At 69.6% G+C, this 57173-nt stretch carries 54 protein-coding genes and 1 pseudogene (1 of these 55 running past the window's edge); 31 read left to right on the top strand and 24 right to left on the bottom strand.

Annotation, left to right across the window (positions count from 1 at the left end; translation table 11 throughout):
• The 5 genes in view from ABZS69_RS40440 to ABZS69_RS40420 are tightly spaced (each overlapping or abutting the next) and all read right to left on the bottom strand, a layout consistent with a single transcriptional unit that may run on beyond the window.
• Window positions 1–827 carry the 5' portion of a GntG family PLP-dependent aldolase gene (locus ABZS69_RS40440; RefSeq protein WP_355381622.1) on the bottom strand. 247 nt of this gene lie to the left of the window's left edge, so 827 of the gene's 1074 nt are visible here — the first part of the coding sequence; the start codon lies at window positions 825–827; its stop codon lies off the left edge, out of view.
• Entirely contained in the window at window positions 824–2089 is a 1266-nt protein-coding gene (locus ABZS69_RS40435; protein WP_355381621.1) for an ATP-grasp domain-containing protein, read from the bottom strand. The genes ABZS69_RS40440 and ABZS69_RS40435 overlap by 4 nt, the downstream gene beginning before the upstream one ends.
• Window positions 2086–3117, bottom strand: coding sequence for a cysteine synthase family protein (locus ABZS69_RS40430; RefSeq protein ID WP_355381619.1), 1032 nt, complete (start codon window positions 3115–3117; stop codon window positions 2086–2088). Before ABZS69_RS40430 ends, ABZS69_RS40435 begins: the two co-directional genes overlap by 4 nt.
• Window positions 3114–4022 (bottom strand): hypothetical protein, encoded by a 909-nt coding sequence (locus tag ABZS69_RS40425; protein WP_355381617.1) that lies wholly within the window; start codon window positions 4020–4022, stop codon window positions 3114–3116. The genes ABZS69_RS40430 and ABZS69_RS40425 overlap by 4 nt, the downstream gene beginning before the upstream one ends.
• The gene (locus ABZS69_RS40420; protein ID WP_355381615.1) at window positions 4019–5479 is read right to left on the bottom strand and encodes a lyase family protein; all 1461 of its coding nucleotides are present in this window, start codon (window positions 5477–5479) and stop codon (window positions 4019–4021) included. Before ABZS69_RS40420 ends, ABZS69_RS40425 begins: the two co-directional genes overlap by 4 nt.
• A 216-nt stretch (window positions 5480–5695) precedes the next feature.
• On the opposite strand from ABZS69_RS40420, the gene ABZS69_RS40415 reads away from it, so the two are divergent.
• From ABZS69_RS40415 to ABZS69_RS40395, 5 genes are all read left to right on the top strand, one after another.
• Window positions 5696–6379 carry a helix-turn-helix transcriptional regulator gene (locus ABZS69_RS40415; protein ID WP_355381613.1) on the top strand — a complete coding sequence of 228 codons (684 nt, stop codon included), beginning with the start codon at window positions 5696–5698 and terminating at the stop codon, window positions 6377–6379.
• An 11-nt stretch (window positions 6380–6390) separates the two neighbouring features.
• The gene (locus ABZS69_RS40410) at window positions 6391–7032 is read left to right on the top strand and encodes a response regulator transcription factor (protein ID WP_355381611.1); all 642 of its coding nucleotides are present in this window, start codon (window positions 6391–6393) and stop codon (window positions 7030–7032) included.
• 14 nt (window positions 7033–7046) lie between these two features.
• Window positions 7047–8555, top strand: coding sequence for an amino acid adenylation domain-containing protein (locus ABZS69_RS40405; protein WP_355381609.1), 1509 nt, complete (start codon window positions 7047–7049; stop codon window positions 8553–8555).
• 184 nt (window positions 8556–8739) lie between these two features.
• Window positions 8740–11052: a trypsin-like serine protease gene (locus ABZS69_RS40400; protein ID WP_355381607.1), complete on the top strand. Its 2313-nt coding sequence runs from the start codon at window positions 8740–8742 to the stop codon at window positions 11050–11052.
• Between the two features lie 72 nt (window positions 11053–11124).
• Window positions 11125–15210: a DddA-like double-stranded DNA deaminase toxin gene (locus ABZS69_RS40395; protein WP_355381605.1), complete on the top strand. Its 4086-nt coding sequence runs from the start codon at window positions 11125–11127 to the stop codon at window positions 15208–15210.
• Window positions 15211–15368: 158 nt separating this feature from the next.
• On the opposite strand, the gene ABZS69_RS40390 is transcribed toward ABZS69_RS40395, so the two are convergent.
• Window positions 15369–15776 (bottom strand): MerR family transcriptional regulator, encoded by a 408-nt coding sequence (locus ABZS69_RS40390; RefSeq protein WP_355381812.1) that lies wholly within the window; start codon window positions 15774–15776, stop codon window positions 15369–15371.
• Between the two features lie 59 nt (window positions 15777–15835).
• Between ABZS69_RS40390 and ABZS69_RS40385 the strand changes: the two genes are divergently transcribed.
• A complete protein-coding gene (locus ABZS69_RS40385; RefSeq protein WP_355381603.1) occupies window positions 15836–16543 on the top strand; it encodes an SDR family oxidoreductase in 708 nt (235 codons plus the stop codon).
• Window positions 16544–16546: 3 nt separating this feature from the next.
• On the opposite strand, the gene ABZS69_RS40380 is transcribed toward ABZS69_RS40385, so the two are convergent.
• A complete protein-coding gene (locus ABZS69_RS40380) occupies window positions 16547–16885 on the bottom strand; it encodes a hypothetical protein (RefSeq protein WP_355381601.1) in 339 nt (112 codons plus the stop codon).
• A 204-nt stretch (window positions 16886–17089) separates the two neighbouring features.
• On the opposite strand from ABZS69_RS40380, the gene ABZS69_RS40375 reads away from it, so the two are divergent.
• The 3 genes from ABZS69_RS40375 to ABZS69_RS40365 all read left to right on the top strand — a co-directional run bounded on the left by ABZS69_RS40375 (window position 17090) and on the right by ABZS69_RS40365 (window position 18787).
• Window positions 17090–17893 (top strand): SAM-dependent methyltransferase, encoded by an 804-nt coding sequence (locus ABZS69_RS40375; protein ID WP_355381599.1) that lies wholly within the window; start codon window positions 17090–17092, stop codon window positions 17891–17893.
• Window positions 17894–17895: 2 nt separating this feature from the next.
• Window positions 17896–18318: a hypothetical protein gene (locus ABZS69_RS40370; protein WP_355381597.1), complete on the top strand. Its 423-nt coding sequence runs from the start codon at window positions 17896–17898 to the stop codon at window positions 18316–18318.
• 61 nt (window positions 18319–18379) lie between these two features.
• Complete coding sequence (locus tag ABZS69_RS40365; protein WP_355381595.1) at window positions 18380–18787, top strand: hypothetical protein; 408 nt, start codon at window positions 18380–18382, stop codon at window positions 18785–18787.
• Here the strand turns inward: ABZS69_RS40365 and ABZS69_RS40360 are convergent.
• A complete protein-coding gene (locus ABZS69_RS40360) occupies window positions 18752–20245 on the bottom strand; it encodes a PucR family transcriptional regulator ligand-binding domain-containing protein (protein WP_355381593.1) in 1494 nt (497 codons plus the stop codon). The two genes, ABZS69_RS40365 and ABZS69_RS40360, sit on opposite strands and share 36 nt — an antisense overlap.
• Before the next feature lie 138 nt (window positions 20246–20383).
• Between ABZS69_RS40360 and ABZS69_RS40355 the strand changes: the two genes are divergently transcribed.
• Both ABZS69_RS40355 and ABZS69_RS40350 read left to right on the top strand, forming a co-directional pair.
• Window positions 20384–21475, top strand: a complete 1092-nt coding sequence (locus tag ABZS69_RS40355) for a Zn-dependent alcohol dehydrogenase (protein WP_355381591.1) — start codon at window positions 20384–20386, stop codon at window positions 21473–21475.
• A 13-nt stretch (window positions 21476–21488) separates the two neighbouring features.
• Window positions 21489–22916 carry an APC family permease gene (locus tag ABZS69_RS40350; RefSeq protein WP_355381589.1) on the top strand — a complete coding sequence of 476 codons (1428 nt, stop codon included), beginning with the start codon at window positions 21489–21491 and terminating at the stop codon, window positions 22914–22916.
• Between the two features lie 171 nt (window positions 22917–23087).
• Here the strand turns inward: ABZS69_RS40350 and ABZS69_RS40345 are convergent, their stop codons facing one another.
• A complete protein-coding gene (locus ABZS69_RS40345) occupies window positions 23088–24251 on the bottom strand; it encodes an MFS transporter (RefSeq protein ID WP_355381587.1) in 1164 nt (387 codons plus the stop codon).
• A gap of 196 nt (window positions 24252–24447) precedes the next feature.
• Here ABZS69_RS40345 and ABZS69_RS40340 point away from each other — a divergent pair, with 196 nt between their 5' ends.
• The 3 genes from ABZS69_RS40340 to ABZS69_RS40330 all read left to right on the top strand — a co-directional run bounded on the left by ABZS69_RS40340 (window position 24448) and on the right by ABZS69_RS40330 (window position 27175).
• Window positions 24448–25341: a LysR family transcriptional regulator gene (locus ABZS69_RS40340; RefSeq protein WP_355381585.1), complete on the top strand. Its 894-nt coding sequence runs from the start codon at window positions 24448–24450 to the stop codon at window positions 25339–25341.
• A 125-nt stretch (window positions 25342–25466) separates the two neighbouring features.
• Window positions 25467–26354, top strand: coding sequence for an alpha/beta hydrolase (locus tag ABZS69_RS40335; protein ID WP_355381583.1), 888 nt, complete (start codon window positions 25467–25469; stop codon window positions 26352–26354).
• Entirely contained in the window at window positions 26351–27175 is an 825-nt protein-coding gene (locus ABZS69_RS40330) for an LLM class flavin-dependent oxidoreductase (protein WP_355381581.1), read from the top strand. Before ABZS69_RS40335 ends, ABZS69_RS40330 begins: the two co-directional genes overlap by 4 nt.
• 716 nt (window positions 27176–27891) lie before the next feature.
• On the opposite strand, the gene ABZS69_RS40325 is transcribed toward ABZS69_RS40330, so the two are convergent.
• Entirely contained in the window at window positions 27892–28434 is a 543-nt protein-coding gene (locus ABZS69_RS40325; RefSeq protein WP_355381579.1) for a methyltransferase domain-containing protein, read from the bottom strand.
• Between the two features lie 423 nt (window positions 28435–28857).
• On the opposite strand from ABZS69_RS40325, the gene ABZS69_RS40320 reads away from it, so the two are divergent.
• The 11 genes from ABZS69_RS40320 (at window position 28858) to ABZS69_RS40270 (ending at window position 41952) form a co-directional block, all read left to right on the top strand.
• A complete protein-coding gene (locus ABZS69_RS40320) occupies window positions 28858–29523 on the top strand; it encodes a glycosyltransferase family 2 protein (RefSeq protein ID WP_355381577.1) in 666 nt (221 codons plus the stop codon).
• The gene (locus tag ABZS69_RS40315) at window positions 29520–30170 is read left to right on the top strand and encodes a TIGR04282 family arsenosugar biosynthesis glycosyltransferase (RefSeq protein ID WP_355381575.1); all 651 of its coding nucleotides are present in this window, start codon (window positions 29520–29522) and stop codon (window positions 30168–30170) included. The genes ABZS69_RS40320 and ABZS69_RS40315 overlap by 4 nt, the downstream gene beginning before the upstream one ends.
• Entirely contained in the window at window positions 30170–31183 is a 1014-nt protein-coding gene (locus ABZS69_RS40310) for an NAD-dependent epimerase/dehydratase family protein (protein ID WP_355381573.1), read from the top strand. The genes ABZS69_RS40315 and ABZS69_RS40310 overlap by 1 nt, the downstream gene beginning before the upstream one ends.
• A 158-nt stretch (window positions 31184–31341) precedes the next feature.
• Complete coding sequence (locus tag ABZS69_RS40305) at window positions 31342–31776, top strand: hypothetical protein (RefSeq protein ID WP_355381571.1); 435 nt, start codon at window positions 31342–31344, stop codon at window positions 31774–31776.
• Window positions 31777–31814: 38 nt separating this feature from the next.
• Window positions 31815–33161, top strand: a complete 1347-nt coding sequence (locus tag ABZS69_RS40300; RefSeq protein ID WP_355381569.1) for a molybdopterin-dependent oxidoreductase — start codon at window positions 31815–31817, stop codon at window positions 33159–33161.
• Complete coding sequence (locus tag ABZS69_RS40295) at window positions 33158–33670, top strand: hypothetical protein (protein ID WP_355381567.1); 513 nt, start codon at window positions 33158–33160, stop codon at window positions 33668–33670. Before ABZS69_RS40300 ends, ABZS69_RS40295 begins: the two co-directional genes overlap by 4 nt.
• Window positions 33667–35505, top strand: a complete 1839-nt coding sequence (locus ABZS69_RS40290) for a glycoside hydrolase family 15 protein (protein ID WP_355381565.1) — start codon at window positions 33667–33669, stop codon at window positions 35503–35505. Before ABZS69_RS40295 ends, ABZS69_RS40290 begins: the two co-directional genes overlap by 4 nt.
• Window positions 35506–35634: 129 nt before the next feature.
• A complete protein-coding gene (locus ABZS69_RS40285) occupies window positions 35635–36369 on the top strand; it encodes a maleylpyruvate isomerase family mycothiol-dependent enzyme (RefSeq protein WP_355381563.1) in 735 nt (244 codons plus the stop codon).
• A 544-nt stretch (window positions 36370–36913) separates the two neighbouring features.
• Window positions 36914–37828, top strand: a complete 915-nt coding sequence (locus tag ABZS69_RS40280; RefSeq protein WP_355381561.1) for an ABC transporter ATP-binding protein — start codon at window positions 36914–36916, stop codon at window positions 37826–37828.
• A complete protein-coding gene (locus tag ABZS69_RS40275) occupies window positions 37825–39174 on the top strand; it encodes an ABC transporter permease (RefSeq protein ID WP_355381559.1) in 1350 nt (449 codons plus the stop codon). Before ABZS69_RS40280 ends, ABZS69_RS40275 begins: the two co-directional genes overlap by 4 nt.
• 51 nt (window positions 39175–39225) lie before the next feature.
• Window positions 39226–41952, top strand: coding sequence for a bifunctional YncE family protein/alkaline phosphatase family protein (locus tag ABZS69_RS40270; RefSeq protein ID WP_355381557.1), 2727 nt, complete (start codon window positions 39226–39228; stop codon window positions 41950–41952).
• A 1-nt stretch (window position 41953) separates the two neighbouring features.
• On the opposite strand, the gene ABZS69_RS40265 is transcribed toward ABZS69_RS40270, so the two are convergent.
• The 5 genes from ABZS69_RS40265 to ABZS69_RS40245 all read right to left on the bottom strand — a co-directional run bounded on the left by ABZS69_RS40265 (window position 41954) and on the right by ABZS69_RS40245 (window position 46264).
• Complete coding sequence (locus tag ABZS69_RS40265; protein WP_355381810.1) at window positions 41954–43342, bottom strand: FAD-dependent oxidoreductase; 1389 nt, start codon at window positions 43340–43342, stop codon at window positions 41954–41956.
• An 81-nt stretch (window positions 43343–43423) separates the two neighbouring features.
• A complete protein-coding gene (locus ABZS69_RS40260) occupies window positions 43424–44101 on the bottom strand; it encodes a hypothetical protein (RefSeq protein ID WP_355381555.1) in 678 nt (225 codons plus the stop codon).
• 8 nt (window positions 44102–44109) lie between these two features.
• Window positions 44110–44595, bottom strand: coding sequence for a DUF3224 domain-containing protein (locus ABZS69_RS40255; protein WP_355381553.1), 486 nt, complete (start codon window positions 44593–44595; stop codon window positions 44110–44112).
• A 103-nt stretch (window positions 44596–44698) separates the two neighbouring features.
• On the bottom strand, window positions 44699–45334 hold the full coding sequence (locus ABZS69_RS40250) for a TetR/AcrR family transcriptional regulator (RefSeq protein WP_355381551.1): 636 nt from the start codon (window positions 45332–45334) through the stop codon (window positions 44699–44701).
• A gap of 210 nt (window positions 45335–45544) precedes the next feature.
• A complete protein-coding gene (locus ABZS69_RS40245) occupies window positions 45545–46264 on the bottom strand; it encodes a GntR family transcriptional regulator (protein WP_355381549.1) in 720 nt (239 codons plus the stop codon).
• A gap of 39 nt (window positions 46265–46303) precedes the next feature.
• Between ABZS69_RS40245 and deoC the strand changes: the two genes are divergently transcribed.
• Window positions 46304–47143, top strand: coding sequence for a deoxyribose-phosphate aldolase (gene deoC, locus ABZS69_RS40240; protein WP_355381548.1), 840 nt, complete (start codon window positions 46304–46306; stop codon window positions 47141–47143).
• Window positions 47144–47398: 255 nt separating this feature from the next.
• Here the strand turns inward: deoC and ABZS69_RS40235 are convergent, their stop codons facing one another.
• The gene (locus tag ABZS69_RS40235; protein ID WP_355381546.1) at window positions 47399–47686 is read right to left on the bottom strand and encodes a hypothetical protein; all 288 of its coding nucleotides are present in this window, start codon (window positions 47684–47686) and stop codon (window positions 47399–47401) included.
• Between the two features lie 721 nt (window positions 47687–48407).
• Here ABZS69_RS40235 and ABZS69_RS40230 point away from each other — a divergent pair.
• Window positions 48408–48743, top strand: a pseudogene (locus ABZS69_RS40230) (IS5/IS1182 family transposase); the annotation flags it as partial.
• Window positions 48744–48766: 23 nt separating this feature from the next.
• Here the strand turns inward: ABZS69_RS40230 and ABZS69_RS40225 are convergent.
• Window positions 48767–49603, bottom strand: coding sequence for an NAD(P)-binding domain-containing protein (locus ABZS69_RS40225; RefSeq protein WP_355381808.1), 837 nt, complete (start codon window positions 49601–49603; stop codon window positions 48767–48769).
• Window positions 49604–49678: 75 nt separating this feature from the next.
• Here ABZS69_RS40225 and ABZS69_RS40220 point away from each other — a divergent pair, with 75 nt between their 5' ends.
• Entirely contained in the window at window positions 49679–50005 is a 327-nt protein-coding gene (locus tag ABZS69_RS40220) for a winged helix-turn-helix transcriptional regulator (protein WP_355381544.1), read from the top strand.
• Window positions 50006–50140: 135 nt separating this feature from the next.
• Here ABZS69_RS40220 and ABZS69_RS40215 read toward each other — a convergent pair whose 3' ends face one another.
• The 4 genes from ABZS69_RS40215 to ABZS69_RS40200 all read right to left on the bottom strand — a co-directional run bounded on the left by ABZS69_RS40215 (window position 50141) and on the right by ABZS69_RS40200 (window position 52829).
• The gene (locus ABZS69_RS40215; RefSeq protein ID WP_355381543.1) at window positions 50141–50704 is read right to left on the bottom strand and encodes an integrase core domain-containing protein; all 564 of its coding nucleotides are present in this window, start codon (window positions 50702–50704) and stop codon (window positions 50141–50143) included.
• A gap of 285 nt (window positions 50705–50989) precedes the next feature.
• Window positions 50990–51583, bottom strand: a complete 594-nt coding sequence (locus tag ABZS69_RS40210) for a TetR/AcrR family transcriptional regulator (protein ID WP_355381541.1) — start codon at window positions 51581–51583, stop codon at window positions 50990–50992.
• Between the two features lie 44 nt (window positions 51584–51627).
• Complete coding sequence (locus ABZS69_RS40205) at window positions 51628–51987, bottom strand: DoxX family protein (protein ID WP_355381539.1); 360 nt, start codon at window positions 51985–51987, stop codon at window positions 51628–51630.
• Window positions 51988–52682: 695 nt separating this feature from the next.
• Window positions 52683–52829, bottom strand: a complete 147-nt coding sequence (locus ABZS69_RS40200) for a hypothetical protein (RefSeq protein ID WP_355381537.1) — start codon at window positions 52827–52829, stop codon at window positions 52683–52685.
• Between the two features lie 49 nt (window positions 52830–52878).
• Between ABZS69_RS40200 and ABZS69_RS40195 the strand changes: the two genes are divergently transcribed.
• Window positions 52879–54219 (top strand): OmpA family protein, encoded by a 1341-nt coding sequence (locus tag ABZS69_RS40195; protein WP_355381535.1) that lies wholly within the window; start codon window positions 52879–52881, stop codon window positions 54217–54219.
• 38 nt (window positions 54220–54257) lie between these two features.
• Here ABZS69_RS40195 and ABZS69_RS40190 read toward each other — a convergent pair whose 3' ends face one another.
• The gene (locus ABZS69_RS40190) at window positions 54258–54416 is read right to left on the bottom strand and encodes a hypothetical protein (RefSeq protein WP_355381533.1); all 159 of its coding nucleotides are present in this window, start codon (window positions 54414–54416) and stop codon (window positions 54258–54260) included.
• Between the two features lie 600 nt (window positions 54417–55016).
• Between ABZS69_RS40190 and ABZS69_RS40185 the strand changes: the two genes are divergently transcribed.
• Entirely contained in the window at window positions 55017–55775 is a 759-nt protein-coding gene (locus ABZS69_RS40185) for an NBR1-Ig-like domain-containing protein (protein WP_355381531.1), read from the top strand.
• Window positions 55776–55884: 109 nt separating this feature from the next.
• Complete coding sequence (locus ABZS69_RS40180; protein ID WP_355381529.1) at window positions 55885–56286, top strand: hypothetical protein; 402 nt, start codon at window positions 55885–55887, stop codon at window positions 56284–56286.
• A gap of 18 nt (window positions 56287–56304) precedes the next feature.
• Here the strand turns inward: ABZS69_RS40180 and ABZS69_RS40175 are convergent, their stop codons facing one another.
• Window positions 56305–56961 (bottom strand): hypothetical protein, encoded by a 657-nt coding sequence (locus ABZS69_RS40175; protein WP_355381527.1) that lies wholly within the window; start codon window positions 56959–56961, stop codon window positions 56305–56307.
• 29 nt (window positions 56962–56990) lie between these two features.
• Window positions 56991–57173 (bottom strand): transposase (locus ABZS69_RS40170; protein WP_355381525.1); only part of this gene is annotated, 183 nt, incomplete at its 5' end.

Genomic DNA, 57173 nt, shown 5'->3' with positions numbered 1-57173 from the left:
CCGGGCAGCCTGGCCAGCCGTGCCGCCAGCCTGGCCGCGTTCACGTGGTCGTCGGCCAGGCGGCCGGGCATCCGGGTCAGTGACACGAGACCGCAGGCGGCGATCACTCCGGCCTGGCGCATCCCGCCCCCGAGCATCTTGCGGATCCGCCTGGCCCGGCCCACCGTCGCCGCATCACCGGCCAGCACCGACCCGATCGGCGCGCCCAGGCCCTTCGACAGGCACACCTGTACGGTGTCGCCGAATGCCGCGATGTCGGCGGGCTCGACGCTCAGCGCCACGGCGGCGTTGAACAGGCGGGCCCCGTCCAGGTGCAGCGCGAGGCCGTACGCGCGGGCCAGCGCCGCGGTCTCGGCCAGATAACCGAGCGGGAGCGGGACGCCGCCGCAGCGGTTCTGCGGCGTCTCCAGGGTGATCAGCGCGGGTAGGGCGAACTGGGGATCGTCCCGGTCGAGGGTGCAGGCGGCGGCGATCTCGCCGAGGTCCAGTGTGCCGTCGGGCCGGTTGTCCAGCGGCTCGTAGACGACGCCGCCGCAGACCGAGGCGCCGCCTGCCTCGTAGACGTAGATGTCGGACTCCCTGCCGACGATCGCCTTCCCGCCCCTGGGGCATTGCGCCATGATCGCCGCCAGGTTGGCCATCGTGCCGCTGGGCATCAGGCAGGCGGCCTCCTTGCCCAGCAGGTCGGCGGCGGTGCGCTCAAGTTGGGCGACCGTGGGGTCCTCGCCGTACACGTCGTCGCCGAGCGGGGCGTGCGCCGCCGCGTCCAGCATCTCGCGAGTGGGCAGGGTGAAGGTGTCGCTGCGTAGTTCGACGTGGGTGGTCACTTGGCTCCGATCGGGCCGGTCGCGAAGACGGGGCGCAGGCTGCCGAGAGCGGTGGCCAGCGCCCGGTCGAGCTTGTCGTAGCTGGATGAGGTGGCGATCACGTACCCGAGCCGGTCGTAGCTGCTGCGCGCGGGCCGCACCACCGAGCCGGGCGCGGCGGTGACGACGACCGAGGTGACACCGGGCACGCTGCGGGCGCGCTCCAGACCGCACACGGCGGCCAGCCGCGCCTCGTGCGCCGGCAGCGTCTCGGGAGAGGCCAGGAGGAAGGCGATCCCGGCCGGGTTGAAGGCGCCAGGCGGCTCGGGAAGGCCCAGCCCGCACGCCGCGCCCAGGTGCGCGCCCAGCAGCTCGAAGCCGCACGATTGTGCGATGACCTCGGGAATCATGCCGCCGGCCGGGCGCGCGTTGACCTCGATCACGTAGCCGGCGCTGTCGATGAGCTTGATCTCGGTGTGGGTGACGCCGTGGGTGACCCCTACCGCGTCCAGGGCGCAGTAGGTGGCCTCGGTGAGCACAGCCGCGCTCTCCGCCGGCACCGGCGCGGGGAAGATGTGCCCCCGCTCCACGAAGGCGGGCGGGTGCGTGACGCGCTTGGCGGTGATCCCGACGCGGCGGTGCCCGGCGGGCGAGCTGATCACCTCCACGCTGAATTCGGGGCCCTCCAGGTAGCCCTCGATGAGCGAGGCGCCCGCACTGGGTTGTCCCCGCACGTTCGTGGTGGCCGCCAGGATCGTGCGGCAGTGCGCCACCACCTCGGCGGGCGTCGAGCAGAGCGCGACGCTGGAGGAACCGGTGTCGTCCACCGGCTTGACCACGCAGGGGAGCGCTATGCGCGCGAGCGCGCGCAGCACCTCGCCGTCCAGGTCCTGGCCGCGCTCGATGACGGCGAAGGCGGGGGAGGGCAGCGCCGCCGCGGCCAGGGCCGCCCGCATGCGACCCTTGTTCCTGCAGCGGGCGACGGCTTCTGGAGTATTGCCCGGCAAGCCGAGGGAGGCCGCCGTCTGGGCGACAGCCTCGACGTAGAACTCGCTGGTGGTGGTCACGCCCGCGATGTCGCCCACGGCCGCGTCCAACTCGCGGGCGAGCTCCGCCGGAGTGTTCGTGTCGCAGACGACCACCTTGACATCGGTCTCGTCCAGCCCTGCGTAGCGTGCGGGATCGCCCGTGGCCAGGACCGGCGTGAACCCCAGCTCAGCCGCCTTGCCGAAGGCGAGCATCCCGGAACCGGTCGTGTTCGACTCGATGAAGAGCAGGTTCACGCGTACTCCACATCCCGGCTCAGGGTGGCGTAGGACCATTGCTGGGCGGTTTCGGTGAGGGAGATGCGTCTCGGTTCGCGTGGCGGAGTCAGGTCGGTGATGCCGTGCGCGAGGCGGTAGGCGGGGTTGTAGATCGTCTCGACGTACCGGTCGCCGCGGTCGGGGAAGAGCGCCAGGATGGAGGTGTCCGGGGCGAGCTGGGTGCTGAGCCAGCGCGCGACCAGGTAGGCCGAGCCGGAGCTGTTCCCGGCGAACACCTTTTCCTGCGCGGCCAGCTCCAGGGTGGCGGCGTACGCTTCCCGGTCGGAGAGCCAGTGCACCTCGTCGATGACCGAGAAGTCCACGTTCGCCGGGACCAGACTGTTGCCAAGGCCGCTCTGCAGCCGTTCCGGCCGGTCGGGCTGGCCGAAGATGGCGCTGCCCACGGCATCGACCGCGACCACCCGGAGCGCGGGGTTTCGTCTGCGCAGGGCGCGTGCCGTGCCGCACAGCGAACCGCCGCTGCCCACCGGCCCGACGAGCACGTCCACCCGGCCGAGTTCCTCGTGGACCTCCTCGGCGAGGTCGCTGTAGGCGGCGGGGTTGTCGGGGTTGTCGTACTGGCGGGGCCAGAAGGCTCCGGTATGGCGGTCCATGACGGTCCGGAGGCGTTCAAGCCGGGCGCTCTGCCAGCCGCCGCTGGTCATCGCAGGCACGATGTCGAGCGTGGCGCCCAGGGCGTCCAGCTTGGCCATGGTCAGGGCGTCCATGCGCGGGTCGGTGACGATGTGCACCTCGTGGCCGAGGTAGGTGCCGACCAGCGCCACGCCCAGAGCCATCGTCCCCGATGAACTCTCCACGATGAGCCCGCCGTCGGCGAGCACGCCCTGAGCCCTGGCGGTCAGGATCATCTGTTTGGCCACGCGATCCTTCATGCCGAAGGGGTTGGCCAGCTCCAGCTTGGCGTGGACGGGCGCGCCCGCGGGCGAACGCAGGCATAGCAAGGGGGTGGCGCCGATGGCGGCGATCACGTTGGATTTGTAAGTCATGTCCTGCTCGTGCTCCTGCAGACGATGAGCGGTCGGCCGAGCTCGTCCAGCTCGCGCAAGGCCATGGCGAGTTTGGGTCCGTGGTCGTGGTCGTGGCGGGCGAGCAGGATGCCCAGGCAGGTCCCGCTGTGCCCGACGACGGTTCCCAGCCCGCCGACCCGGCGGCAGATCTCCTCGACGGCCGCCAGGTGGGGCTTGGGGTTGAAGGTCTGGAACAGCCGCGCGCTGGCCGTCGCCACGTCGCCCACGGCGGCCGTGTCGCCACCGCGCACCGCGGCGGTGAGCTGGTCCAGCAGCTCCGTGTAGCGTGCCGCCCAGTGGGCGGGTATGGGCTTGCGCGACTTGTTGAACTCGACGGTGTCGACGAGGTCACCGTCGTCTATGCCGGCGATGGTGAGCTGGGGCAGCACGCCGAGCTTGCGGTGCAGCCGCACCTCACGGTGGAAGAAGGCGGTGATGCCCGCGTGCATCACCCCGTCGGAAGGCTCGATCTCGGCCATCAACCGCTGGAGCAGCCGGTTGGGCAACTTGAGGCGGAAGGCGGCGTCCACGGCGCGGCCGGTGGCCACCAGGTCGGCGGTGGAGCTTGCCATGCCCTTGCCCTCGGGCAGCGCGCTGTTCAGCATCAGCCAGCCGCCGCCGTGGACGCCGTAGTGCTCCAGGATGCGCATGGCCAGCCGCTGGGACTTGATCTTGTGCGGCGGAGAGACGATCACCTGGTCGAGCTGCGGGTCGGGTTCGAAGGCCGCCTCGACGTACAGGTCCACGGGGAAGGTCACCAGGAAATCGGTGCCCGGGCCGAGTATGCCCTGAAGGAGCTCGCCGAACGTGCCGGGGGCGCGCCCGCGGCCGAGACCCCCGGCGCGGCCGTGGCGTGCGGCGCTGTCGAGCATGGGAACGGTCATGCGGTGTTCACCTGTCCTCCCGCCATGGCGTCCGCGCGCGCGGTCCGAAGCCGCGCCGAGCGCTCACTCATGGCACGCTCGGTTGCGCCGAGCCGCGCCGTGACGTCGTCAAGGAGCAGGCGTACCTGCTCGGGATGGGTCGAGCCGCTGGTAAGCCTGCGATAGACGGCCGTCTCCGCGCTCAGCAGATCGTCCAGAGGGAGATCGGCGGGCGCGACGGGGAAGCCGTGCCGGGCCGCGGTCTCCGCCAGCGTCTGCGCGTCCAACTGGCGCGGGTCGAGGTCGGGTCCGCTCCCGTCCTGCCGCAGGGCCTCCTCGATCCACGCTCCGACGACGACCTGGGCGCTTCTGGCCGGTACGCCGCAGGCGAGCGTCAGATGGTTGGCCACCGTGGACGCGGCCAGCAGCTCGCGTCCGGCCACGGCCGCGGCCCTGCCCCCCGCGAAGCGCACGCGGGTGAGTACCTGCTCGAAGAGCGTGATCATGGTCTCGCCTGCGGCGAACATGTCAGCGAGGAACCGCCCGCTCTCCTTGGACACCTCGACCAGATTGCTGTAGCCGGTGTTGTGCTGGCCCACCATGAGGTCCACGCCCAGGCCGACGAGGTGCCCCGCCATGCCGCGCAGGCGCTCGAGCACCGGAAAGTTGCGCTTGTGCGGCATGGCCGACGAGATGCCGGCCAGCTCATCGGGTAGGTCGATGAACCGGCAGCTGGATCCGCTCCACCAGAGCAGGTCCGTCAGGAACCTGCCGAATGTCGTGCCGAGCACCGCCAGCTCGGCCGCCACCCGAAGTGTCCAGGCACGCGAAGCCACCGAGGTGAGCGCGTGCGGCTCGGGACCGGCGAAGGCGAGCGCCTCGGCCATCCGGCGGCGGTCCCACGGCAGTTCCAGGCCCGCCATGGCGCCCGCACCCAGCGGGCAGAGGTCGACGGCGTCATACAGCCGCACGAGCGAGCGGGCGCCGTTCTCCGCGGCGTCCGCGAGCGCGGCCAGGTAGAAGCCGAAGGTGATGGTCTGCGCGGTCTGGTACTGGGTGTAGCCCGGCATCACAGAGGTAGCGTGCTCGGCGGCTCGCGCGGTGGCCGCGCGGCACAGGCGAGCCAAGGCGGCGGCGCTGTCCAGGATGCGTTCCCGCCCGTACATGAGCTGGGCGCAGGCCTGCACGTCGTTACGGCTGCGGTCCACGTGCCAGGCGGCGGCGCCGGGCGGCAGCTCGGCATGCACACAGCGCTCCAGCGCGAACAGCAGGTCCGACATCGAGTGCGCGCGCTCGGCGGTGATCCGCTCCGCCGAGAGACAGGAGAGCACGGCGGCGATCCTGGCCGCGTCCTCCTCGTCGAGCAGCCCCATGCGCACGTACTCCGACACCAGCACGAGCTCGATCCACTGGTAGTGACCCAGCAGATGTCCCGCCTCCCAGTCGAAGCGGGGACCCAGAATGGCTCGGTCGAGCATGTCGGCGGGCCCTTGTCGGATACGTCCTGTCGGCAACATGCGGCCAACCATGGCACTGGCCCCCCTGCGCCTACCAGGAGGAATGACCGGCGATATCGGGGCGATCCCGAGGCGATGCCGGGACGAGAGCCGCCAGTAGGCACCAGCGCCTACGTTTCGGAGATACGAAACCTTTGGGAGGAATCCTTGAAGTCTGGGCTCTTGTCCGAGGGACTCATGCTCGCCGACCTTGTGCGGGCCCACAGGGGGCGGGCTCGGCTCACTCAAGAGGAACTCGCCGAGCGAGCCTCGCTGAGCGTGCGCGCGCTGCGCGACCTGGAGCGAGGCCGGACCCGTTTTCCTCGCCGTACCTCGCTGCGCCGGCTGGCCGCCGCACTGGATCTGACCGACGCCGACCGGGTGGCTTTCGAGGCGATCACCCGCGGCCCTGTCCTTCCCGCTGCGGAGGCGGGTCCGTGGGAGCTGCCCGCCGTGAGCCGCTCCGTGCTGATCGAACGGGTGCCGCTGCTGCGGGAGGTCGAGGACGCGGTCTCGCACGCCTCAGGTGCGGGGCATCCCGCCGTCGTGGCGGTGACCGGCGGCACGGGCTGGGGCAAGACCACCCTCGCTGTCCACAGCGCGCACCTGCTGCGTGCGCGCATGGCAGTGGAGTCGTTCTACGTCGACCTGCGCTCGGGACACTTCGCCTCCCGCACGCTCGCCGCGGACCTGCGGCACGACCGCACCGAGCACACGATGCGGTTCGGATCCCGTGGCCTGCTCGTGCTCGACAACGCCGATGGGAGTGAGACCGTGCACTCGCTGCTGGGCCTGGGCTTCACCGCCGTGATCGTGACGAGCCGCGAACGGCTACCCGGCCTGTCCGCCACCGCGGACATCGCGCTGACGCACCCCAGATGAGCGGCGGCCTCATGGACATCCGAGTGCTCGTCTGCTATTCGGAGCGGCTGCTGCGGACGGCGCTGCGCACCACGCTGGACAACGAGGCCGGCATATGTGTCGTCGGCGATGCCGGTGACGGGTTCGAGGCGGTGGCCAAGGCGAGAGGGCTGCGGCCCGACGTCGCGCTGATCGACGAACGGCTGACCGGGCTCAACGGGATCCAGGTCACCGAGCGGCTGCGCGCGGACCCACTGGCCAACTCAGCGCGGAGCATCATCTTGACCGAGCACCCCGAGGCCACCTTCGAGGCGGTCAGGGCGGGCGCCCGGGGGTTCCTGCTGCGCTCCAGCGACGGCGAGCAGCTCGTGGGCGCGATCAGAGCCATCGCCCAGGGCGAGGCGTTCTTCGCTCCCGAGGTCGCCAGCAGGTTCCTGCAGCGATTCGAGAGCGGGCTGCCGCACCTGGCGCCGAAGACGATCATGTCGCTGACCGACCGGGAGCAGGAAGTCCTGATCCTGGTCGCCGACGGCCACAACAACACCGAGATCGCGGCCAAGCTCTACGTGAGCGAGGCGACAGTCAAGTTCCACGTGTCCAATCTTCTGAGCAAGCTCCAACTTCGCGACCGGCTCCAGCTCGCCGTGTTCGCGCACAAAGCGGGCGTCGTCTGACGGGAGAGGTACCTGTGACGCTGTACGAATGGTTCGCGACCGGCGCGGAGCGCAACCCGGAGGGGATCGCTCTTGAAGTGGGCGCGCACCGCCTGACGTACCGGGAGTTGCACAGCCTGGCCGACCGGCTGGCGGGCCACCTGGTCAGGGTCAATGGCGGGCCGCCCAAGGCCGTCGGCCTGCTGGCCGCCCGCAGCCTGGTGGCCTACGCGGGTTACCTCGCCGCGCTCCGCCTGGGCGCCACCGTGGTACCGCTCAATCCCTCCTTCCCCCCGGTGCGCAACCGGGTCCTGTGCGCGGAGGCCGGTGTGGACCTGGTGCTGCGCGAGGACGCCGCAGACATCGGTACGCCCGGCACCACGGTCACCATGTCCCCGGAGAGCCTGGGCCGCCTGCCCCAGACCGCGTGGCTCGGCCGCCACGGCGGCGACATCGCCTACGTGCTGTTCACCTCGGGCTCCACGGGCAAGCCCAAAGGCGTGCCCATCCCTCACCACAACCTCGACACCTATCTCGCCGCCAACATCGACTACTTCGAGGCCGGTCCGGGCTGCCGCTTTTCCCAGACCTTCGACCTGACCTTCGACGTCTCAGTCTTCGACATGTTCGTCGCCTGGGGGTCGGGCTCGGCGCTGGTCGTCCCGACAAAGCTGGACCTGCTGTCCCCGGCCGATTATGTGAACGCGCACGAGCTGACGCACTGGTTCTCCGTCCCGTCGATCGTGTCGCTGGCCCGCCGCCTGGATGCCCTGCCACCGGATGCGATGCCCACGCTGCGGCACAGCATGTTCGCGGGTGAGCAGCTCACGCTCGACCAGGCGGCCGCGTGGCGGCGGGCCGCACCCGCCAGCGCCATCCATAACTTGTACGGGCCCACGGAAGCCACCATCACCTGCGTCCACTACAGCCTGCCCGCCGATCCCGCCCGTTGGCCGCGGACCAGGAACGGGACGGTGCCCATCGGCGCCGTACATCCCTGGCTCGAACACGTCGTCCTGGACGAAGAGGGGCGCCCGGCCGTCGAGGGCGAACTGTGTGTGCGGGGCATCCAGCGCTTCCCCGGTTATCTGGACGCCGGACAGAACGAGGGCAGGTTCATCGCGTTCGACGACGGGCGGGCGGTGCCCTGTCAGGAGGGCGACACCCTCACCGACCAGCACTGGTATCGAACCGGTGACTTGGTCACGGACTCTGAAGGGGCGCTCCTGCACCTGGGCCGGATCGACGACCAGGTGAAGATCCGCGGCTTTCGGATCGAACTGGGTGAGATCGAGACGGTCCTGCGCCGGCACCCAAGAGTGGTGGATGCGGTGGTCATCCCTCTGGCCTCGGATGACGGCGAGGTTGACCTGGTGGCCGCCTACACGGGCGGGCCGGTGCGCGGAGAGGAACTGACGGTGCTGGTCAGGGAGTCGCTGCCCGCATACATGACGCCGTCCCGCTTCGTCGGGCTGGACGACCTGCCGCTGAATGCCAACGGCAAGACCGACCGAAGGCGGCTGGCCGCCACCCTCTCCGGCTAGATCTCATCAGGGAACACCCCGAGCGGCAGAGGAGCGATACAGAGAGTCCGAAAAGCTCGTTGGGTAAATGTCCGGCTTATGTCCGGGTAGCGCCCTGGTTGGCCGATGGCGTGATCTTCACAATCGTGCCGTGAACCTCCAGCGGATCATTCGGTCCTTACACATCACAACCCTCTCCCTCCTGATGGTCGCCTCCTCAGCGGTGCTCTGGGCAGGGGCGACGCCGGCCCAGGCCGTCAAGGGAGCCAGCCCGGTGGCCGACGGCACCTACGGTTTCGTAGCGAAGGTGAACGTCGGCGAGACGCATAGCTGCACCGGAGCCCTCGTCAGCCCGCAATGGGTGATCACCGCCACCAGTTGTTTCGCCTCCCAAGGGCAGTCCGTCACGAGCGGAGCGCCGAAGACGGCGACGACGGTGACGGTCGGCAGGACGGACCTGTCCGGTTCGGGTGGGCGGGTGCTGCCCGTGGAATGGATCCACCCGCACAGCGACCGGGACGTCGTGCTGGTCAAGCTGGCGCTGCGGGCCGTCGGCATCACGCCTGCCGTGGTCGGCTCCACCGTTCCTGCCGCGGGGGACGCGCTGCAGGTCGTGGGCTATGGACGAACGGCTGAGCAGTGGGCGCCCAACCGGGTGCATGCCGCGCCGGTCGTGGCGGGGGCCGTGGCCGCCGGCTCGTTCGGCTGGACCGGGGCGAACGGCAGTGACGTGAGCGCCTGTCAGGGGGACGCGGGCGCGCCGGTGCTGCGCACGAGCGGGGACCGCGCGGAGCTCGTCGGGCTCAGCTCCGGCGCGGGCCAGGGAGGCTGCCTGGGCGCCGCCGACGACGGGGCGCGCGGCGGCGATGCGGCGCGGCTGGACGACCTGGCGAGCTGGATCCGCACGGTCGCGATCGAGCCCACCACGTCCTTCGCACAGTACGGCGGCAGCGTGACCGGTATCGGCGGCTATGACCTGAAGGACAACCGTGATCAGGCGGTGGCCTTCGATTACGACCATTCGGGAAAGCTGGATCACCTGCTGCTCTACCGTCCGGGCTCGCAGATCGTCTTCATCGTCAAGCGGAGGACGGACGGCACCTACGCCCCGGTCTTCTCCTCGACCACTGGTATCGGTGGGTATGACCTGAAGGACAATCGGGACCGCATCATCGCCTTTGACTACACGGGTTCGGGAAAACTGGACCATCTGCTGCTCTACCGTCCGGGCGGGCATACCGCTTGGATTCTCGAGCACGGCGCGGGCAACACGTTCAAAGCCGTCTTCAACAGCTCGGCAGGCATCGGCGAATATGACCTGACGGGCGCCGAGGACCAGATCATCGCCTACGACTACCAGCATTCGGGGAAGCTGGACCATCTGCTGTTGTACCGGCCGGGGACCGGTATGGCCCGCATTCTCCGGCACAACGGTAATGCCACGTTCACGACGGTCTTCGCCACGGCCGATGGTGGGATCGGCGGATACAACCTGAAGGATGTCAAGGACCGGATCATCGCCTTTGACTACACGGGTTCGGGGAAGCCGGATCACCTGGTGCTCTACCGTCCGGGCGGGCAGACGGCCTGGGTCCTCGAGCACGGTGCGGGGAGCACGTTCAGGGCCGTCTTCAACAGCGCGGCCGGCATCGGAGGTTATGACCTGAAGAGCACGGCGGATCAGATCATCGCCTACGACTACGAGCACACGGGCAGGCTGGATCATCTGCTGCTCTACCGTCCGGGCGGAAAGACGGCCTGGATCCTTCGGCACGGTGCGGGCAATTCGTTCGCGGCGGTGTTCCACAGTTCGACCGGCATCGGCGGTTACAACCTGGAGCTGGCGAAGGACCGCATCATCACCTTCGACTTCACGAGCACGGGCGGGCAGAGCCATCTGTTCGCCTACCGTCCGGGTGACCAGATCGCCTATTTCGCGGGACGTGCTCTTCCTCCCGTACGGGTGGTTCCGGTCACCGTGACGCCCGTCATCGGCCCGGACTCCATCGTGGAGAGGTTCGCCTACCCCGCGCACTTCCCGCACGAATACGCGGGCACCTCCGGTCAGACCGATTGGGGTACGGAAAAGGCCGAGGAGAAGAACTTCGAGCTGATCTCCGGGAACGGCGGGCTCATCTGGGTCTCGTGCAGCTCGTCCCCGGAGAACGGGATCGGCGTGCTCAAGGTGTTCCCGGGCCTGCTGAACGGCAACACCGAGGTCGGCGAGCCGCACCTCGGCGTGACGGCGGTCTGCTTCAAGGTCCTCGGCTCCGACGGATGGGTGAAGCTCCGGATCCCGAACGTCTTCGAGGTTCAGGGAGACAGCCGCTCGCCGGGCGCCGGCCACGACGTGGACGCGACAGTCGTCAACGTGGAGACCGGAACGGAGCGGACCAAGCGCGTCGAGCGGGACGAGAGCGAGCAGTTCGGACGTACGGATGTCACGTGTGACGAGAGTGACCCGGATTATCCCGAGAACTGCAGCGAGACCCTCCTGGAACTGCGGGTCGTCGGCTGAGTACGAAACGGCCGGTCGGGCGCATGAGCTCCGGCCGGCCGTTCAGCCCATTCATTGACCACATCGACGGAAATGGTGGAAGTGAATACGATTCGAGCGTTACGTGGTGGTGGCAAAACGGCAGGGGTCATCGGCACCGTGCTCTCGCTGCTTCTCGCAGGCAGCCCCATCACCGAGGCAAAAGCGGCGGCGGACCCGCCCCCAGCACCGGTATGCGAACGTCAGGTGGTTCTGGAAGCGTGGGTGACGGGCGGCGTGAACGTCCGTCCGGCCGCCGAGAGGGCGCTGCTCGGGGACAGAGCGGCGGTCTGTGCCCTGCTCGCCGAGCTTCCCCGGCTCGTGGCGCAGGACGATCGTGAGCAGGTCGGCCGCATCAAGTCCCAGGGCGAGCCTGAGGTGGCCGCCGCTGCCAATGCCGCCCTGCTCTCGGACGACCCCGGCGCCGTGGCGAAGTTTCTCGACGGTGGCTGGGAGACCGCCCGGGAGATCGACCTGCGCGCCAGCGTGAACAAGATGAGGGCGGCCGGCGGACCGGAGGTCAAGGCTGCCGCCAACGCGGTGCTGCGCAACGGGTCGCGTGCGGACCTGGGGAAGTTCATCGACTCTGGCTGGCGGGTGCCGTACCGGATCGACCTGCGCGCGGTCGTCAACCGGGCGATGTCCGAAGGGGGCCCGCAGGTGCAGGCCGCGGCGAACCGGGCACTCCAGGACGGCAGCCAGGAGATGCTGGAGCGTTTCGCCCAGATCGACTGGGGTGTGGCCCAGGCCCGGGACAACGAGAACCAGACCTTGAACGATCTCCGGGCGAGCGCCACCGAGGCGACCCGCCGCGCGGCGTTCGAGACGATCTCCGCGGTCGCGCAGGCCGACCGTGCGAAAGCCGAGGCCGCGGCGGCCAAGAGCGACGCGGAAGAGGCGCAACGCCTCGCCTCGCTGGCCGGGCAGGAGTCGGCGGAGGCCAAGCGTCAGGCCCAACGCGCTGCTGAGGCCGCCGACCGCGCCGCGGCCGCGTCCCGGGTCGCCGTACAGGCCGCGCGGACAGCGGCGACGGCCGCGCGCGCAGCCTCAGGGGCCGCCGCACGCGCGGCGACCGCGGCGGCGCGGGCACACACGAAGTCGGACGAGGCGTGGGCGGCCGCGACGGCGGCAGAGCTGGACGCGGCAGCCGCTGCCAAAGCGGAGAAGTACAACCGGGACATGCAGCGGATCGGTCCGGAGATCACCGCGTTGATCTCGCCCATCAATCAGATCATCACCGTGACCGAGCAGGCGCGCGCCGCGGTCGCCGCCGCCGATTCGGCCAGGGCGAACACCGAGGCCGCCGGACGCGCGGCCGAGGCCGCCGGGCGTTATGCGGGGCAGGCCAGCGCCGAGGCCCGGAACGCGTTCGCAGCGGCCGCGCGGGCGAAAGCGAGCGCGGACCAGGCGAGGCGCGCCACCGAGGAGACGGTACGTCAGGCCGACATCGCCAAGGACGCGGCCGGAAAGGCGCGCGACGCGGCGACGCGCGCCGTGACCTACGCGGAGCAGTCGGCGAGCGCCGCGGCGAGCGCGGCCCAGCATGCGGGCAGCGCCGTCAACGCGGCCGAGCTGGCGACGCAGCACGCGAACAACGCCTACCGCGCGGCGGAGGACGCGTTGCAGGCGGCTGAGACGGCCCAGATCGTTTACAAAGCGGCGCGTGAGGCGGACGCCGAACGACTCCAGAAGGAGCTGGACCTTGAGCTGTCCTTCGCCCGGTACATCAGTCAGAAAGCCGCCGAGGCCCGATTGGGGGAGGCTCGCGGCTTCGATGTGCCAATGGGCCAGTACCACACCCCGCAGATCGACGCGCTGATCGCCGAGGTCGCCAACGCGCCGGAGACCGAGGCCGCATCGGCGGCCCTCAAGGCGCGGGAGGTGGCCCGCTACTTCGCGACCGTGCCCGGCACGTGGACCAGTTCGGCGGCCATGAAGGCTCTGGGCGAGGACGATGACCTCCTTGTCATCGGGTTCGTCAAGAGCGGACTCGCGTCCGCCGAGGAGCAGGACGACCGCACGACGCTGACCGGCCTCATGATCACCGGCAGCGCGGCCATGAGAGCAGCCGCTCAGGACGCTCTCGACAGCGGATGGTCCGACGTCATCGAGTTCCTCAAGGACCCGGACTACCCCGAGCAAGCCGCCGAGGACCGGGAGGAGGTCAACGGCATCCTTTCTGACGCCCGCAGCACCGGCAACACCCACATCGAGGAAGCGGCGAACGTCGCCCTGCGCTCGGACGATCCGGGCGCCCTCAAGAAATTCCTCGACAAGGAGCACAACACCGCTTACGCGATCGACGTCCGGGCGAAGGTCGGCGCGATCGCCGGAGACGACTCTCACGGGACCGAGGTGCGCAACGGCGCCCAAATCGCGCTGGCCGGCACGACGGCGATGCAGGTCGAATTCCTGGAGGTGGAGCGGCACCGTGCGGCCCAGCGCGACTACGCGACCGCGACGCACAACTACATCGCCAGTTCCTTGATGATCGAGACCTCGCAGATCGCGCAGCAGGCCGTCGACTTCGCGCGCACCGCGCAGGCTGCGGCGGCGGAGGCCCGCGGCGCGGCGGAGGAGGCCATCGGTTACGCGAACGACGCCGGCAAGGCGGCCGAGGAAGCGAAGAAGTTCGCGACCGATGCCGTCGCCCACGCCCGCGACGCCGCCGCGTCCGCGGAACGGGCAGCAGCGGCCGTCCGCACCGCCGCCGCAGCGACCAAGCAGGCCCAGCAGTCGGCCAGGTCGGCGTCCCTCTCGGCCCGCTGGGCCCGCGCCTCGGCCGTCTCGGCGGCAAAGGACGCGGCCAGCGCCTACGCCGCCTATGACACCGCGTACGCCGCGCAAATCGCGGCCGGCGAGAGCGCGTCCGAGGCGGCTCGCATCGCCGCGGAAGTGTTCGAGACCTATCGGCTGGAGGCCGAGGGACATTTGCGCGAGCTCAAGCGGGAATTGAAAGAGCACTGCGAGAATGCACCCGAACTCGGCAATCCTGGATACCACGACTGCGACGCACGCGCTGAAGAGATCCTGAACGACCCCAAGGGGCCGCTCCACGATCCGGACGGCTTCGCGAAGGACAACGTCGAGCACTGCAAGAGGCAGTTCGTCGGCAAAGCCCAGGACGCCTGTATGTCCATCGTCCTGAGCCCGATATTCTCCTTCGCGGCAAGGGAAATCGGTAACCGGGAGACCGACGCTCAACGCCTCGCCGAAGAGTACATAGCCCTGACCGGCATGGACCTGATCAACGCCGCCTCCCAGTACGGCTTGGTCGGCGATTGCAAGAACGCCCTCAAGGGCGGTGTCGCGGATGCGGCGCAGTCGTTCACGGACTGCATCACTGGAGCCCTGGAACTGTCCGAAGATCCCGACTGGGACGAGTATGCGTCCCAGTGGAGGGGGACCTTCGTGGCGTCGCACGTCCCGGAGGAACTTCGATTCGGCGAGTACAACTCGATCTGGGGAACGATGTACCTGCTCGCGCGCCAATCTGATCTGTCCATCCTCTGGGCGACCCGCGAGACCGAGCTGGCAACGTCGATACTGCGCACTGTTCCGATCGGATGCGTCCAGGAAGGCGGGCACTGCCCGTTCGAGGACGCGGCGCAGCAGCTCAAGGACGTGAGCGAGACCATCAAACGGCTCAACAACCAGGGCTACATCGTGGACGCGTCCGGACGGGTGCTCGATGCGAACGGCCTGCCGATCGCGACTCTGCCACCGGTCACCGATCTGGAGAAGTGGGCGAACTACACCGTCGAGAGCGGTCTGCACGACGACCTCGCGGCCCTCGAACAACGTCTCAGCCTGCTGTACACGCAGCAGTTCGGCCTGCCCATGGCGCCCCCGGCCTGGCACCTCGAGACGCAGCTCGCCTACCGCGTCGCCACGCGGGAGGTGGCGCTGAAGGAGAACACGCTGCGGCTCGTCATGAACAACCGCGGCGGCGTCTGCGACGCGGTGCCGATCAGCGGCACTGGGCCCGATGCGCAGCGTCAGACCGTGGCCGGGTGCATTCAGGCCATCAAACTGCTGCTACCGGCCGGCACCACCATGATCATCTACTATCCGGATCCGGACAATCCGGCGGAACTGCTGGAGGTCACCGTGCGTGGGGTCGGCCGCTGGCTGGACTGATCCTGTGGGATGCATACGGATGGAGGCGCGATCGTCAAGGGACGCCGCGCCATCATCCTGCGGCACCTCACACCGGGGGAAGCCTCCGACGCGGGACTGGGAAGGGATCTTTAGGACATCTCACCTTGATCGTCGACGAGTGATCCGGGTTGCGGCGATCATGGGGTCGCGGAGCGACTCGCCTGCGCGGCGACGTCTCGGTCCGCGATCCACGCGCAGTCGCCGGCCGGGCTTCCGGTGGAGGCGATGACCGCGTCCAGGTTGTCGCGGGTACGCGCCAGCGCCGCGATCTGGGCGTCGATGCGATCACGCTCGGCGGCCAGCCGGGCGCGCGATTCGGGGGTGCTGACCTTGGCATCGACGCAGGGCAGCAGTTCGGCGATGGTCCGGCTGGACAGGCCGGCGGAGTAGAGCGTCTGGATCAGTCGAACGCGGTCGGCCGCCGATTCGGGATAGTGTCGCTGCCCGGACTCGCTTCGGTCCGCCTGCAGCAGCGCTTGCTCCTCGTAGTAACGCAGGGCCCGCACGCTGACGCCCGATCGCGCGGCCAACTCGCCGATACGCACCGTGACCTCCATCACAACACTTGCCTCTGACGTCAACGTCAGGTTTTAGCCTATCCGGTATGCAGATCAACGGAGCACATGTGCTGGTCACCGGCGCCAACCGGGGCCTGGGCCGGCAATTCGTCCTTTCTCTCCTCGACCGCGGCGCCGGCAAGGTGTACGCCACCGCCCGTCGTCCCGACCTCATCGACGTACCGGGAGTCATCCCGCTGCGCCTGGACATCACGGACCCGGCGTCGGTCGCCGCCGCGGCCGCCGCGGCACCCGACGTCAAGATCGTCATCAACAACGCGGGCATCTCCACCGGTGCGAACCTCATCACCGGCGACCTGGACACGATCCGCCGCGAGATGGACACCCACTTCTACGGCACCCTCAACGTGATCCGCGCCTTCGCGCCCCAACTGGCAGACGGCGCGATCCTCAACGTCCTGTCCGCGATCTCCTGGCTCGCCTTCAACGGCGCGGGCGCCTACCACGCGGCCAAGGCCGCCGAGTGGGCGCTCACCAACAGCGTCCGCCTGGAACTGGCCGACCAGCGCACCCTGGTGACGGGCCTGCACCTGGGCGCCGCGGACACCGACATGATGGCCTGGTACGACGGCGACAAGACCGCCCCCGAGGCGATCGTCGCGGCAGCCCTCGACGGCATCGAGGCGCACCGGCCAGAGGTGCTCGCCGACGCCTGGAGCCGCCAGGTGAAGGCGTGGCTGTCCGAGGACCCGAGTGTCATCTACCGGGAAGCAGCGTCCGCCCTCACGGCCTGACCTTCAGGCCGGGCCCGTACGTGGCGCGGTACTGGGCGCGCAGTCGGCTGCCGCTGGCCCCGTGTCGGTGATCACTACCGGCCGTTCGTCTTGCCACCATTCGTAGTGGTCTCCGTTGCCCAGGAACTTCCACCGCTGGCTGGAGGAGCCTACGGCGCAGACATAGCCGTCGCTCGAGTCCAGCCAGTAGTCGGTGTAGGCGCCATCGGCGATTTTCATTCGACAGCCCCACTCGTCGTCCTCGTCCTGGCCGTCTACCGCGTGGAAGTGCGCGCCGGCGCTAATGAGTCGGGCGCCGATGGGTTCGCGGGTGGGCAGAAGAATGGCCGCGATGCGGGGCATCAGATCTCCGTCCTCACGGTGCTGGAGCAGTGCCGGCGGCCATCCGGGGCCACGTCGTGCCGCCACCGCCCCGGATTGGTCCGCGGCGCGTACGGCGTGCCGCGCGGCGAAGCAGGCGGCTGGCGACAATGCGTCGATAAGCGCATTTGTCGGGCCGGATCCGCCCTATGATCCTGATGATCGACTCCGTGAGGAAGGGCACCTGTGGGCGAGAAGTCGGATGAGTGGAAGAGCGCGATCGACACGACCAGGCCCAGCATCGCCAGGGCCTATGACGTCGTCCTGCACGGCAAGGACAACTTCGAGGTCGATCGCGCGTTCGTCGCGGAGATCGTCAAGGTCATCCCGGAGATCTACGACGTGGCGGCCTACAACCGCCAGATCCTGGACCGCGGCGTCCGTTTCATGATCGACCAGGGCATCACGCAGTTCATCGACCTCGGCTCGGGGCTGCCGACCGTGGAGAACACCCACCAGGTCGCGCAGCGCGCGAACCCGGAGGCCCGCGTGGTCTACGTCGACAACGACCCGATGGTGCTGGCCCACGGCAGGGCCCTCCTGGCCGAGAACGAGCGCACCGCGGTGGTCACCTCGGACCTGCGCGACCCGGTCGCGATCCTCGGCGACGAGGCCGTCAAGCAGCTCATCGACTTCGACCGCCCCGTCGGCGTGATGCTCGTCGGCATCCTGCACCACCTGCACGACGACGAGGACCCGCAGGGAATCGTCGATGCGTACATGGCCGCTGTCCCGCCGGGCAGCTACCTCTTCATCACCCACTTCTGCGACTCGAGCGAGGAGTCCCGGGACGCGGAGAAGCAGTACCTCGCGCTCCTCGGCACCGGCAGGTTCCGCACCGTCGCGGAGATCACCGGCTTCTTCCAAGGGTTCGAGCTGGTGGAGCCGGGCGTCGTGCCGCTGCCGTTGTGGCGTCCGGAGGCGGACGCCCCCGAGGAACTGACCGTGGGCCAGCGCCTCATGTTCGGCGGTATCGCCCGCAAGCCCTGATCGTGTCGTCACTCCGGGGCCCCGAACTGAGCCGGGCGGCCATGGACCTGGCCCGGCGGCAGGGCGCGGCCCCCGAGCTGATGTACGTGGTGGACCTGCCCGGGCAGTCGGTCGGCGTGATCAACGACGACGGTTACTGTGAGACCCGGCGATGGCCCTGCTCGGCCGGATGGTTCGGGAGGTGTGGTTTGCCTGGGCCCGCGAGCAACTCCACCCAAAGCCGTCCTGGCCGACACCCTGGGACGAGCTCGACGCGGGACAGCGCGACGTCGACATGCGCATCGGTCGCGATTGCCGACACGGTGCGCACCGCCCGCGAGGAGGCGGCCCGCGACGACCAGGCCGCCCAGCTCGCTCAGGCCCGCACCGAGCAGAGCGAGGCCGACGCCCGGCGGGGGCTCGAACGCCCGACAAGCTCGCGGTGATCAACGAGGCCCCCGTCAGGGTCCGGCGGGATGCGGAGGAGCGGCTGGTCCAGCCCCCCAGGTGGTCTCAGGCGATCTGATCCTGCTCGGCCCCGGCGACCGCCTGCTGGTGGACGGCGAGGTGGGGGAGTCCGACGGGCTGGAGGTGGACGAGCCGCTGCTGACCGGCGAGGCCGACCCCATGCACAAGCAGCCGAACGTGCCAAGAAGACGGCCGAGCGCGAACGTACGACCCGGCTCAAGGCGCACGAGGCCGAGATCCGGGTGCTCACCACCGCCGGCGATGCACCCGCGCGCCGCGCTGCAGGAGGAGAGCACCAAGTTGGCCGAGCGGGACAAGCAGCTCACGGAGGCCCGCGCCGAGGCCGAGCACAACCAGTGCCTTGACCGGCCGCGTCAGTTTGTCGATGGTGCCGACGGCACGACCAACCACCTAGCCGCGGCGGCGCTCGCCCGCGGCGTCCGGTGACGGCTGACGGGTCACCAGTGCCTGCAGCGCCAGCCAGGCGATCACCCGGTCCTCGGTGGCGTTGATCGACAGACCGGTCAGCTCCTCCACCCGGGCTATGCGCTGGCGCAGCGTGTGCCGGTGGATGCCGAGCTGTGACGAGGCGGCCTCCCAGCTGGCGTTCTCGCTGAGGAACACCTGCAGCGACCGCAGCAGCACCGGGTTGTCCAGCAGCGGCAGCAACGGTGAACGCAGCGCCGCCTGCGCGGCCGGGTCGAGTCGCTGCAGCACCAGCCGCCCGGTGGCCAGCTCGCCGAAGGCGACCATGGGCTCGGCGTCGGCGACGGCCACGGCCAGCGCCTGCTCGGCCTGCTGGCGGCTGAGCTCGGCGCGGGCGAGCGGCTGTGCCGTACCCACGCCGCAGCGGGCAGGGACGCCGTCGTCGGCGGCCGCGCGCACGCGATCGGCCCAGCGGCCCAGCTCATCCTCCGGGACCAGCACCATGACCTGGGCGGAGTCGGAGCTGACGAGCTGCGGCAGGTCCAGCTGGGTGCACCAGTCCAGCACGTTCTCCTCCAGCGGTACGGCACGCGAGCGCGAGCGCAGCAGCGCCACGGCCACGTTGCCGGCCGGCAGGTTCCATCGGGCGGCCACCCGCTCGATGAGCCCCTGATCCCCGGACATGAGCGCGTCCACCGCGTCGGCCCTGGTCAGATGCCAGGTGTCGCCGCCGCTGAGCGGGTTGAGCGCCAGGTCGAGCAGGAGCGCGGCGTGCTGGGCCAGCTCCCTGGTGAGGCTGATCCTGTCGGGGCGCGCGGCCACCACCAGGTGAGCGCGCGGTCGGATGGGATCGCCCACGCCGTACACGGTGATGTTCGGGTGCCTGATGCGGGAGCGCTGGCCGGAGGCGGCGGCCCGGGCGTCGTCGAGGTGCACCCGCGCGGCGCCCACGGCCGCGTGCACCTTGCCGTGCCGGTCGAGCAGCACGGCCCAGCTGTCGACGCGGGCGGCCAGCACGGTGACGATGCCCTGCGTGCCCGCGCTGCGGGCCACCCGGGTCATGGCCGAGACGCCCTCGGCGATCAGCCGGGCCTGTGCCGCGTCAGAGCGCAGCAGGTCGGCGTTGAGCTCGAAGGTGACATCCTGGAAGGCGACCCCGGCGGGCACCTCGAGGATCGGCAGGCCGCACGCTTGCGCCGCGTCGACGAGGGCCTGCGGAGTCCTGGCGTGGTGTGGCCCGACACCGAAGCCGATCGCGGCCACTCCGGCCTTGACCAGCCGTTCGGCATAGGCGCGCTGCCCGGCGGGATCGTCGAGGGTGAGGCCGACGGTCAGCAGCAGCTCGCCGCCCTGCAGCCACGGGGTGGGGTCGGCGAGCTCCGACAGGTGGGTCCAGCGGATGGGCCGGTCGAGCGCGGAGTCGCCGGACAGCACGCGCAGCCCGAAGCGCTGAGCGACGTCCCCAACCGTCTCCAACATAGCGAATCGTCGCCCTTATCCCTGGTCAATGGACATTTGGCCACATGCGTTGTCAACGCGGCAATTCATACCATGACCATCACGTTGCGTAACGCCGGGTGCCATCTTCCCTATTCCCGGCCCTATCGAGGAGGTCAGTTGCGAGCCGCGGTATTCGAGTCGGCGGAGTCCCCCGTCGTGATCCAGGACGTGGACCTGGCCCCGCCCGGTCCGGGCGAGGTACGGGTGAAGATCGCCGCTGCCGGGGTGTGCGGATCGGACCTCCACGTGCGGCGTGGCGAGTGGGACGTCCAGGCTCCCCTGGTGATGGGCCATGAGGGCTCCGGCGTCGTCACCGCGCTCGGGCCGGGCGTCACCAGCCTGGCCGAGGGCGACCACGTGGTGCTGTCGTGGGTGGCCCCATGCGGCCGCTGCCGGTACTGCCGGTCCGGCCACGAGGCCCGCTGCCAGGTCGCGGCCAACGTCGTGGCCCCGGGCGGCGTGCTGCAGGACGGCACCAGCAGGCTCAGCCGCGGCGGCGAGACCATCTACCACTACCTGGGTGTCTCGTCCTTCGCCGAGGAGGCCGTCGTGCCCGCCTCCGGCGCGGTCAAGGTCCGCGACGACGCCCCGCTCGACACGGTCGCGCTGGTCGGCTGCGCGGTCGCGACCGGGGTGGGCGCCGTGACCAACACCGCCGCGGTGGTGCCGGGCAGCACGGTGGCCGTGATCGGCTGCGGCGGCGTCGGGCTGTCCGTCGTGCAGGGCGCCAAGCTGGCCGGCGCCGAGCGGATCATCGCCATCGACACCCGGCAGGAGAAGACCGCCCTGGCCGCCGCCCTCGGTGCCACCGACCAGCTGCCGGCCGAGGACCCGGTCGAGGCGCTGCGCGACCTGCTGCCCGACGGCGTCGACTACGCCTTCGACGCGGTGGGCCACCAGTCCACGCTGGAGGCCGCCATCAAGATGCTCGGCCTGGGCGGCGCGGCCGTCGCGGTCGGCCTGCCACCCAAGAACACCCTGGCCCGCTTCGACCCGCTCGTACTGGCCGAGGCCGACCAGCGCATCCTCGGCTCGAACTACGGCAGCGTCCGCCCGGCGATCGACATCCCCGCGCTGGTCGACCGCTACATGGACGGCCTGCTCCGGCTCGACCAGCTGGTCAGCCGCCGCGCCGCACTCAACGAGGCCCCCCTCGCGCTGGAAGCCCTGGCCAGCGGCGAGGCACTACGTACCCTCCTGATCCCCTGAGGAGACATCCCCCATGACCCAGACACCCGTAACGCAGGCCGAAAACGGCCTCAAGAAGGGCGCGATGTCGGCCGGCGAGGTCGTCGCCCAGGCCCTCGCCAACATCGCGCCGAGCGCGGTCATCGCCTTCAGCGTGGCCGGCATCTACGCCAGCTCGGGCAACGCCTCGTGGCTGTCGTTCACGCTGGCCACGATCGTGATCCTGGCCGTCGGCTACTGCATCGCCCAGTTCGCCAAGCGGCGCGCCTCGGCGGGCTCGCTCTACAACTACGCCGCGCAGGGCCTGGGGCCCTTCGGCGCCTACCTCACCGGTGTCACGCTCATCATCGGCTGCTTCGGCATCGCGGCCGGCTCGCTCGGCGGGGCCGTCTACCACTTCACCGTCTTTTCATCGCAGATCGGGCTGCCGATCGAGGGCACGGCATGGAACGTCCTGCTGGCCGTCGTGATCGGCTCGCTGGCCACGCTGTTCACCGTGTGGGGCATCCGGCTGTCGGCCAGGATCTCGCTGATCCTGGAGGTCGTCTCCATCACGATCATCACGCTGATGTTGGTCGTGGTGCTCTTCTGGGGCGGCGGCCCGGTCGTGGACACCGACCAGCTGACGCTCTCGGGAGCCGCCCCGCACGGCGTCGCCGTCGGCATGGTGCTGGGCATCCTCGGCTTCGTCGGTTTCTCCAGCTCCGACGCGCTCGGCCGGGAGGCCAAGGACCCGTTCAAGGCCATCCCGCGGGCCATCATGTGGAGCGCGTTCGGCGTCGGCCTGCTCTACATTTTCGCGTCCTACGTGCAGGTCGCCGGATTCCACTCGCTCGGCGACCTCGGCGCGAGCGCGAACCCGCTGGACGAGCTGGCCAAGGCCGCCGGGCTGCCCGACTGGATCAGGCCGGTCCTCAGCCTCGGCGTCACCGCCTCGTTCTTCGCCGTGGTGGTCGCGCCGATCAACGTCATCGGGCGGATCGTGTTCGTCATGGGCAAGGAGGGCGTGCTGCCCGCCTCGCTCGGCCGTACCCACCGCACCCAGCAGACGCCGCACCGCGCCATCCTGGCCGTCGCGCCCGGGGTCGTGCTGCTCACCGCGGTCCTGTTCGCGCTCGGCGTGGACGGCATGGAGATCGTGGTCAACGTCGACACCTACGGCACCTACGGCTACATGATCGCCTATGCGGTCGTCGCGCTGGCCACGCCGATCTTCCTGCGCCGCGAGGGCGTACGGCTGCCGCTGGTGTGGCCCTGCGTGGTGGTGTCGGTGGCCGGGATGGCCTACGTGTTCTGGGTCAACGTGGTTCCCTGGCCGCAGTGGCCGCTGAACTTCGTGGTCCTCGCGTTCTTCGCCACGGTCCTGGTGACACTGGCCTGGTACGGCTACCTGCGTTCGGCACGACCGGCCGCGATCCGGGCGATCGGCAGCACCGAGACCGACTTCCCCGAGATGGCCTGAAGCCGGGCGGGAGCGTGCTCAGATTGCCGGCTCCGGTCGTCGGGGCGCCGCGGGCAGTGCCTGCCGTCGCAGGAGGAGCAGCGCGAGCGAGCACCTCGGCGGTCTGCTTCTCGCTGAGGATTGCCCGGCGGCGGGCGCGGCTGACGGAGGCGTTGGTCTTTGACGAGGTGTTCACCTCACTCGGGCGCCCGCGTCATCATGACGCCCGTCCGTGCGCCGCGAGCCGGCGCGACGTCGGCGGCGGAGCGCCGGGCCGAGCGCCTGCTGGGCGGCGAAGAGAGCGATCCCGGTGATCGCGCATGCCGCTGCCAGAGCCGTGCGTCCGGCCTGGTCGAGCAGTACGGTGCCGGCCAGCGGGCCGAACACGGCACCGACACTCCAGGTGGCGGAGGCGATGCCCATGTACCTGCCGCGCAGGTCCGCCGGTGCGAGGTCGGCGAAGGTGGCGCCGAACATCACGGCGATGCCGATCTGGCCGAGGGTCCAAACCAGGACCGATCCGGCGTAGCCGACACCACTCTCTACGAGGGTGCCCAAACCGACGCCTGCACCGGCCAGGAGCATGGACACGGCCAGCACCGAGCTGGGGTCGCGACCGGCAAGCAGCCGTACCGCCAGTGGTTGGCCTGCCACGATGACGATCCCGTTCAGAGCCAGCACCGCGCCGTAGGTCGCGGGGCCGTGACCATCTGCCGTCATGACGAGCGGTAGCGTCGCGAACGTCTGCAGGAACAGGGTGAAATAGGCGACGTAGATCAACACCATGACGATCATCAGCCGGTCGCGCAGGAGCACCGGCAGCAGCGCTCGGCGGGTCTGATTCGGTGTCGCCGGCCGGGTCTCGGGAATCCGCCGCCAGACGATCAGCGCCGCGATGATCGAGGCCGTGGCATTGATCCAGAACAAGAGTCCATACCCATACTGGGCCAGGACCCCCGCGGTGATCGTGGCGATGGAGAAGCCGAGGTTGGCCGCCCAGAACAGCAACCCGAAGGCCCGGACCCGCTGGCTCGGATGGAGGTCGGCCACCACAGCCGACCCAACCGGGCGGAACAGGTCCGCCATCAGCCCGACACCGAGCGCCGCCGCCCAGATCACCGGCACCGTGTCGGCCGAGCCGAGCGCGATGAGCGTCACGGCGGTTCCCAGGAACCCCACCAGCATGGTGTGGCGTCGTCCGATCCGGTCGCCCAGCCAGCCGCCGAGCACCTGGGATCCGATGCCTCCGGCACCCGTCGCCGCCACCACCGCGCCCGCGGTCGTCGGCGTCAGCCCCTGCTCCTGCGTCAGATAGAGCACGAGGAACGACTGCGCGACTCCGCCGGCGCGGCTCACGAAATGAGTCGCCGCCAGGGACCAGACCAGGCTGGGCAGGTCCAATCGCAGGCGGGACAGTCGGCGGCCGAGCGGTATCGGGGTCGGAGCGGGTGTGTCGTAGGTCGTCATGCCGATGACACTAGGATCACCTAGGACATCAGGAAAAGCGATTACTTTCGATCAAATCAATCGCAATTCGCGATACTCTGAGGTTATGGCTGAGGTTGAGCTGCGCCACCTGAGGACGATGGCCGCTATCGCCGAGGAGGGAACGTTCGGCCGAGCGGCGGTTCGCCTCGGCTACACCCAGTCGTCGGTGAGCCAGCAGATCGCCGCGCTGGAGAAGGCCGTCGGTGGCCCGGTCTTCGACCGGCCCGGAGGTCCCAGGCCGGTACGGACCACTCCTCTCGGCGAGGTGGTCCTGGCCCACGGGCGCGATCTGCTCACGAAGTCGGAGGCGCTGGCCGACGCCGTCGATCGTTTCAAGGCGGGTAACGGCCGGATTGACATCGGCACCTTCCAGGGCGCGACCAAGCTGATCCTGCCGGCCGTCGTGCGCCGGCTGCTGAGCGAGCACCCCGGCTGCGACATCCGGCTGTCGGAGGTGGGACCGGAGGATCCGCGGATCGGAGATCTTGACCTGTTGTTCCACTACGATCGGATCGACGGCGACGTCGAGCATGTCGAACTGCTCGACGAGCAGTACCTCCTGGTGGCCGGCGCAGGTGCGTTCCCCGATGGTCCGGTACCGGTGAAGCTGCTCGACGACGCTCCCATGGTCGCCTGGCCGCCCACCGTCCACCAAAGATGGCTGGAACGGGAGCTCGCCGGCGCGGGCGCCCGGCCGCGGATCGTGTTCCGAACGGCCGGCCACGAAACCGTCGTGTCGATGGTACGGGTGGGCCTGGGCTCAGCGGTGTTGCCCTGGCTCGCCCTCCAGGGATCCGATGTCTGGTCCGACGACCGGCTCAGCGTCCATCGACTGCGACCGTCGCCCGTCTGCACGTGGTACCTGTACTGGCCGGCCGGGCGCACCCAGTCGCCCCTCGCGGCCCGAGCCATCGACATCGCCGTCGAAGCCGCCAATGAGCTGGCTGGCCTGATGTGACATCGGACGAGTCACGGGAGAGCGCGGAAGTGCTCAGCGGCAGCTGACTATATCGCTATAGGCGATTGATTCAATCGAAAATCATCGCTTTTCACGATGGGGCCGCGAGGCTTAGCGTGCCAGACATGAACGACCATCAAGATCACCTCGAGCAACTCCTCAAAATCAACGGCGTAGAGCTCTGCGCTCAGACCTTTGGTGACCCGGCCGCCCCCGCCCTGCTGCTCATCGGCGGCGCCGAGGCGTCGATGGACTGGTGGGACGATGAGTTCTGCGAGCGCCTCGCCGCCGGCGGGCGGCACGTCATCCGGTACGACACCCGGGACACCGGCCGCTCCACAACCTTCCCGCCCGGCGAGCCGCCGTACGGAAGCGACGCCCTGCTCGACGACGCCGTCGGCCTGCTCGATGAACTCGGCATCGCGGCCGCCCACATCGTCGGCGTCTCCATGGGCGGCGGCATCGCCCAGCACCTGGCCGTGCACCACCCCGGCCGGGTCGCCTCCCTGACGCTCATCGCCACCAGCCCGGGCGGACCCGGCGACCCTAATCGCCCTGACCTGCCGCCGATGAGCGCCGAGCTGGCGAAGCGGTTCGCCGAGGGCGGCGACGAGACGCCCGACTGGTCCGACCGCGAGGCCGTCATCGCGTACTACACCGACGGCGAGCGCACCTTCGCGGGTACCATCCCCGTCGACGAGGAGCGGCTGCGCCGCGTCGTCGGCCGCGTCTGGGACCGCGGCCCGTCCCTGGCGTCGGCGCAGAACCACTGGCAGCTCGCCGGCGGCGAGCCCGTCCGCGCCCGCCTCGGTGAGATCGCGGTGCCCACGCTGGTATTGCACGGCACCGCGGACCCGCTGCTCCCGTACGGGCACGGCGAGGCGCTGGCACGGGAGATCCCGGGAGCACGGCTCGTCCCGCTCGAAGGCATGGGGCACCAGATGCCGCCGCCGGAGCTCTGGGACATCGCGATTGCAGAGATCCTTTCAGTTTCCGCAGGAGAGTGCCCGTGAACCGGCTGCGATCGGCACTCTGGCTGCCGCTCTTCGACGAGCTCGCCGATCCGCGGGCGGTGGCGAACCTGGCCGCCGAAGCGGAGGAAGCCGGGTGGGACGGCTGCTTCGTGTGGGATCACCTGTCCTGGCGGGCGCCGGTTCAGCAGGTCGCCGACTCGTGGATCGCGCTGGCGGCGATCGCGACCGCGACCGAGCGGCTGCGGCTCGGCCCGATGGTGTCGACGCTCGCCCGCCGGCGGCCGGCCAAAGTGGCGCGGGAAACCGCGACACTGGATCAGCTGAGCGACGGCCGTCTCACCCTCGGCGTCGGACTCGGAAGCGACCGGTTCGGCGGCGAGCTGTCCAAGACCGGCGAGCAGCTCGACGACCGGCAGCGCGGGCGGATGCTCGACGAGTCCTTGGCGATCCTGGCCGCCGCCTGGTCCGGCGAGCCGGTGCGCCATCGCGGCGAGCACTACACCGTCGACGACATCACGTTCCTGCCGCGGCCGGTTCAGCGGCCCGGCGTGCCGGTGTGGGCCGCCGGATTCCCCGGCAACGTCAAGCCGATCCGCCGGGCCGCCCGGCTCGACGGCTTCTTTCCGATCAATCTGGAGCACCCGGACCAGCTCGCCGAGGTCGTCGCCACCCTCACCGAACTGCGACAGGGCGAGATGGCCTCGTACGACATCGCCATCAGCCTGCCCTCCGACGTCGACCCACTGCCGTATGCCGCCGCCGGCGCGACCTGGTGGCTGACGGAGTTCGACCCGGGTGTACGGCTCGACTCGGTGCGCGGCGTACTCCGCGACGGCCCAGCGAATCCGGGCGGCGATTGAGCCGTCCTACCACCACGCCGGACTGGGGTGCTACAACGTGCGGCCGCTGACGTCCGGACCGCTGATCGCGTGCTCGACATCGGCTGCGGTCGCGCAGCGGCTGCGGACGCGCAGCGATGGCGGGCGCGCGCTCATCCGGCGCAGCGCGCGGTAGGCGGTGGCTCACCCGAATCCGGCCCTGGCGCCGCCGCTGTCCCAAGCCGATCTGGCGGCCTGGATCGGCGCCAATCCCTCAGCGGTGGCGCGCACCCCGGCCAACAGGCGCACCCAGCACGTGGCCGAGACCGGCTACGGGATCGGCTGGGCCTTCCCTGACGCGTCAAGGATCGGTTCCCACATGGCACGTCGTGTGCCGACGTCGCCGACGGCTGCATCGCATCGTGACGCCCGGCACGCTGCGCGCCTGGCACCGCAGGCTGGTCACGAAGAAGTGGACCTACCCCGCCAAGCAGGGCCGGCCCCAATATCCGAAGAGATCCGCGATCTGGTCGTCCGGTTGGCACGGGAGAATCCACGATGGGGGCATCGACGCATCCGGGACGAGCTCCTCGGTCTTGGATACCGGGGGTCCGCTGGGTTCTGGCGGCGGCGGTTTTTGGGCCCGTGCCGCGCCGGGCTTCACCGACCTGGCCCCAGTTCTTCAGCTCTCGAGCCTCCGGAATCCTGGCATGTGACTTTCTCCACGTCGACACGGTGTTCCTCGAGCGCCGGGCGGGTCATGAGAGGGATGCGAACCATCGCCCCGCCGCGTTCCAGTGCTCGACGGTGGGGAACCCGGATCGCCCGGCAAGGGGGGCGATGTCGTCGATCGAGACGGTCGCCCAGGTGAACCAGTCGCCCGTGCGCCCGGCCTGGCGCAGCCGTACGGCGTGGACCTCGCTCTGTGCACCCGGCGGCGAGAGTTCGGCGATCACCGTTCCTCCTGACCTGACCAGTTCGCGCAGGCGCCGGAGGAGGGCTGCGGGGTCGCCGCCGATGCCGATGTTGCCGTCGACCAGGAGCGCCTCGGCCCACCGCCCGGTTCCTGGAAGGGGTTCGAAGACGCACCTGCGCAGCGCCAGGCCGCCGGCGCGGCGGGTCAGCTCCACGGCCAGGGGTGTGATGTCGATGCCCAGGGCGGGAACCCCCATCCGGGTAAGCGCCACGGTCAGTCTTCCGGGTCCAGAACCGACATCGAGAGTGGGCCCGCAGCATCGGGCCAGAATGTGTTCGTCGCCCTCGTTGTACCGCAGCCAGCGCTCGGCGGAGAGCGACCGCATTCGGCCGTCGGCATATTCAACGTCTACGTTTCTGCCTTTGAGACTTTCTTCGTAGAAAGCGCCGATCACGCGGCTCTTCCATTGTGGCGGACGCTGGGAAAGAGGGCTGCCGGAATGTTCACGCGACTACTTGTGATCATGCAGTCACGTTACCCCGGCAGGTCGGTGGCGATCCTTACGAAGCTGTTAAGGACGGGGAGCTGCGACCGCCTGGCAAAACCGTGTCCATCACGCCCTCGGCGGACTGTCAAATATGGCAGAGCAGGACAAGTCGCATGCTCTGCCGGGGACGCAGGGGCCAGCGGCCCAAACCACGGGCTCGGCCATGAAGCCGTATTCCCGCGGACCCGAACCGGTCATTTCTCGGAACGACGTCATCTTTTCGTAAGAGAAGGGGCGCTGTCGCCGCGTTAGCGTCGGCCCATGGAGATCGACGTGGTTCTGCCCTGCCTGAATGAGGAGGCGGCCCTGCCCTGGGTGCTCGGGCGGATGCCGCCCGGCTTCCGCCCGATCGTGGTCGACAACGGGTCGACCGACGGATCCGCGAGGGTCGCGGCGGAGTTCGGCGCGATGGTGGTGGCCGAGCCCCGGCCCGGATTCGGGGCCGCGTGCCACGCGGGGCTGACGGCCGCGACGGCGGATGTGGTGTGCTTCATGGACGCCGACGCGTCCCTCGATCCCGGGCAGTTGCCGCGCGTCGCGGGGCCGGTCCTGGCGGGTGAGGCCGATCTGGTCCTCGGTCGCCGCGTCCTCGGACCGGGCGCCTCCTGGCCGGTGCACGCCCGGCTCGGCAACGCCGTGCTGGCTCGCGAGCTGCGCCGCCGTACCGGTGCCGACCTGCACGACCTGGGGCCGATGCGGGCGTGCGGACGTGCCGCCCTGCTGGCCTTGGAGCTGGCGGACCGGCGGTTCGGTTACCCCCTGGAGATGGTGCTGCGCGCCGGTGCGGCCGGCTGGCGGACCGCCGAGGTCGAGGTGGACTATCTGGCCCGTACGGGGAGGTCGAAGGTGACCGGTACGGTGCGCGGCACGCTCCGGACAATCGGTGACATGCGCAGGGTCATGGCCGACAGGGCGGGTATGACGTGAGTTCGCATCATATCGACGGCGGGCAACTTCTGGTGATCGCCAAGGAGCCCGTACCGGGAAAGGTGAAGACCCGCCTGACCCCGCCCTGCACTCCGCGCGAGGCCGCGGCACTGGCCGGCGCCGCGCTGGAGGACACGTTGCGGACGGTCGCCCGGGTTCCGGTGGCCCGCCGCGTGATCGCTCTCGACGGGGCTCCCGGGGCGTGGTTGCCCGCCGGGTTCACAGTCGTTCCGCAGCGCGGCGACGGCCTGGACGAACGGCTCGCCGCCGCCTTCGACGACGCCCACCGGCTGTCGCCCGCCCCGATCGTGCTCATCGGCATGGACACCCCGCAGGTGTCCGTCGGCCTGCTGGCTGAAGCCGTGTCGTTGCTCGGCGTCCACGACGCGGTGTTCGGCCCCGCGACGGACGGTGGGTTCTGGCTTCTCGGACTGCGCGCCCCCGACCCCGATCTGCTGCTCGGCGTGCCGATGTCCGAGCCGACGACAGGAGAGATCCAGCTGAACAGACTGATTGAGGCCGGAATGAGCGTCGCCTGCCTGCCTTGCCTGACCGATGTGGACACGATGGCGGACGCGGTGGAGGTGGCGGCGCTGGCTCCTCACTCCCGGTTCGCCGCCGCGCTCGCCGGAACGGCGGTGTTGTGATGACCCCTTCTCGCGAGGCGAAGGTGCTGGTCACCGGCGCGGCCGGGTTCATCGGGAGCCATGTGACGGAGGCGCTGGAAGCGGCCGGACACGAGGTGGTCCGCCTCGACCTCAGGACCGGCGACGACGTGCGCGACGCCGCCACGCTCGACCGGTCGATGGCGGGGGTCGACGTCGTCGTGCACCAGGCGGCCAAGGTCGGGCTCGGCGTGAATGTGGCCGACCTGCCGGACTACGCCTCGGTCAACGTGTACGGCACGGCCGTGCTGCTCGCCGCGATGGCCCGGCAAGAGGTCGGGCGGCTGGTGCTGGCCTCCTCGATGGTGGTCTACGGCGAGGGCGCCTACGACTGTCCGAGCCACGGCCGGGTACGGCCCGCGCCGCGTTCCGCCGCCGCCCTGGCCCGCGGGCTCTTCGAACCTCGTTGTCCTCGGTGCGACTCGGAGGTGGTCCACGCCACCATCGATGAGGACGCGCCGGCGGATCCCCGCAACGCGTACGCCACCAGCAAGCTGGCGCAGGAGCATCTGGCCGCCAACTGGGCGCGCGAGACCGGCGGCACGGCCGTCGCGTTGCGGTACCACAACGTGTACGGGCCCAGGATGCCCCGGGACACACCGTACTCCGGGGTGGCGGCGATCTTCCGGTCCGCGCTGGAGGCCGGTCGAGCACCCAGGGTGTTCGAGGACGGCGGGCAGTTGCGGGATTTCGTCCACGTCCGCGATGTCGCCCGTGCGAACGTCGCCGCGCTCTCCGGCGGCCGGCCGGGCCTGCTGGCCGCGTACAACATCGCCAGCGGGGAGCCGCACAGTGTCGGTGACATGGCCGTGGCACTGGCCACGCACCATGGCGGGCCGGAGCCGGTGACGACGGGGGAGTACCGGCTGGGCGACGTCCGCCACATCGTGGCCGCTCCGCACAAGGCGGGTGCGGAGCTCGGCTTCCACTCCCGGATCGGGTTCGACGAGGGGATGAAGGAGTTCGCCACCGCACCCCTGGCCTGCCCGGCGTGACCTGCCGCGCGGCGGGAAGCGCTGGCGCCGCTGCGCGACCTCTGGCTCTTCCCCCGCGGCGCCGGCTGCGAAGGGCCCGACCGTTACCCGATCCACTCCGGAGACTCGGTCACGTCGTGCACGCGGATCAACCGCCCCGGCGTGCACCGGGGCGCCGGATGCTCGACACCCTGGCCGTCCTCGGCCCCGCCCGCCTCGTGGGCGTTCCCCGCGGCCTCGTCATCCTCGGGATCGCGATCTTCCACGTGCTCCGCCACGGTGACGCGGATCGGCCGTGGCAGGGCGCCCTGCTGGTGACCGTGGTGGGGTTCCTCGTGTTCACGCCCGGCTATTCCTGGTACGCCGTACTGGTCGCCCTCGACGGCCGGTGGGAGTGGCCCGGCGTCCCGCTGGCGAGCGGCGCTGTGTACATGGGCGCCGGCTCCGGGACCATCGCCTACGCCCTCGCCGCGCTGGCGGTGGCCGCCGGGCTTGTCGCACGCGCGATCCGTCCCCCACCCGGCAGCGCGTACGACGCCCCGAGATTGCGAAGAGCGGCCGGACATTGCCGAATGGGTGCCGGGGCGTGGCTTTGGAAAGGCCGTTTCCGGTAAGGAGACCAACCAGCCGACATTGGATTTCGGGGGGATCGGTGCCGGATGCGTCGCGGGGGCGCGATCGTGAGGTCAAGCCCGACAAGAAGGGCCGCCTGGCCGCGCGCCTCAGAGGGTGGAACGGGCCGCCCGGGCCGTTCCGGCCGGAGTTCTGGCGCAGCCCGCTCCGCGGCCCCTGGCTGACCTCGGTGCTCGGACTGATCCTGCTGGCCGGGATCACCCTCGTCGCGATCACCGGGCTGGTGTCGTACGCCGCCTACGAGCCTCGCCTGCCGGGCAACGACACCACCCCCGGCAGGGGCCTGCTGGGCTTCTATCTGTTCGGCTGGCCCACGGACCCGGTCTGGTTGTACCGGGTCACCCAGGGCGCGCACGTCGTCGGCGGGCTGACACTGGTGCCGATCCTGCTGGCCAAGCTGTGGTCGGTCATCCCCAAGCTGTTCTCCTGGCCGCCCGCCCGTTCCGTGGCGGAGGCCGTCGAGCGGGCCAGCCTGCTGCTCCTGGTCGGCGGCGCGGTATTCCAGTTCGTGACCGGGATCCTCAACATCCAGCTCTTCTACGTCTTCCCGTTCTCGTTCTACCCGGCCCACTTCTACGGCGCATGGATCTTCATGGCCGCCTTCGTCGTACACGTCGTCATCAAGCTGCCCCGCGTCATCCACACCCTGCGAACGTACGGCCTGCGCGACTACCTGTGCCTCTCCGTGGCGGACACCCGCCCGGAGCCGCCGGACCCCGATGGCCTGGTCGCCGTCGACCCGGCGCCCCCCACGATGTCCAGGCGCGGCCTGCTGGCCTTCGCCGGCGGCGGCTCGCTGGTCATGTTCGGCCTGTCCGTCGGCCAGTGCATCGACGGGCCGTTGCGCCGAACCGCGCTGCTCGCTCCCCATGGACGCCTCTACGGGACGGGCCCCAACGACTTCCAGGTCAACAAGACAGCGGCGAGCCTCGGCGTCACACCAGACCGGACCGGCGAGTCCTGGCGGCTGGCACTCGTCGGACCGCACCGGACGGAGCTCTCCCGCGCGGACCTGCTGGCGATGCCGCTGTACACCTACGCCTTGCCGATCGCCTGCGTGGAAGGCTGGTCGACCGTCCAGACCTGGACCGGCGTACGGCTGGCCGACCTCGCCCGCCTCGCCGGCATCCGGACCGGCTCGACAGGCGTCACCGCCAGGTCTCTGCAACGCGGGGGCTATTTCGGTCAGGCCTCGCTCAGCGCCGCGCAGGTCGCCGACCCGCGCTCGCTGCTGGCGCTGCGGGTCAACGGCGCCGACCTGTCCCTCGACCACGGATACCCGGCGCGGGTCATCGTCCCCAACGCTCCCGGAGTGCACAACACGAAGTGGGTGCGCGAGCTCGACTTCACCCAAGGGCGATCTTGAACGGCCGCGGCCGGTGGGCAAGGACCTACGGTGCCCCTTCGTGGCACCTGCTCGTACTCGCCCTCTGTTTTCTGGTCGCCGGTTACGCCGCCACCCGGGTGATCGACGTGGGGATCTGGCCCGGCTTTCTGGTGTGGTTCGTCGGGGCCGTCATCCTCCACGATCTGGTGCTGTTCCCTCTTTACTCCGCCGCCGACCTCGCCGCCCGGTCCGCCACCGCCCGTACCCGTCGCCGTGGTCGTACGGCTGCTCGGCGTCGGCCTCGGCCGACGGGGCGGCGGCCGGCTCCGATCAACTACCTGCGTGTGCCGACCGCGTTCTCGGGTCTGCTGCTGCTGGTGTGGTCCCCGCTCATCCTGCGCGGCGCCGAGCCCAACTACCGGGCGGCGGTCGGCTTGAGCACCATCCCTTATCTCCACCGATGGATTCTGGTCACCCTGGTGCTCTTCGCCGCCTCAGCGCTGCTCTACCTGCTGCGACGCCTGGCCGCGGGGCGGGCCGGCCGTTGAGCGCCCGGCCGATCGGCGACTACGCGATGCTGTCGGACTGCCGCTCCGCCGCGCTGGTCACGTCCGACGGCTCTGTTGACTGGCTGTGCCTGCCACGTTTCGACAGCCCGGCGCTCTTCGCCCGGCTGCTGGACGAAGAGGCCGGCTTCTGGGCGATCCGGCCGGCATGTCCGGCCGAGGTGACCCGTCGGTACGTCGAGGACACCCTTGTGCTGGAGACCACCTTCCGGACGCGCGACGGCACCTTGGTGCTCCTGGACGCTCTCGCGCTGGGCCGTGGCGAACGTGCGCACGCGCTGGGCACGTCATCCCCCGGCCTGCTCCTTCGCCGGCTCGCCTGCACCGAAGGGCGGGTGCCTGTGGAGATCGTGTATGCGCCCCGGCCCGAGTTCGGGCTGGTCCGCCCGCTGATGCAACCGGTCCGCGGCGGCCTGATCGCCCGTGGCGGCTCCGACGTGCTCACCCTGTCCAGTCCGGTGGAGTTCCGGACCGGCGGCTCGGTCGCGGAGGCCGCTCTCACCCTGCGCGCGGGACAGAACGTCGGCCTGGCCCTGCAGGCCGGCCGGGCCTGGGCGCCCGACCCGCCGTGCCGTACCTCCTGGGCCGTCGCGCGCCGGATCCGCGACACCGTCGCGGGATGGCGCTCCTGGTCACGCGGGCACGGCGACTACGACGGACCCTGGCGCCGGCAGGTCAACCACAGCGGCCGGGTTCTGCGCGCCATGACCTACGCCCCGACGGGAGCCATGGTGGCCGCGGCCACCACCTCCCTGCCGGAAAGCATCGGCGGGGAGCGCAACTGGGACTACCGCTACACATGGGTCCGCGATGCCAGCTTCACCCTGCACGCCCTGAACACGGCCACCTGCGAGGAGGAGGAAACCGCCTTCTTCACCTTCCTGTCCCGCGCCTGCGCGACCCAGGTCGACGCGGACCCGGACCTGCAGATCATGTACGGCATCGGCGGCGAGCGCGACCTGAGCGAACGGCGGCTGCCGCATCTGCGCGGGTGGCGGGACAGCGCCCCCGTGCGGGTCGGCAACGACGCCTGGCGTCAACGTCAGCTCGACGTGTACGGCGAACTGCTCGACGCCGCCCACCAGACCTACCGGGACATCGGCCCGTTCGACCCCCTCACCCGCTCGCTGCTGATCGGAGTGGCCGAGACGGCCGCGCGCCGCTGGCAGGAGCCGGATCAGAGCCTGTGGGAGGTCCGTGGCCCCAGCCGGCACTTCACGCACTCCAAGCTGATGTGCTGGGTGGGGCTGAACAGGGCGATCACCCTGGCCCCGGTGCTGGGGGCCGTCTCCCGGGTCGCCGACTGGACGCGCGTCCGAGACGAGATCCACGCCGCGATCCTGACCCACGGATGGAACGAGCAGGAGGGTGCTTTCACCCAGACGTTCGGCGGCCTCCACATCGACGCCGCCACCCTGATGATGCCCCTCGTCGGATTCCTGCCGCCGGACGACCCGAGAATCCGCTCCACCGTGCAGGCTGTCGCCACCCGGCTGACCGACGCGAGAGGGCTCGTTTACCGCTACCGTTCCGCCGACGGGCTGGCGGGCCAGGAGGGCCCATTCCTGCCGTGCACCTTCTGGCTCGCTCACGCGCTCGCCCTCACCGGTCAGGACGCCGAGGCCAGGCGGGCGTTCGAGACCGCCGCCTCCTGCGCCAATGACGTCGGCCTGCTCAGCGAAGAGGTGGACCCCACCACAGGAGAGGCGATTGGCAACTACCCTCAGGCCCTCAGCCACATCGGCCTGATCAACGCCGCCCGCGCCATCGGGGGGCACCACAGCGAAGACGTGCGACCGGCGACCAGCGCTCCGTAGGGCGCGCGGGCTCGGGGGAGGCCGATGGCCCGGTGTGGCGCGTTGTTGAGGGCTCGGCCCAAGTCGCCCGGTCGCACCGGTGCCACAAATCAGCGACCGTCGGCCGAACATTGTTCTAGTCTGGTCATCATGACGGACATCTTCGCCGACCTCAGGGCCGAGTACGAACAACTTGACGCCGTTCTGTCCGCCCTCACTCCCGCCCAGTGGTCCCATCCCTCGGCCGCCGAGGGCTGGACCGTCTCCGACGTCGTGCTCCACCTGACCCAGTCCGAAGAGCTCGCCGCCGCCTCGATCGCGGGCGAGGGCGCCGCGTTCACCGGCCGGCCCACCGGCGAGGTCGACGCCGTGGCGGACGCGTCCGTGGTCGCTCAGCGCGGCATCGCCCCCGCTGCGCTCCTGAGGCGCTGGCGTACGGCCGCCTTCGCGACCCCGGAGGCCCTGCGGGCCCACCCCAAAGGCGCTCGGCTGTCCTGGGTCGCCACCCCGCTCTCCCCGGCGACTCTCGCCACCACTCGCCTGGCCGAGCACTGGGCCCACGCCCACGACGTCACCGACCCGCTCGGCATCCCCTATCCCGACGGTGCCCGCCTGCGCCACATTGCCTGGCTCGGTCACCGTACCCTGCCCTACGCCTTCGACGTGGAGGGCATCGAGGGCGGCCCCGTCTACTGCGAGCTCACCTCACCCGACGGCGAGCTCTGGCGCTACGGCGACCCTTCCGCGCCGTCCACGATCACCGGCCCCGCCGCCGATTTCTGCCGCGTCGGCGCCCGCCGCCTGTCGCCTGCGGACACGACGCTGAAGGCGAGCGGCCCGTACGGCCCTCAGGCACTCGCCGTCCTGCGCAACTACGCCCTCTGACGGCGCCGGGCGGGACACCCGTCCCGGCTCGTCAGGACTCGGCGCCCAGAAGCGGGCGCGCCGCCCTGCCTCAACCGCTGGGCCTTGGAAATGTCCGGCCGGTGATGTCGTTTCAGGCTGGAGCTCACCGCCAACCCGGCCCAGCAGGCGCTGCTGGAGGAACGGATCAGCTGGGGCTGATCAAGCCTCCGCCGGCGCCGCCGGTGGTCGGCCTGCTCGGTGTCGAAGTCGCCCAGCGGGCGCCGAGCAGCGCTGACTCGCCGGTGCGGGAGGCGCGCATCCCGCCGGCCTCCACGGTGGGGAGACCGCGACCCACTGGGCCGCGTTGCCCTCCCTCCCGGCCCACAACGCGCACGGTGTCCTCGGAGCGGACGTGCAGCCGGCCCTCCAGAACGCATGGGACCCGCCTAGTCAGTCCCTAGCCGCCAAAGTCCTGAAACAAGGGCTGATCCAGTGGTTTACGCAGAGTTTGGCTGGACGTCAGCTCCGTGTAAATCCCGATCTTTAGATTGCCCGGGTTGGGGATCAAGCAAAGGGGACCGACATGGCGGCGATTCCCCCCGCAGTCCGGGCACGCGGGATCATCAAGACCTTCGGCGAAGTGCTGGCCCTTGACCATATCGACCTCTTCGTGCCGGGTGGGCAGGTCCACGGGCTCGTCGGGCCCAACGGCGCGGGGAAGACCACGCTCCTGGGCCTGCTGCTCGGCCTGACGGTCGCCGACGGCGGCAGACTGGAGATCCTCGGTGCGCCGGTGGGGCGGACGCTGGCCGTACCCGATGGCGTTGCGGGTTTCGTCGACGGGCCTGGGCTGTATCCCTCGCTCACGGCCCGCCAGAACCTGACGGCGCTGGCCTCGCTGCGGGAGAGCGCCGTCGACGCGAGTGAGGCGCTGGAGCAGGTCGGGCTCACCGACGTCGCCGACGACCGGGTCCGTGGCTTCTCGCTGGGCATGCGTCAGCGGCTGGGGCTGGCCGCCGCGCTGCTCACCCGGCCGCGGCTGCTCGTCCTGGACGAACCGGCCAACGGCCTCGATCCCGCCGGCAAGCGACACGTTCACCGGGTCATCAGCGCGCTGGCCGCCGACGGAACCGCGGTGGTCCTGTCCAGCCATCGGATGGACGACCTGGCCGCGCTGTGTTCGGAGGTGACCATCCTCGCCACCGGGCGGGCCGTGTTCTCCGGTCCGGTGAGCAAGTTGGCCGCGGAGAGCGGCGACCTGGACTACCGGCTGGTCACCACCGACCCCGATGCCGCCAGGGAGCACGCGGCGCAGACGCCCGGGCTCCGCCTCGTGCCGGGCAAGAACACCGACGTGGTCGTGCACGGATCGACGCCCTCCCTGGACGAATTGATCGCCCGCCTGGTGACAGCAGGGGTCGCGCTCAGGGAGCTGGGACCGGTGGTGCCACCACTCGAGGCCGCCTTCCTGAGGCTCACGGAAACGGACCCTTCATGACAGCGACCGCCGCAGAACCCCGGACCGCCAGCCCCGCTCCCTTACGGAAGGGTTACCGGTTCGAGCTGGTCAAGTTGCTCTCCCAATGGCGGATCCGGCTGCTGCTCCTGGTCTGCTGGCTCGGCCCCGCGGCGTTCGTGGCCGTGGTGAGCCTGCAGAGCTCGCTCCCCACCGATACAGTCTTCGGCCGCTGGATGAACGCCACCGGCTGGGCGGGATCACTGGTCGTCCTGGACTTCGCCTGCACGTGGGCGCTCCCGCTGCTGACCTCGCTGGTCGCCGGCGACGTCTTCGCCGTGGAGGACCGGCTCGGCACCTGGCGCCACCTGCTGGTGGCCGTACGGTCCCCGCGCCGCATCTTCGTGGCCAAGAGCCTGGCCAGCCTCACCGTCATCCTGCTCCTGGTGATCGGGCTGACCGCCTCCGGCATCGCGGGCGGTCTGGCCGCCGTCGGCAACGGGCAGCTCGTCGGCCTGGACGGCCGCATCATCGCCCCCGGGGACGCGGCAAGCACGGTCCTGCTCGCCTGGGCCTGCGCGCTGGCGCCCACGCTCGCGTTCGCCGCGGTCGGTCTCCTCGGCTCGATCGTCCTCGGCCGCTCTCCCATGGGCCTGCTGATGCCCGCGCTGCTTGCCCTGGTGCTCCAGCTCGCGCAGTTGCTCCCACTGCCCGCGGCGGTACGACTGGCGCTGCCGAGCGAGGGCTTCCTGGCCTGGCGCGGACTCTTCACCGCCCCTGTGCAGACCGGCCCCCTCCTCATCGGCCTGGCGGTGAGCCTGGCCTGGGCGGTTGCCGCCACCGCCCTGGCGTACCGGCTGTTCCTGCGCCGGGACTTCACCGACCTGAACTACGACGGGTCGGCCAGGAACATCCTGTCCGGGGTCCTGCCGCTGACCGCACTGACCGTCCTCGCCTACGGCGTGATCGTCGTGGCGACCCCGGCCACCGGCTCGGGTATCGAGCAGGCCAAGGTGCAGGACTCGCTCGCCACGGCCTTCGCCCACCTCTACCGGCTGCAAACCCGCGAGCTCGGCCGCCCCGACGTCACCGAGGCGCAGCTCCAGGCAGCTGCCTCCTGCGACAAGGGCGGCTCGCGGGTCGCGGACGAAGGCCCGGGCAACGACTGGCGGTGCGTCGTGTCCTGGCACTTGCCAGGCGCCACAGCCCTCGGCAACGCCACCTACCAGCTCGACATCACCTCGGACGGCCGCTTCATCGCAGACGGTGACGGCCCCAAAGAGGTCAACGGCTATTTCCAGGTTCGCACTCCCATCGGGGACGCTCCCAACCCCCTGTGGCAGTTCGACGTGAACATCGATCTGCTCACACGCACCGTGAAGGGCTGATGAACAATGCACGTCACACGTCGGCGCATCACCAAGAGCCACCGCCGGCTCTTGGCATGGCGTTCCAGCCGCCGGGCCCGCGTCGCAGTCGCGGGCTCCGTGGCCATCGCCGTCACCGGCGGCGGCATCGCCTACGCCTCCACCGAGGGGTTCGACTCCAACCTGGTCGGCACCACGTACAAGGACGGCCTGCAGCTCGCCAGTGACCAGATCATGAAGTCGATCGGCCGCCGCCTGCTCGTGGACAACGGCAAGCTGCTGGCCTCGACCATCAGCCCGGACGGCCGCTTCCTCGCCGCCCTCACCAACGACCGCTCGATCGCGCTGACCATCGTCGACCTGCGGACGTACAAGGTGCTGCAGCAGGCGGGCACCGCCGCGACCGCCGGGGTGCGCATCTCCGGCAACGACGTCGGCCAGGAAGGTCCCGCGTACTCTCCGGACGGTAAGACCCTGTGGTTGCCGCAGATCAACGGCTTCAACCGCTTCCCTGTCAACGCCGATGGAACCCTGGGCGCTCCGACGTTCATCACCATCGCCGCACAGGGTGCCATGAAGGCGCTGCCCGCACAGGCGGTCTTCTCCACCGACGGCACGACCGTGTACGTCACCGTCAACGGCCAGAACCGCGTCGTGGCCATGGACGCGGCCACCGGCGCGATCCAGCGGAGCTGGACTGTGGGCACGGCGCCACGTGGCCTGGCCATGGTCGGCGGCAAGCTGTACGTCAGCAACGAGGGCGGCCGCCCGGCCAAGCCCGGCGAGGCGACGATGAACTCCTACGGCACCCAGGTGCCTGCCAACCTCGTCACCGGCGCGACCACCACCGGCACCGTCAGCGTGATCAACATCGCCGACCCCGCCGCTGCGGTCACCTCCATCGACGTGGGACTGCACCCGACCGCGCTGCACGCCGCCCGCGGCGCCCTGTTCGTCACCAACACCTTCGACGACACGGTCTCGGTCATCGACACCGCCCGCGACCGGGTCGTCCAGACGATCGCCACCCAGCCGTGGCCGCAGTCGCAGGTCGGCTACGCCCCCAGCGGGGTGACCCTGACCGGGGACGGTCACCTGCTCGTCACTCTCGGCCGGGCCAACGCGCTCGCCGTCTACCGCTACACCCGCCCGCAGGAACCCGTCAGGTACGTCGGCCTGCTCCCGATGGATTACTACCCGGCGGAGGTGACCACCGTCGGCGACGAGGTGATCGTCACCAACATGCGCGGAATCGGCGAGCGCGGCCCGACCCGCACCATCGACAAGGGACCGGGCACCACCCCGGCGACCGGTCACAACACCCACGACTCCACCGGCACGCTGCTCCGCTTCAGGCTGCCCGACGACCGGGCGATCGCCAGGTCCACGGCCACGGTTTTCGCCCAGAACGGCTGGGGCAAGCACGATGTCAGGCAGGCCGACGCGAACAAGCAGCATCCCGTCCCCATCCCCAAGCGCCTGGGCGACCCCTCGACGATCAAGTACGTCTGGCTGATCGTCAAGGAGAACCGGACCTACGACCAGCTGTTCGGCGACGATCCGCGCGGCAACGGCGACCCGTCGCTGGCGCAGTTCGGCGAGAAGGTCACGCCGAACCAGCACGCCATGGTCCGCCAGTTCGGCCTCTACGACAACACCTACTCCATCGGCACCAACTCCGCCGAAGGCCACAACTGGCTCATGCAGGCGGACAACCCCGAGTACACCGAGTCCAGCGCCGGGCTGTACCAGCGCAGCTACGACACCGAGGACGACGCGCTCGGCCACCAGCGGTCCGGCTTCCTGTGGACCGGCGCCCAGGCCGCAGGCAGGACGGTGCGCAACTTCGGCGAGTTCACCATGTTCGAGACCGTGCCTCCGGGCGCGACGTGGCAGGGTTTCTACTGCGACGCCAAGAACATGGCGGCCACCGGCCAGGACACCACCATGAAGACCGACACCCAGTCGCCGATCCCGTCGCTCAACGCGGTCACGGTGCACGAGTATCCGAAGTACGACCTGAACATCCCCGACGTCTACCGGTACGAGATCTGGAAGCGCGACTTCCAGGCCAAGGGCCCCGCCAACCTCAACATGATGTGGCTGTCCAGCGACCACACCGGCGGACCGCCGAACTCGGTGGCCTCGGTCGCCGACAGCGACCTGGCCACCGGCAGGATCGTCGACACCATCTCGCACAGCCCGTACTGGAAGGAGTCCGCGATCTTCGTGATCGAGGACGACACGCAGAACGGCGTCGACCACGTCGACGGCGCTCGCGGACCCGTGCAGATCATCAGCCCCTGGGCGCAGCACGGCAAGGTGGACAGCACCTACTACACGCAGATCACCGTGATCCGCACCATCGAGCAGATCCTCGGGATCCAGCCGATGAACCAGAAGGACAGCGCCGCCACCCCGATGAGCGGGGCCTTCACCAAGAAGCCCGACTACACCCCGTTCAACGTCGTGCCCAACCAGGTGCCGCTCACCGACGGCCTGACGACCCCACCGGCCTGCGGCAACGACAGCGGGACGCCCACCGCGGCGACTGCTGTGTCCTCCGATGCCGTGTCCTCCGACAAGCAGGACGCCATCGACAAGTGGACCGCCTGGCAGAAGGACCAGCACTTCACCGGGTCGAACGCGATCCCCGACTACGCCAGCCCCGCACTCATGGACCACTTCACCTGGTACCAGGCACACAACTGGGACACCCCCTACCCCGGCGAGACCAGAATCCTCGCCCCGGTCGAGGTACCAGGCGGCTTCCTGCCATCACCCGAACGCGACGGCTGACCTACGCCGAACGGCGACAGCCCTGCCACCCGCGGCGGCGGGTACGGCTTCGGCCCCAAGGGCAAGCAGGGCTGTCGCCAGGTCTCCCGGGAGCGTCGGCGATCAGCGCGGCGCGATCCGCCCACGGCTGCGCGGCCTGCCCCGCGGCGCCGGAGCTGATCAGGACGAACCGGCCGTCGCGCAGGACCTCGTACAGCCGGCCGCCCGTGGTGGGTCCGTCGGGCGCCCGCCGTCCGGTGAGCGGGTGGGCCCCGGGTGTGGGCGGCGGGTAGGAGATCTCCAGGCCGGACAGCAGCCCGAGGATGCGGCGGCGGCCTGGGCCGGTGCGCAGGGCCGCGGCCATGGCGCGCCGCCCGAGTTCCAGCTGCAGCCGGGAGCCGGTGAGCACCATCCGGGTGAGCCGGTCGGTGATCGCGAGGATGGCTGCGCCGACAGGGTGGCGTTCGGCGTGGTAGGTGTCCAGCAGCCAGGGCGGTGCCCAGCCGTGTACGGCGGCGGCCAGTTTCCAGCCGAGGTTGATGGCGTCTTGGAGGCCGGTGTTCATGCCTTGGCCGGCCATGGGGGAGTTGACGTGTGCGGCGTCGCCGATCAGGAACACTCGTCCGGAGCGGTAGCTTCGCGCCTGGCGGCGTTCGGTGACGAAGCGGGAGATCCAGCGGGGCTCGCTCATTTGGTAGTCGGTGCCCGCGATGCGGCGGAAGGCGTCCTGGATCTCCGCGAACCGGGGTGGCTCGTCCTGGCCGGGGCCGTCCAGCAGCCAGGCTCCGACCCGGAACCAGCCGTCTCCGAACGGTACGGCGATCACTGCCCCGTCCGGTCCTGTGGTGTTGATGGGCGGGCTGCCCTCGGCCGTCTCGGGGATGCGCACGTCGGCCAGCACCATGGGCAGGGTGTAGGTGTCGCCTTCGAATCCGGCGCCGATGAGGTCGCGTACGGTGCTGTGGGCGCCGTCGGCGCCGATCACGTACCCTGCGCGCAGGTGGGAGCCGTCCTGTAGCCGCACGGTGACGGCTTCGCCGTCCTGGGCGAGGCCCGTCACGCGGGCGCCGCGCACGATCTGCGCGCCCAGCTCGGTGGCGCGCGACTCCAGCAGGTGCTCGGTGCCGCTCTGCGGCACGATGAGCATCATGGGGTAGCGGCTGTCGAGCCGGGTGAAGTCCACGTGCGAGGCGTAGGCGGGTGACACCCGACCGATCGCGTGGCCGCGCGTCACCAGGTCGTCGGCCAGTCCGCGGGCGTCGAGCAACTCCAGGGCCCTGGCATGTACGGCGAAGGCCCGGGTGATGTTGGGCTCCTCGGCCCGTTGTTCCAGAATCCGGCAGGAGATGCCGGCCAGGGCGAGCTCGCAGGCGGCCATCAGGCCGCTCGGTCCCGCTCCCACGATGAGCACGTCGTCCAACGGTCCACCTCCACGAAGAGCCGGTCGGAAGGGTGCCGGGCGGGCGCGGGCCCGCCCGGCGGGTCGGCTCCGTCATGCCGGGGCCAGGAAGTGGGCGCGGTGGTGTTCGACCCACTGGGCGTAGGTGTGCGGGCGTTCGCCGGTGAGTGTCTGCACGGTGTCCAGCACCCGGTGCGGTCGTTCCTGTGCGGACCTCAGGATGTCCAGCAGTTGCTCCACCGCCGGCTCGGGGACCCATCGCCGCAGTTCGCCGGCGGCCTGGCTCGCTGGAGTCTCGTGGAAGCGGGCCGGTCGGCCGGTCACCTCGCCGATGATGCCGACCCGCTCGATCTGGGTCAGCGCCTGCGGGCCGGTGACCTCGAAGGTGCAGCCGGTCAGGCCGTGCGTCAGGAGGTGGGCGGCGACGGCGGCCACGTCCCGCTCGTCGACGGGGGCGAGCACGGCGCCGCCGTACGCCCCGGCGGCCACTCCGGACGCGGCCAGGTCGTCGGCCTGCCGGGGGATTGTGCTCGGCCCGTGGCCGCCGCCGCGGAAGTACCTGCGGCGGCCGTAGGTGACCGTGGTGTGGTGATCGGCCAGCAGGGGTGCGAACGCGGCGAAGTGGGTGGCGTCCACCCCGCCTCCCGGTACGAAGACCAGCGCGGGGCCGGCACCGCGGACCTCGTAGTAGATGCGCGCGCCGCCGGCCTGGACGTGGCCGGGACGAGCGACGGCCTGGCCGCCAGGTGCGTTGCCCGGCATCGCGGACATCTGCGGCCTCACCTGTCGAACCAGTGGGTGAAGCGGTCTTCGGCCCGCCAGGTGCCGTCCGGTCCCAGCGCGACGGTGAACGTGCCGCGCCCGCGCAGCCCGGCCAACTCGTCGGTGCCGGAGCCCGGGACCACGGTCCAGAAACCCCGCCCCACCCCGGGCCGGTCCCCGTAGCCGTAGCTGGTCAGCACGAAACTCCCCGACCGGCCGTCGATCGTGCCGACGACCCGCTCGACTCCGGCGACGATCTGTGACCCGTCCGGCTGGACCACCCGCACGTGGTCGGCGTGCCCGGTGCCCTCGATACCACCGGTGAACTTCTCCGTCATGAGCGTGGCGAACACCGCCGGACCTCCCGCGACCTGCGGACCGATGTCCTGCTTGTCCATCGTGAGCACCTCGACGGAGCTGGTGTGCGTCACCGCGTCAGGCGGCGGCTGCTCCTCCGCAAAGGCGACGGGTCCCTCGGTGAGCCCGCCCCAGGTGAACGGCATGTGATTCCTTCCCTTCTGCCGGATCTGGCCGGCAGCTATCAAACCAAACTGTTCAGTTTGATTTAGAGGCAAGCGAAAGGACGAGCCCGGCGATCCTTCGCCTTCAGGTGACCGCGCGCAGAAACAGGTCCACGATCCGCTCGACGCGCTCGCGATCCGGGGCGGCCACCGGCCCGTCCACGGCCACGATCCCGTCCGGCAGGATGTAGGTGAGCAGGCCGCCTGTGAGCAACCGGGTCGCCGCCTCCACGTCCTCAACCACGACGACCCCGGCCTCGCGCGCCCGTTCCAGCAGCTCGGCCACCAGGAGCCGGATGCCCCCGGTGATCGTCTGCGCCCACAGCCGCCCGATCTGCGGCACCCGCGGAGAGTCGGCGATGATGACCCGTGACAGCGCGAGATAGTCGCTGCTGGAGATGGCCTCCAGCACCTCCGACGCCAGCTCGATCAGCGTGGCCCGCAGCGCCGGCAGCGAGTCCACCGGCCGATCGCCGTCCAGCACCGCATGATCGCGATTCAGCCTTGCCAGAAGTGAGCTGAGCACGTCGACCATGAGCTGCTCTTTGCTGCGGTAGTAGACGTACAACGTCTGCTTGGACACGCCCGCGGCCTTGGCAATGGCGTCCGTGGTCGCGCCGGCGAACCCCTCCGCCAGGAAGACGCGTGTCGCCCCATGGCGGATCTGAGCCCGCTTGGCCTCGCTCCGCGCCGACTCCCGGGTCGCCTTGGTCGCGTTCACGCTTCAAACCGTACTGTTCAGTTTGATTCTGCGTCAAGAGGTCGCCATCTGATCGCCCTGGGCTTCTTGGGCGGTTGCCCAAGGTCGTTTCCCGACGCTCTCACTTGAGTTGTTTCGTTACGTCGATCCGGCGCATTGCCCGACGCGGCCCGGCGATTGGAGACGTTGTCACGCTGGGTGGCAGGCGTCGTCGGCCGGGGTCGAGGGGCGTCAGGTTGTGGCAACGGAGAAGTCGACCTTGAGCGCGTAGCGGTGTGCGACGTAGGAGCTGACCGTGTATTCGAGGGGGTTGCCGTGCTGGTCGACGATGGAGCGCGTCTCGACAAGCATCGGCGTGCTGGGGTCGACGTCGAGTTCGGGTGCGTCTTGGTCGGCCGTGCGTGCTGTGAGGACGGAGGAGCCGAGGGTCGGGTGCGGTCCGAGGCGGCGGAGAGCCTGGTGCAGCGATCCGGTCTCCAGGTCGGCGGTGACCAGTGCGTCGAGCGCGGCGGGAAACGTCGCGTGTTCGATGGCCATGGGCAGGTCGTCGAAGAGCCGGACGCGGCTGATGGCGACCACGGACGCGGGCTGCGTGGCGGTGGCCGGGTAGAGAGCGGCCTTTTCCTGGGGGGAGGCGGGGCGCACGGTGGCCTCCAGGACCCGGGAGCGCGGCGTCCGGCCGGCGGCGAGGGCCTGATCGTGGAAGCTCAGCAGGGTGCCGACGGGCCGGGCCGCGGCGGCCTGGCGCACGAAGCTGCCCCGCCCGGGTACCCGCTCCAGTAGGCCGTCGCGTTCCAGCCGGACCAGGGCGGCGCGTGCTGTCATCCGGGAGACGCCGAACTCCTGCGCCAGCCGCGACTCGGAGGGGAACGGGTCGCCGTCGGCGGCGGCTTCCAGGCGTCGGCGCAGCTGCTTCTCGATGCGCTCGTACAGCGGTTGCGACGCGGCCATGGCGGTGTGTTCCTCCTCGGTCGAACGGTCGGTTCCAGTGTGACGCCAGTCGACACCACCGCCCGCACCTGTATAGGCTGTATATACAGCTTAGTCGGCGATCTGAAGGAAGGCATCATGTCCGTGGCCTCGATCGACGTCCCGCGCTGGGACGGTCCCCTGCCCTCACGCGGCGAGGTGGCGAAGATGATCGACCATTCGCTACTGCGCCCCGAACTGACTCCCACCGAGGTCGAGGACGGCTTGGCGACCGCGCTGGAGTACCGCACGGCGTCGGTGTGCGTACGGCCGGCCGACGTGCCGGTGGCGGCCGCCGCACTGCGCGGCAGCCAGGTCGCCGTCGGCACTGTCGTCGGCTTCCCGCACGGTGGCAGCACCACGGCGGCGAAGGTCTTCGAGACCACCGAAGCGATCTCCCTGGGGGCGGAGGAGATCGACATGGTGATCAACATCGGCCGCCTGCGCGGCGGCGACATCGCCTTCGTCCAGGACGAGATCGCCGTCGTCGTCCGGGCTGCCGAAGGACGCCCCGTGAAGGTGATCTTCGAAAATGCCTACCTGACCGACCACGAGAAGACCAGCGGGTACAAGGCAGCCGAGGCTGCCGGCGCGGCCTTCGTCAAGACCGGCACCGGGTTCGCCCCCGGCGGCGCAACGGCCGCCGACATCGCCCTGATGCGACGCACCGTCTCCTCCCACGTGCAGGTCAAGGCCGCCGGAGGCGTCCGCACCCTGGACGCGCTCCTGGAACTCCGCCGGCTCGGCGCCACCCGCTTCGGAGCCACGGCCACCGCGGCCATCCTCGACGACCTGCAAGGCCGCTACGAGGGCAACGCGCCTGTCGCGGATACCGCCGGCTCCGCAGGGGCCGGGTATTGAGCACCCTGGCGGCTCGGGCGCGGGACCGAGGGGACCGCGCATGCCTTGGAGGGCTTGCGGTTGAGCTACGAGACCGGTCAGCGGGGATGGACGGCCAACTTCCTCGCCCAGCCGGCCCGGTTCGCCGCCGTGCGCGGCGAGGCCGCGGAATGCCGCGAGCTGGTCCGGCAGACGCTGGAGATTACGCTCCCGCTGCGCGAGTGGGTCGCGACCGCGACCGGTGCCCTGGGGCTGCTGGTGCTGGGTGAAGACGCTTCAGGGGAGGCGTTCACGGAGTTGATGCGCCTGATGGACCGGGGTTCGCCTCGATCCAATGACTTCGTCGCCTTCGCGATGCTCCCGGACCTGGTCGAGGCCGCCGTACGCGCCGGACATCCGGAACCGGCCCGGCGGGTCGTCGCGGCCATGGAAGCTCAGAGCGGTGGCATCCGCGGGCCCGTCGCCCTGGCCCGGAAGCACCGCCACCGCGCGATCCTGGCAGACGACGCGCACGCCGAGTCGCACTTCCGGAGCGTGCTCGCGGACGGCGGACTCGACCAGCACCCCCTTCGATCGGGCGCGGACCGAACTTCTCTATGGGGAATGGCTGCGTCGCAACCACCGCAGGACCGAGGCCCAGCCGATACTGAGGGCCGCAGGCGAGACGTTCGAGGCGCTGGGAGCGGCACCGTGGGCACGGCGCGCGGTCGCCCAGTTCCGCGCGGCCGGCGGCACCGTACCCCGCAAGAGCCGGGCGGTTGCCGCTCTGCTCAGCCCGCAGGACCTCGACTGATCTTCCAGGACGTCCATGCAGGTCAAGCGGCATGTGTGTATTCACGGAGGACTCCGCCAAGCCTGTCTCGTCGGCGGACGTTGACGTCGACGAGACCCGCTGGGTCGGTGATGGGATCCGGGACCGCGCGTAGGGAACTGGCCTGAACCAGGGATTGATGGGCTCGGTGCTGGTTGTAGAACTCCTCGTGCTCGCGTGGGACATGAACCAGGTGGAGCCCGACCGAATCGGCATGGCCACCGACTTGGTCCAGACCGGGCACGCACGCGGTCATGGTCACCGGCGCGTGGCACATCGCGCATGCGTCGGGGCCCGGAGTGGCATCCTGAACGCCGTAGGTCGTCGTGGCAGCTTCGCCCTGCATATCTTCATCGCATCGTCAAAGATCTCTGATGCCTGGGCAGGCGGTCCCTTGGGATCGGCCGCCGGACCTCCATGTGCGAGGGATGGCCGGGCTGTAACCCTCGGATGCCGTTACTGGATGGGGACCTGCCCACCCTGGACCTGCTGGACGACCTCGGCCCGCTGGCCGACAACATCACCGTTCGCCTGGACGCGGGCTATGACTCCGGCAAGACCCGCGACCTGATCGGTGAGATCGCCCGCAAGGGCGTCAAAGCCCCCGTTCAGGCCACGCAGCGCCGGCACATCGAGCGCACGAACGCATGGCACAACGCCTTCACCCGGCCGGCGCGCTGCTACGAACGGTGTACACGCGTCGTCGAGGAGTTCTTCGACCTGGCCGATACAATCATCACCGTCCGTAGCCTCATCCGCCGCGCCTGGACCACCCACCGCTGGGACGAGCGCCCCACCAGGCGACCATGACCTTGGGCCTATCGCGCGAGCATTCAGCCCGGTTGCTTGATGCTCTCGATGATTCGGGCGAAGCCTTCCACTCCGTGGCCCGCATCGATCTGGCGCTGGATGAGCCGCTGGACCATGGCGACCACTTCGGTGCTGATGCCCTGATCGGAACTGGCGGCAAGGAGGTCACTGAGGTTGGAGAACTCAAGGCTCTGCTGCCCTTCGACGGTGTAGTCCCCGCCGTCGATGACCGCAGCGAACCCGTGGAACGCACCGGTCATGGCGGTCTGCCACGGTGCGGCCATGGCGGCGAACTCGCGCGCCGTGATGCCGGTCGGCGCGACCATGGCGACGCCGTGCATGAATCCGGCGAACATGACGTACATGCCCGCGAGCAGGGCGAGGTCGTACAGAGACGCCAGCCCGGCATCCTTACCGAAGTAGGTACTGGTTCCCCACAGGTCGAGCAGCGGCTTGTACTGGTCGAAAACGGCGGCCGATCCGCTGTAGAGGATCGATGACCCGGGCTGGCCGATCATTGCCGGGACGGCCATGATGCCGCCGTCCAGGTACGCGACCCCAGCATCGGCAGCCCAGGCGGCGATCTCGCGCGACTGCTCCGGTGACGTCGTGGTCACGTTGATCAACGTTCGTCCGGCCAACTCGTCGGCGAGCGGATCGAGCACCTCGTGGACCGACGCGTGGTCCAGCAGGCATGCAATCACCAGCCGGCCGGCCCGGACCGCGTCGCCTGCCGTGGCGACCGCCTGCGCCCCCTGCGCAACCAGGTTGTCCGCCTTTCCCGCTGAGCGGTTCCAGACCGTTGTCGCGTGTCCGGCCTCCACCAAGGCGGTTGCGAGAGCGTTGCCCATCGCGCCCAGTCCGAGAACGCTCTGGAGGGGCGGATGGCAACTTCAGCACGACGTGGCCCCTATTTCTGTGGCATCGATGCCACGATGGACGTAGTCGCCGGGAAGTGGAAGTCCCTGATCCTCTGGGAATTGCACAACTACGGGACCCGCCGGTTCGCCGAGCTCCGGCGCGGTCTGCCGGGCGTCAGCGAAAAGATGCTGATTCAACATCTGCGGGAGATGGAAGAAGACGGGCTCGTGCATCGGGAGGTGTACCGCGAGGTGCCGCCGAAGGTGGAGTACTCCCTGACGGAGCACGGCATCTCGCTCAACGCCGCCCTGGCCCCCTTGGGGCAATGGGGCACCGAACGCATGCGGCGGATCGGGGCCGAAAAGGTCTCCGTTGACGTTGCCGCGACGGTTCGGCGATAGAAGCGGATGGGTCGGATCGTAGATCGTGCGCTGTGACAGCGATGGCAGTGCAGGTACAGGTCTCCCGGCTCTCATAGAGCGTCGCAACTCCGTGATCACCAGGATCGGTGCCTGAACTGGGCGTTCGCAGGGCAATCAGGCTGCTCTGCGGTACTCGCTGATCAGTCCAGTGACGGTCCTTCGACGGTGGATCCGGGAGGCCATGTCGATCACCTCACCAGGTTCGTGCAACGGCGGGCGAAGCTGGTGCGGACGATGATGGTTGAGATGGCGTTCATACTCGGCCAGGACCTTACGCAGGTGCCGCTCACCATAGATGAGCAGGTGATCGAGGCACTCACGGCGTAGCGTTCCCGCGAACCGCTCCGTGAATGCGTTCGCCCGTGACGACCGGACGGGCGTCTTGATGACCCGCACACCAGTGGCGGCGAACACCTCATCAAACGAGCGGGAGAACTTGCCGTCACGGTCCCGGATGAGAAACCTGAAGGCGCCGGCGCGTTCACCCAGGTCCATCAGCAGGTTCCGGGCTCGCTGGGTGGTCCATGCAGCGGTCGGGCTGGAGGTGACGCCCGGCAAGCGCACGCGGCGACGGGCAAGCTGGCCGGCATCGGCATCCGCCCGTGTGACGAGGTGGAGCCCCTGGAGAACCTCGATTCCAGAACCCACTGGATCAAGAACCCGGCCGGTGTCGTACATCTGCTCGCAGAGTCGGGCTGATCCTGCCGGCCCGCGGTGACCACCGCGCGAGACGTGAAGTGATCGGCGCCGGAGAGGGGCAGGACCGATGACGACGGTGCCGTGGTCACACTGGCACCCGCTCGGGAGTGACAGGGACGACCGGGGTTTACGGCCCCGGTGGGATCAGGGCGGAACATCGTCAAGCCCGTGGTGTCTCCCACCAGCCGAGAACGCTTCGGCCCTGACCGGCGCCCATGCTCCTTCACGACTGGGGAAAAGGTGAAGGGCCGGCGCATGGCCAGGTCACGGTGGTGACGTCGTGCCATCCCGTGTCTGGCTGGAGTCATCCGGTACGAGTGGCAGGAGGATTTCATAGAGGTCGCGAAGCTGGTCAGCGTCGACGGGGGGAAAGACGACAGTTGCTCCAACCGCGAGCAGGTAGGGCAACAGGGCCGCCGTCCGGGCCTCCTCGTCGCTGGCGACGGCTGATCGCCACACCCGCTGGAGTGCGGACAGTCTGGCCTCGTCAAGGCGGGTCTGCACGGCACGCACATCCGCATCCCATGTCGCCCACGCCCGCAATGCGACATCGATTTCTGGACGATAGAGTCCTGTGCCGCCAGGGCGGACGAGTTTCGTCAACCGTGCGAGGATTACCCGGGCACCAGCCGATTCGCCGACCTCGGAAATTGCATTCTCGAACATTTCGATCGATAGCTGCTCGAAATAGGCGAGAAGCGCTTTCTTGTATCCCTCGGCACCATCGAAGTGATAGTGGAACGACCCTTTCGACAGGTTGAGTCGAGCGGCGATCCGGTCGATTCGAATCCCTGCTGCGCCTTCTTCTGCGAGGACCTTCAAGCCTTCGTTCAGCCACCGGTCTCGTGCCGTGCTCATCCGGCAAACGTACCACCGGGTATGGAGCGGCCCGCGCCCGAGCTTCATGCCATGAAGCTGAAGACGCCGACTGCGACGCAGATCAGCAGCATGACGGTGGCGTTGAGGAAGAGGTTACGGCCAAAGTCGCGGGCCGCGATGTGCATCGCGATGGCGACCATGAAGTAAAGGACGAGCGCGACACAGGTCACGGCACCGAGATACGGCAGCCACACGCCCAGGATCAGACCGGCCGCGGCGGCGAACTTCAGCGGTGGCATGATCCACCAGTGACGTCGCGGCCAGTTCACGTCTTCGAAGCACTGGGCGATGAACGGAACGGGCTTGATGCACATGACGGCGTCACCGGCCTGGATGATCGCCAGGACGACAACCGGCCAAACCGGATCGGGCAATGCTGACACGTCTCTCCTTGGGCAATGAATTGCTCACGATGCGCTAATACCGTACCATACCGTATAGTACGGTCCTGGAGGGAGGCCGGCCTTGCCGGAGCTGGTTTGGACGATCTTGTCCTCAGCGTGTGGGTGCCGAAACGCCGGCAGGCAATGGATGGGCGACGCGCCGGTCCTGGTGCCCATGAGAGAAAGAGGGGTGCGTGACGCGATCGGCTGTGCGCGTTCAGGAGAGGAAGAGTGTGCGGCGCAGAGTGGCGCAGTCAGCCACGACGCCGATGTCGGCGGCAGTCCTGATGTGCGGTGGAGCTCTGCTCACGGCCGCGACTGCTCAAGCGGAATCAACGCAGCGGATTCAGGTCCAGACCTCGATCGAGGCCGCGTGGGTACCGTCATTTACCGCAAGTGCGACTGGGACAGCCCGCATGGTTGCTGCGAATTCGCATTGAGTAAGTAACGACCGCAGCTCGCCATTCCCGCTATGCACGTATTACCCAAGGCCATCCGAAAAGGGGTCTCTCATGCAAAGAAAACTTCGGGCTGCAGGAGTTGCCGTAGGCCTCGCTGGTGCAGCTCCGGGCTTGTTCCTGGTGGTGTCGCATGCGCGCGACTGACGGGCAGGACGCCTCAGGCCGGGGTGTGTGCATCGCTCTCCCGCGGCCTGAGCGCCAACATTTCGGACAGGATATATTCTTCCCCAATCCTCATCGGATCCTGGCCCTGAGCACCGTAATCACGCTGGCCACGGCCGGGTGCGGGGCGCTGCCGATGAAGGAAGCCGCGCCCCCGCCCGCCACCACCGCGCCGACGTCGAGTGCCCCGGCCACCAGCGCTCCACCCGCCACCGCCACGGCATCGGATCATGACGCCCGGCCGGCCCTTGCCGAAACCCGCAGTACCATGACCGAGAACCTCAAGGTCGAGGTCGTCGGCCTCAATCGCGTCAAGGGCAAGCACCTCATCGCCCAGATCCGGCTGTCCAACACCGGCACCGACAAGCATCTGTCCTGGCCCGGCGAGATGGGCGACCGCACCCGCCCCCTCGGCGCGATCAGGTGGGCCTCCGGCATCGGCGTGCTCGACGCGCAGGCCCGCACCTGGCTCCTGCCGTACCAGCCCGCCGGCTCCCCCTGCCTGTGCAGCGACCGGGACCGCGACGGCCTCAGCCGCTTCATCGACCCCGGCCAGTCGATCAACGTCTACGCGGTGCTGCCCGCACCGTCGGGCAACCCCGCGACGACCACCGTCGTCACCCCCGTGGCGCCGCCGATGCTCAACGTGCCCATCAGCGACGAACCTCCGACCGGCGACTTCCCCGACCCCGATGCCGAGCCCGTCACCCCGGTCACCCGCCGCCTCATCCTCCCCTCCGAGTCCCTGGACAAATCAGAGGAGACCGCCGACGACGGCAAGGAGTTGCAGGTCAACCTCTCCTCCGACGTGCTGTTCGCGGTGGACAAGGCCACTCTCACCGCCCAGGCCAAGTCGATCATGGCCCGCACGGCCAAGCTCATCGACGCCTCTCCCGCCACAGTGGTGACGGTGGCGGGCCACGCCGACTCCTCCGGCAACGACGCCATCAACGACCCGTTGTCGCTGCGCCGCGCCCAGGCGGTGCAGCGCGCCCTGTCGGCACTGCTGTCCAGGGACGGGGTCGGCTTCCAGGCCAAGGGGTACGGCTCGCGCCGCCCGCTGTACGACAACGACAGCGATGAGGGCAAGCGCCGCAACCGCCGCGTCACGGTGACCTTCCCCAAACCTCAGCCCGCTGCCCAGGAAGCGGTGGCCACGACCTCTCCCGGTGCGACCGGCCTGACCGGCACCACCACGGCGGACGGCCGGCCCATCGCCATGGAGGTCGCGGGCCTGCGCCGGCTGCCCGGCGGCCTCGGCCTGCTCACCTACAAGATCACCAATGAGGGACCGGCCGAGACCTGGTTCCGAGACCTTCACCACGCCCAGGACTGGGAGGCGTACAAATACCAGGCCGCAAGCAACGTCCGCGTGACCGACGTCGCCGCGCGCCGCCAGTACCTGCCCGGCCGCCTGGAAGTCCCCACCGGCGACGGCGTGGACTCCTACTGCGCATGCACGGACGTCTCCGGCGTCCGCATCAGCACCGAGAAGTTCGCACCGGGCCAGACCCGCGAGTTCTGGACCCTCTTCGCCCTGCCCGACACCGCCGACACCCTCAAGGTCAAGATCGGCCCGTTCCGCGACCTCCAGGTCCCCATTCAGTAAGGGGTCATGTGCTCATTTCCGTTGTCGCGGCCCTCGGGCTAGGCGCGGCCTCCGCCCTCGATGGACACGATCGAAGCGGTCTGGAGCCTCTTGTGCCCCTTGACGACCGCCGTGTATTTCTTGGTGGTCCAGCTCAGGCTGTACTTGATGTACAGCTTGCGCTTGTTGCCGCACCGGTTGTGCCAGTACACCGTCACGGACGTGTTGCCGTCCCCCCAGGACCAGGCGAAACATCCGGCGACTCCGGGACGTCCGCCGACGCCGGAGTGGCGCTGACACCGACGCCCAGACCGGCGACAACGGCGGTGGAGGCGGCGACGACGGCCGCTCGGGTTCGCAGGCCGGCCATACGAGTGATCACGGACATCAACAGTTCCTTTCTACTGTGCTCAGGTCACCTCGCCGAGCTGCGGATTCAGCCGGCCGGACCGGCGTGCCCGGGGACGTCGACGGCAGGGACGACGCCCCGACAGCCGCGATGGTCGGCGGGCTGAATCATCCCCCGTTGGGAGTCCCTTCGCAGGGCCAGCGCCGATCCCAGCGAACTTTGTCCCGGCTCCGTCCAAGGACCGGGCTTGGACATTGGACGGAGCCAGTGGGAGGAAGAGAAGGGTGCCACCGCCAGCCACCGGTAGCCGACACACGAGGAAGGTGAACAGGACGTGGAGACGCAGGGTCCCAGGAAGCGACGAGGACGACAGCCGACTCGGCCCGATCCCGACTGGGGGCCGACAGGGGCGTTCGCCGACAAGCTGGTGCAACTGAAGCAGGCGGCCGGCGACCCGTCCTACGCGGAGATGGCCTCCCGGCTCGGTGCGGCGGCCTCGAAGTCGTCCCTGGCCGGCGCCGCACAAGGACGCAAGCTTCCAACGTGGGAGACAACCTGGGAGTACGTCCGGGTCCTGGCGGTCGACCGCCTGGGCGGCGACCTGGAGAAGACCCGGGAGGAATGGCGGGACCTCTGGGAGCGTGCCAGGGCGGACAGTTCCCTTGCCGGCATGGGCACCATCGATGGGACGCAGGACGAGGCGCCGCCGTTTGACGCGGGGACGGATCCGGCTCTCCCACCTCGGCCTGCGCAGCGCAGCCGTCTCCTCTTCTACGTGGTGGCCGCGGCCACGATGGCGGTGGCTGGAGCGGTGTTCTTCGCACTGGCCACGAAGGCGCTCCGAAACAATCCCCCGCCCTCAGGGCCGATGATGAGCCCGGCTCCCGTGGACGACTCCGAATTCGTGGCCGACGTCACGTACCCGGACGGTTCGAAAGTGCGGCCGGGCTCTTCCTTCAAGAAGGTATGGAGAATTCACAACACCGGAACGGTCGCCTGGGAGGGCCGGTTTCTGGCACGTGTCAACAAGTCCCCGTGCCGGTCGCCGGAAAAGGTGACCATACCTTCGACGGCGCCCGGCCAGACCGTGGACATCGTGGTGCGGGTGAAGGCGCCGGATAAACCTGGGAACTGCCGCGTCTACTGGAAGATGGCCGATGCGCAGGGTCGAGTGCTGTTCCCGCTCAAACGCGGGGTGTTCCTCGACGTCCAAGTGGGCTCGTCCTGACCTGCGATTTCATTTGTCCAACCAGTGGAACGCCGCTTTTGGACGGGCTCTGGACAAAGATTCCTTGGTCGGTTGGAGGACCGGGTGCCAGCATGGTGGCCAAGGCGCGATGCGACGCCTTTCCATTCAGCCGCACGAATATCCGATCACGGGAGAAGCAAAAGTGACCAAGGTAAAGCGTTCGCTGGCCGTCGGCGTCGGCGTGATTTCCGTACTGGTGTCGATCGGCGGCGGCGTTGCGCAGGCGGCGGCCTCCTCCACGCTCACGGCAAGCGGAGCGAGGGTGGTATGCAATACCCCCGGCACTGGCAACACGACCGTCTGGGGAAAGTGCTGGAACAACGGGACCAGGACCGGTAAGGCTCGCCTGGTGTTCTGGTGCAAAAATATGATCGGCAATGGTTCCAAGCAGAAGAGCACCGGCTGGAAGAGCATCAAGCCCGGCAAGACGGTCAAGTTCGTGGGTGAGTGCACGTTCAAAGCCCGCAACCCTGACTTCCAGATCCGCTGACCTCACGCGGGTTCCGCGTTACTTGGTGACATCCAACGCTGCGTGCATGCCCGCGGCGTAATGCCCCGGAAGGTGCACAGCAGCTCGTACCGTCCAGGGTGCAACGTGAGCGTCACCCAGCTCACGGAGCCCGGCGCGATGCCCTGGCCCTTCGCGAGCGGTAGCACGACGAGTTCGTGGGCCAGGGTGCCCGTGCTGGACGCGCGGAACGGACACGGTGCCCTCCGGGACCTTGCCCGGGGTCACCGTCACGCGCATCGGCCCGGACGTCATGTCGGTCAGCTTCACGTCCACCACCTTGCCCAGCAGCGGCGGAGGGGTGCGGTGTTCGGCGACGTGTGCGATGGGTGCCGTCGAGAACTCCTGGATCGATGCCTGCTTTTCAACGAGCGCCACCTGCGGCATGCCTTGCGCGAGTATGAGGAGTTCTACAACCGGCATCGGGCCCATCAAGCCCTGGACCAGGCGACTCCACTCCGCGCCGTCCCGCCCGCCCACCGGGATTTCCGCGTCCTCTGCCGTGAACACGCGGGCGCCGCCACGTCCGTCCAGCTCGATGCGTTCCACCGAGCGCAGGATCTCGCGGCCGTCGTCGTGCCGCTTGATCACCCCGGACGCGCCGCCGGTGACGTCCTGGCCCACGCCGACAACCACGTTCACGGTGCCATCGGACATTTGGCCGGGACTAAGAGCTGTTTCTTAGATCAGGTGCGGAGCCAGATGATCAGGGCTGCCAGGGTGATGGTGCCGTGAAAGATGTAGGCGCGTTTGTCATAACGCGTGGCCACGGCCCGGAAGTTCTTCAGCCGGTTGATCGCCCGTTCCACGACATTCCTTGCCTTGTAGCGTTCGGCGTCGAAGCCGGTGGGCCGTCCCCCGGCCGAGCC

The sequence above is a fragment of the Nonomuraea sp. NPDC005650 genome (genome assembly GCF_040605375.1).
Taxonomy (GTDB): domain Bacteria; phylum Actinomycetota; class Actinomycetes; order Streptosporangiales; family Streptosporangiaceae; genus Nonomuraea.
The sequence above is the reverse complement of the archived record's forward strand: the minus strand, read 5'-3'. Positions and strand labels throughout refer to the sequence as shown.

Excerpts from the sequence above, each read along its gene's own strand:
- ABZS69_RS40430 (WP_355381619.1), bottom strand. The coding sequence starts at position 3,117 with ATGACTTACAAATCCAACGTGATCGCCGCCATCGGCGCCACCCCCTTG.
- ABZS69_RS40425 (WP_355381617.1), bottom strand. The coding sequence starts at position 4,022 with ATGACCGTTCCCATGCTCGACAGCGCCGCACGCCACGGCCGCGCCGGG.
- ABZS69_RS40420 (WP_355381615.1), bottom strand. The coding sequence starts at position 5,479 with ATGCTCGACCGAGCCATTCTGGGTCCCCGCTTCGACTGGGAGGCGGGA.
- ABZS69_RS40415 (WP_355381613.1), top strand. The coding sequence starts at position 5,696 with ATGCTCGCCGACCTTGTGCGGGCCCACAGGGGGCGGGCTCGGCTCACT.
- ABZS69_RS40410 (WP_355381611.1), top strand. The coding sequence starts at position 6,391 with ATGGACATCCGAGTGCTCGTCTGCTATTCGGAGCGGCTGCTGCGGACG.
- ABZS69_RS40400 (WP_355381607.1), top strand. The coding sequence starts at position 8,740 with ATGGTCGCCTCCTCAGCGGTGCTCTGGGCAGGGGCGACGCCGGCCCAG.
- ABZS69_RS40395 (WP_355381605.1), top strand. The coding sequence starts at position 11,125 with ATGGTGGAAGTGAATACGATTCGAGCGTTACGTGGTGGTGGCAAAACG.
- ABZS69_RS40385 (WP_355381603.1), top strand. The coding sequence starts at position 15,836 with ATGCAGATCAACGGAGCACATGTGCTGGTCACCGGCGCCAACCGGGGC.
- ABZS69_RS40380 (WP_355381601.1), bottom strand. The coding sequence starts at position 16,885 with ATGCCCCGCATCGCGGCCATTCTTCTGCCCACCCGCGAACCCATCGGC.
- ABZS69_RS40360 (WP_355381593.1), bottom strand. The coding sequence starts at position 20,245 with ATGTTGGAGACGGTTGGGGACGTCGCTCAGCGCTTCGGGCTGCGCGTG.
- ABZS69_RS40350 (WP_355381589.1), top strand. The coding sequence starts at position 21,489 with ATGACCCAGACACCCGTAACGCAGGCCGAAAACGGCCTCAAGAAGGGC.
- ABZS69_RS40340 (WP_355381585.1), top strand. The coding sequence starts at position 24,448 with ATGGCTGAGGTTGAGCTGCGCCACCTGAGGACGATGGCCGCTATCGCC.
- ABZS69_RS40335 (WP_355381583.1), top strand. The coding sequence starts at position 25,467 with ATGAACGACCATCAAGATCACCTCGAGCAACTCCTCAAAATCAACGGC.
- ABZS69_RS40325 (WP_355381579.1), bottom strand. The coding sequence starts at position 28,434 with ATGCGGTCGCTCTCCGCCGAGCGCTGGCTGCGGTACAACGAGGGCGAC.
- ABZS69_RS40320 (WP_355381577.1), top strand. The coding sequence starts at position 28,858 with ATGGAGATCGACGTGGTTCTGCCCTGCCTGAATGAGGAGGCGGCCCTG.
- ABZS69_RS40310 (WP_355381573.1), top strand. The coding sequence starts at position 30,170 with ATGACCCCTTCTCGCGAGGCGAAGGTGCTGGTCACCGGCGCGGCCGGG.
- ABZS69_RS40305 (WP_355381571.1), top strand. The coding sequence starts at position 31,342 with ATGCTCGACACCCTGGCCGTCCTCGGCCCCGCCCGCCTCGTGGGCGTT.
- ABZS69_RS40285 (WP_355381563.1), top strand. The coding sequence starts at position 35,635 with ATGACGGACATCTTCGCCGACCTCAGGGCCGAGTACGAACAACTTGAC.
- ABZS69_RS40280 (WP_355381561.1), top strand. The coding sequence starts at position 36,914 with ATGGCGGCGATTCCCCCCGCAGTCCGGGCACGCGGGATCATCAAGACC.
- ABZS69_RS40275 (WP_355381559.1), top strand. The coding sequence starts at position 37,825 with ATGACAGCGACCGCCGCAGAACCCCGGACCGCCAGCCCCGCTCCCTTA.
- ABZS69_RS40260 (WP_355381555.1), bottom strand. The coding sequence starts at position 44,101 with ATGTCCGCGATGCCGGGCAACGCACCTGGCGGCCAGGCCGTCGCTCGT.
- ABZS69_RS40255 (WP_355381553.1), bottom strand. The coding sequence starts at position 44,595 with ATGCCGTTCACCTGGGGCGGGCTCACCGAGGGACCCGTCGCCTTTGCG.
- ABZS69_RS40245 (WP_355381549.1), bottom strand. The coding sequence starts at position 46,264 with ATGGCCGCGTCGCAACCGCTGTACGAGCGCATCGAGAAGCAGCTGCGC.
- ABZS69_RS40220 (WP_355381544.1), top strand. The coding sequence starts at position 49,679 with ATGGACGTAGTCGCCGGGAAGTGGAAGTCCCTGATCCTCTGGGAATTG.
- ABZS69_RS40215 (WP_355381543.1), bottom strand. The coding sequence starts at position 50,704 with ATGTACGACACCGGCCGGGTTCTTGATCCAGTGGGTTCTGGAATCGAG.
- ABZS69_RS40210 (WP_355381541.1), bottom strand. The coding sequence starts at position 51,583 with ATGAGCACGGCACGAGACCGGTGGCTGAACGAAGGCTTGAAGGTCCTC.
- ABZS69_RS40195 (WP_355381535.1), top strand. The coding sequence starts at position 52,879 with ATGACCGAGAACCTCAAGGTCGAGGTCGTCGGCCTCAATCGCGTCAAG.
- ABZS69_RS40185 (WP_355381531.1), top strand. The coding sequence starts at position 55,017 with ATGGCCTCCCGGCTCGGTGCGGCGGCCTCGAAGTCGTCCCTGGCCGGC.
- ABZS69_RS40180 (WP_355381529.1), top strand. The coding sequence starts at position 55,885 with ATGCGACGCCTTTCCATTCAGCCGCACGAATATCCGATCACGGGAGAA.
- ABZS69_RS40175 (WP_355381527.1), bottom strand. The coding sequence starts at position 56,961 with ATGTCCGATGGCACCGTGAACGTGGTTGTCGGCGTGGGCCAGGACGTC.